General features: G+C 41.8%; 52 protein-coding genes (2 of these 52 only partly in view). 28 read left to right on the forward strand and 24 right to left on the reverse strand.

Features of this window, described 5'->3' with window-relative positions:
* Window positions 1-659, forward strand: the 3' portion of a protein-coding gene (locus tag SNR28_RS04970; RefSeq protein ID WP_375748109.1) for an EAL domain-containing protein. Its footprint begins 178 nt before the window's first position; the window shows 659 of its 837 coding nt (coding positions 179-837); the start codon falls outside the window, past its left edge; it ends in the stop codon at window positions 657-659.
* Window positions 660-719: 60 nt separating this feature from the next.
* Here SNR28_RS04970 and SNR28_RS04975 read toward each other — a convergent pair whose 3' ends face one another.
* Both SNR28_RS04975 and SNR28_RS04980 read right to left on the reverse strand, forming a co-directional pair.
* The gene (locus SNR28_RS04975) at window positions 720-2801 is read right to left on the reverse strand and encodes a hypothetical protein (protein WP_375748110.1); all 2082 of its coding nucleotides are present in this window, start codon (window positions 2799-2801) and stop codon (window positions 720-722) included.
* A 65-nt stretch (window positions 2802-2866) separates the two neighbouring features.
* A complete protein-coding gene (locus tag SNR28_RS04980; protein WP_375748111.1) occupies window positions 2867-3769 on the reverse strand; it encodes a LysR family transcriptional regulator in 903 nt (300 codons plus the stop codon).
* A 94-nt stretch (window positions 3770-3863) separates the two neighbouring features.
* Here SNR28_RS04980 and SNR28_RS04985 point away from each other — a divergent pair, with 94 nt between their 5' ends.
* The gene (locus SNR28_RS04985) at window positions 3864-4601 is read left to right on the forward strand and encodes an NAD(P)-binding oxidoreductase (protein ID WP_375748112.1); all 738 of its coding nucleotides are present in this window, start codon (window positions 3864-3866) and stop codon (window positions 4599-4601) included.
* Window positions 4602-5289: 688 nt separating this feature from the next.
* Here the strand turns inward: SNR28_RS04985 and SNR28_RS04990 are convergent.
* Window positions 5290-7737: a trimethylamine-N-oxide reductase 2 gene (locus SNR28_RS04990; protein ID WP_375748113.1), complete on the reverse strand. Its 2448-nt coding sequence runs from the start codon at window positions 7735-7737 to the stop codon at window positions 5290-5292.
* 15 nt (window positions 7738-7752) lie between these two features.
* Entirely contained in the window at window positions 7753-8847 is a 1095-nt protein-coding gene (locus SNR28_RS04995; RefSeq protein ID WP_375748114.1) for a NapC/NirT family cytochrome c, read from the reverse strand.
* 211 nt (window positions 8848-9058) lie between these two features.
* Between SNR28_RS04995 and SNR28_RS05000 the strand changes: the two genes are divergently transcribed.
* The 4 genes from SNR28_RS05000 (at window position 9059) to SNR28_RS05015 (ending at window position 11659) form a co-directional block, all read left to right on the forward strand.
* Window positions 9059-9379, forward strand: coding sequence for a hypothetical protein (locus SNR28_RS05000; protein ID WP_375748115.1), 321 nt, complete (start codon window positions 9059-9061; stop codon window positions 9377-9379).
* Window positions 9380-9467: 88 nt separating this feature from the next.
* The gene (locus SNR28_RS05005; protein WP_375748116.1) at window positions 9468-9689 is read left to right on the forward strand and encodes a hypothetical protein; all 222 of its coding nucleotides are present in this window, start codon (window positions 9468-9470) and stop codon (window positions 9687-9689) included.
* A 455-nt stretch (window positions 9690-10144) separates the two neighbouring features.
* Window positions 10145-11125: a DUF2860 family protein gene (locus SNR28_RS05010; RefSeq protein WP_375748117.1), complete on the forward strand. Its 981-nt coding sequence runs from the start codon at window positions 10145-10147 to the stop codon at window positions 11123-11125.
* Window positions 11126-11143: 18 nt separating this feature from the next.
* Window positions 11144-11659 (forward strand): lipocalin family protein, encoded by a 516-nt coding sequence (locus SNR28_RS05015; RefSeq protein ID WP_375748118.1) that lies wholly within the window; start codon window positions 11144-11146, stop codon window positions 11657-11659.
* A 545-nt stretch (window positions 11660-12204) separates the two neighbouring features.
* On the opposite strand, the gene SNR28_RS05020 is transcribed toward SNR28_RS05015, so the two are convergent.
* The 3 genes from SNR28_RS05020 to SNR28_RS05030 all read right to left on the reverse strand — a co-directional run bounded on the left by SNR28_RS05020 (window position 12205) and on the right by SNR28_RS05030 (window position 14285).
* Window positions 12205-12750, reverse strand: coding sequence for a thioredoxin family protein (locus SNR28_RS05020; protein WP_375748119.1), 546 nt, complete (start codon window positions 12748-12750; stop codon window positions 12205-12207).
* Between the two features lie 104 nt (window positions 12751-12854).
* On the reverse strand, window positions 12855-13409 hold the full coding sequence (locus tag SNR28_RS05025; protein WP_375748120.1) for a carboxymuconolactone decarboxylase family protein: 555 nt from the start codon (window positions 13407-13409) through the stop codon (window positions 12855-12857).
* A 294-nt stretch (window positions 13410-13703) separates the two neighbouring features.
* Window positions 13704-14285: a TetR/AcrR family transcriptional regulator gene (locus SNR28_RS05030; RefSeq protein WP_375748121.1), complete on the reverse strand. Its 582-nt coding sequence runs from the start codon at window positions 14283-14285 to the stop codon at window positions 13704-13706.
* Window positions 14286-15155: 870 nt separating this feature from the next.
* Between SNR28_RS05030 and SNR28_RS05035 the strand changes: the two genes are divergently transcribed.
* Genes SNR28_RS05035 through SNR28_RS05055 form a run of 5 tightly spaced genes read left to right on the forward strand, consistent with a single transcriptional unit; the run spans window position 15156 to window position 18244 of the window.
* Window positions 15156-15602 (forward strand): HPP family protein, encoded by a 447-nt coding sequence (locus tag SNR28_RS05035; protein ID WP_375748122.1) that lies wholly within the window; start codon window positions 15156-15158, stop codon window positions 15600-15602.
* A 20-nt stretch (window positions 15603-15622) separates the two neighbouring features.
* On the forward strand, window positions 15623-15883 hold the full coding sequence (nrtS, locus tag SNR28_RS05040) for a nitrate/nitrite transporter NrtS (protein ID WP_375748123.1): 261 nt from the start codon (window positions 15623-15625) through the stop codon (window positions 15881-15883).
* Window positions 15876-16787 (forward strand): methyl-accepting chemotaxis protein, encoded by a 912-nt coding sequence (locus tag SNR28_RS05045; RefSeq protein ID WP_375748124.1) that lies wholly within the window; start codon window positions 15876-15878, stop codon window positions 16785-16787. The genes nrtS and SNR28_RS05045 overlap by 8 nt, the downstream gene beginning before the upstream one ends.
* Window positions 16788-16800: 13 nt before the next feature.
* Window positions 16801-17349: a TetR/AcrR family transcriptional regulator gene (locus SNR28_RS05050; protein ID WP_375748125.1), complete on the forward strand. Its 549-nt coding sequence runs from the start codon at window positions 16801-16803 to the stop codon at window positions 17347-17349.
* A 4-nt stretch (window positions 17350-17353) separates the two neighbouring features.
* Window positions 17354-18244 carry an HD domain-containing phosphohydrolase gene (locus SNR28_RS05055; protein WP_375748126.1) on the forward strand — a complete coding sequence of 297 codons (891 nt, stop codon included), beginning with the start codon at window positions 17354-17356 and terminating at the stop codon, window positions 18242-18244.
* Between the two features lie 398 nt (window positions 18245-18642).
* Here the strand turns inward: SNR28_RS05055 and SNR28_RS05060 are convergent, their stop codons facing one another.
* The 4 genes from SNR28_RS05060 to SNR28_RS05075 all read right to left on the reverse strand — a co-directional run bounded on the left by SNR28_RS05060 (window position 18643) and on the right by SNR28_RS05075 (window position 21095).
* A complete protein-coding gene (locus tag SNR28_RS05060) occupies window positions 18643-18783 on the reverse strand; it encodes a DUF2798 domain-containing protein (RefSeq protein ID WP_375748127.1) in 141 nt (46 codons plus the stop codon).
* 58 nt (window positions 18784-18841) lie between these two features.
* Window positions 18842-19882 carry an IS481 family transposase gene (locus tag SNR28_RS05065; RefSeq protein ID WP_375748092.1) on the reverse strand — a complete coding sequence of 347 codons (1041 nt, stop codon included), beginning with the start codon at window positions 19880-19882 and terminating at the stop codon, window positions 18842-18844.
* Window positions 19883-20134: 252 nt separating this feature from the next.
* Complete coding sequence (locus SNR28_RS05070) at window positions 20135-20668, reverse strand: NADPH-dependent FMN reductase (RefSeq protein ID WP_375748128.1); 534 nt, start codon at window positions 20666-20668, stop codon at window positions 20135-20137.
* 58 nt (window positions 20669-20726) lie between these two features.
* Window positions 20727-21095: a pirin-like C-terminal cupin domain-containing protein gene (locus SNR28_RS05075; protein ID WP_375748129.1), complete on the reverse strand. Its 369-nt coding sequence runs from the start codon at window positions 21093-21095 to the stop codon at window positions 20727-20729.
* Between the two features lie 37 nt (window positions 21096-21132).
* Here SNR28_RS05075 and SNR28_RS05080 point away from each other — a divergent pair.
* Window positions 21133-22268, forward strand: a protein-coding gene (locus tag SNR28_RS05080; RefSeq protein ID WP_375748130.1) for an IS3 family transposase whose coding sequence is annotated in 2 segments (ribosomal slippage) — window positions 21133-21382 and window positions 21382-22268 — 1137 coding nt in all. Because the reading frame shifts where the segments join, the coding sequence is not laid out codon by codon here.
* 834 nt (window positions 22269-23102) lie between these two features.
* Here SNR28_RS05080 and SNR28_RS05085 read toward each other — a convergent pair.
* Window positions 23103-24149 (reverse strand): hypothetical protein, encoded by a 1047-nt coding sequence (locus tag SNR28_RS05085; protein ID WP_375748131.1) that lies wholly within the window; start codon window positions 24147-24149, stop codon window positions 23103-23105.
* Between the two features lie 380 nt (window positions 24150-24529).
* Between SNR28_RS05085 and SNR28_RS05090 the strand changes: the two genes are divergently transcribed.
* Window positions 24530-25924, forward strand: coding sequence for a hypothetical protein (locus SNR28_RS05090; RefSeq protein ID WP_375748132.1), 1395 nt, complete (start codon window positions 24530-24532; stop codon window positions 25922-25924).
* Window positions 25925-26026: 102 nt separating this feature from the next.
* Here the strand turns inward: SNR28_RS05090 and SNR28_RS05095 are convergent, their stop codons facing one another.
* The 3 genes from SNR28_RS05095 to SNR28_RS05105 form a co-directional block, all read right to left on the reverse strand.
* Complete coding sequence (locus SNR28_RS05095) at window positions 26027-27574, reverse strand: WG repeat-containing protein (protein WP_375748133.1); 1548 nt, start codon at window positions 27572-27574, stop codon at window positions 26027-26029.
* A 476-nt stretch (window positions 27575-28050) separates the two neighbouring features.
* Window positions 28051-29298 (reverse strand): ankyrin repeat domain-containing protein, encoded by a 1248-nt coding sequence (locus SNR28_RS05100; protein ID WP_375748134.1) that lies wholly within the window; start codon window positions 29296-29298, stop codon window positions 28051-28053.
* A 130-nt stretch (window positions 29299-29428) separates the two neighbouring features.
* A complete protein-coding gene (locus tag SNR28_RS05105; protein WP_375748135.1) occupies window positions 29429-30013 on the reverse strand; it encodes a hypothetical protein in 585 nt (194 codons plus the stop codon).
* A 288-nt stretch (window positions 30014-30301) separates the two neighbouring features.
* Between SNR28_RS05105 and SNR28_RS05110 the strand changes: the two genes are divergently transcribed.
* Window positions 30302-31048, forward strand: coding sequence for a hypothetical protein (locus SNR28_RS05110; protein ID WP_375748136.1), 747 nt, complete (start codon window positions 30302-30304; stop codon window positions 31046-31048).
* A 434-nt stretch (window positions 31049-31482) separates the two neighbouring features.
* On the opposite strand, the gene SNR28_RS05115 is transcribed toward SNR28_RS05110, so the two are convergent.
* Window positions 31483-32385 carry a LysR family transcriptional regulator gene (locus SNR28_RS05115; protein ID WP_375748137.1) on the reverse strand — a complete coding sequence of 301 codons (903 nt, stop codon included), beginning with the start codon at window positions 32383-32385 and terminating at the stop codon, window positions 31483-31485.
* Between the two features lie 94 nt (window positions 32386-32479).
* Here SNR28_RS05115 and SNR28_RS05120 point away from each other — a divergent pair, with 94 nt between their 5' ends.
* Window positions 32480-33217, forward strand: coding sequence for an NAD(P)-binding oxidoreductase (locus SNR28_RS05120; RefSeq protein ID WP_375748138.1), 738 nt, complete (start codon window positions 32480-32482; stop codon window positions 33215-33217).
* 755 nt (window positions 33218-33972) lie between these two features.
* On the opposite strand, the gene SNR28_RS05125 is transcribed toward SNR28_RS05120, so the two are convergent.
* A complete protein-coding gene (locus SNR28_RS05125) occupies window positions 33973-35874 on the reverse strand; it encodes a methyl-accepting chemotaxis protein (protein ID WP_375748139.1) in 1902 nt (633 codons plus the stop codon).
* A 1028-nt stretch (window positions 35875-36902) separates the two neighbouring features.
* Here SNR28_RS05125 and SNR28_RS05130 point away from each other — a divergent pair.
* From SNR28_RS05130 to SNR28_RS05155, 6 genes are all read left to right on the forward strand, one after another.
* Window positions 36903-39329 carry an EAL domain-containing protein gene (locus tag SNR28_RS05130; RefSeq protein ID WP_375748140.1) on the forward strand — a complete coding sequence of 809 codons (2427 nt, stop codon included), beginning with the start codon at window positions 36903-36905 and terminating at the stop codon, window positions 39327-39329.
* A 513-nt stretch (window positions 39330-39842) separates the two neighbouring features.
* A complete protein-coding gene (locus tag SNR28_RS05135; protein WP_375748141.1) occupies window positions 39843-41510 on the forward strand; it encodes a methyl-accepting chemotaxis protein in 1668 nt (555 codons plus the stop codon).
* Between the two features lie 96 nt (window positions 41511-41606).
* The gene (locus SNR28_RS05140) at window positions 41607-42527 is read left to right on the forward strand and encodes a diguanylate cyclase (RefSeq protein ID WP_375748142.1); all 921 of its coding nucleotides are present in this window, start codon (window positions 41607-41609) and stop codon (window positions 42525-42527) included.
* 89 nt (window positions 42528-42616) lie between these two features.
* Complete coding sequence (locus SNR28_RS05145; RefSeq protein WP_375748143.1) at window positions 42617-43222, forward strand: DUF2913 family protein; 606 nt, start codon at window positions 42617-42619, stop codon at window positions 43220-43222.
* Between the two features lie 56 nt (window positions 43223-43278).
* Window positions 43279-43476, forward strand: a complete 198-nt coding sequence (locus SNR28_RS05150) for a hypothetical protein (protein ID WP_375748144.1) — start codon at window positions 43279-43281, stop codon at window positions 43474-43476.
* A 389-nt stretch (window positions 43477-43865) separates the two neighbouring features.
* Entirely contained in the window at window positions 43866-45395 is a 1530-nt protein-coding gene (locus SNR28_RS05155) for a DUF3369 domain-containing protein (protein ID WP_375748145.1), read from the forward strand.
* A 140-nt stretch (window positions 45396-45535) separates the two neighbouring features.
* Here the strand turns inward: SNR28_RS05155 and SNR28_RS05160 are convergent, their stop codons facing one another.
* From SNR28_RS05160 to SNR28_RS05170, 3 genes are all read right to left on the reverse strand, one after another.
* Window positions 45536-47572: an EAL domain-containing protein gene (locus SNR28_RS05160; RefSeq protein WP_375748146.1), complete on the reverse strand. Its 2037-nt coding sequence runs from the start codon at window positions 47570-47572 to the stop codon at window positions 45536-45538.
* Window positions 47573-47700: 128 nt separating this feature from the next.
* Window positions 47701-48789, reverse strand: a complete 1089-nt coding sequence (locus tag SNR28_RS05165) for a methyl-accepting chemotaxis protein (protein ID WP_375748147.1) — start codon at window positions 48787-48789, stop codon at window positions 47701-47703.
* Window positions 48790-48944: 155 nt separating this feature from the next.
* On the reverse strand, window positions 48945-49478 hold the full coding sequence (locus SNR28_RS05170; RefSeq protein ID WP_375748148.1) for a PadR family transcriptional regulator: 534 nt from the start codon (window positions 49476-49478) through the stop codon (window positions 48945-48947).
* Between the two features lie 292 nt (window positions 49479-49770).
* On the opposite strand from SNR28_RS05170, the gene SNR28_RS05175 reads away from it, so the two are divergent.
* Both SNR28_RS05175 and SNR28_RS05180 read left to right on the forward strand, forming a co-directional pair.
* On the forward strand, window positions 49771-50751 hold the full coding sequence (locus SNR28_RS05175; protein ID WP_375748149.1) for a diguanylate cyclase: 981 nt from the start codon (window positions 49771-49773) through the stop codon (window positions 50749-50751).
* A gap of 189 nt (window positions 50752-50940) precedes the next feature.
* Entirely contained in the window at window positions 50941-51861 is a 921-nt protein-coding gene (locus SNR28_RS05180; protein ID WP_375748150.1) for a diguanylate cyclase, read from the forward strand.
* 521 nt (window positions 51862-52382) lie between these two features.
* Here the strand turns inward: SNR28_RS05180 and SNR28_RS05185 are convergent.
* The 3 genes from SNR28_RS05185 to SNR28_RS05195 form a co-directional block, all read right to left on the reverse strand.
* Complete coding sequence (locus tag SNR28_RS05185) at window positions 52383-52592, reverse strand: AlpA family transcriptional regulator (protein ID WP_375748151.1); 210 nt, start codon at window positions 52590-52592, stop codon at window positions 52383-52385.
* Between the two features lie 71 nt (window positions 52593-52663).
* A complete protein-coding gene (locus SNR28_RS05190) occupies window positions 52664-53368 on the reverse strand; it encodes a hypothetical protein (protein WP_375748152.1) in 705 nt (234 codons plus the stop codon).
* Window positions 53369-53377: 9 nt separating this feature from the next.
* Window positions 53378-53560: a helix-turn-helix transcriptional regulator gene (locus SNR28_RS05195; RefSeq protein WP_375748153.1), complete on the reverse strand. Its 183-nt coding sequence runs from the start codon at window positions 53558-53560 to the stop codon at window positions 53378-53380.
* A 311-nt stretch (window positions 53561-53871) separates the two neighbouring features.
* On the opposite strand from SNR28_RS05195, the gene SNR28_RS05200 reads away from it, so the two are divergent.
* The 5 genes from SNR28_RS05200 to SNR28_RS05220 all read left to right on the forward strand — a co-directional run bounded on the left by SNR28_RS05200 (window position 53872) and on the right by SNR28_RS05220 (window position 56901).
* Window positions 53872-54663, forward strand: coding sequence for a helix-turn-helix transcriptional regulator (locus tag SNR28_RS05200; RefSeq protein WP_375748154.1), 792 nt, complete (start codon window positions 53872-53874; stop codon window positions 54661-54663).
* A gap of 386 nt (window positions 54664-55049) precedes the next feature.
* Window positions 55050-55517 carry a DNA repair protein RadC gene (radC, locus tag SNR28_RS05205; RefSeq protein ID WP_277822523.1) on the forward strand — a complete coding sequence of 156 codons (468 nt, stop codon included), beginning with the start codon at window positions 55050-55052 and terminating at the stop codon, window positions 55515-55517.
* Window positions 55514-55963 carry a DUF2787 family protein gene (locus SNR28_RS05210; protein ID WP_375748155.1) on the forward strand — a complete coding sequence of 150 codons (450 nt, stop codon included), beginning with the start codon at window positions 55514-55516 and terminating at the stop codon, window positions 55961-55963. Before radC ends, SNR28_RS05210 begins: the two co-directional genes overlap by 4 nt.
* Before the next feature lie 27 nt (window positions 55964-55990).
* A complete protein-coding gene (locus SNR28_RS05215; protein WP_375748156.1) occupies window positions 55991-56437 on the forward strand; it encodes a DUF2787 family protein in 447 nt (148 codons plus the stop codon).
* Between the two features lie 182 nt (window positions 56438-56619).
* Complete coding sequence (locus tag SNR28_RS05220) at window positions 56620-56901, forward strand: hypothetical protein (RefSeq protein ID WP_375748157.1); 282 nt, start codon at window positions 56620-56622, stop codon at window positions 56899-56901.
* A gap of 91 nt (window positions 56902-56992) precedes the next feature.
* On the opposite strand, the gene SNR28_RS05225 is transcribed toward SNR28_RS05220, so the two are convergent.
* Window positions 56993-57671, reverse strand: the 3' portion of a protein-coding gene (locus SNR28_RS05225; protein ID WP_375748158.1) for an inovirus Gp2 family protein. Its footprint extends 26 nt past the window's final position; 679 of the gene's 705 nt are visible here — the last part of the coding sequence; its start codon lies beyond the right edge, outside the window — the gene reads right to left on this strand; it ends in the stop codon at window positions 56993-56995.

Consider the following 57671-nt stretch of genomic DNA (forward strand, 5'->3'; position numbering starts at 1 on the left):
ACCCTGAATACGGGCTTTTAATGCCCAATGATTTTTTATACAGGTTTGAGGAGGTAGGACTCTACTATCAGTTGGATCAATGGGTCTTCAGACAAGCAGCTCGTGATCTAAATAATTTTTTGATTCAAAAAGGCTATTCCGTAGCAGTTAACATGAGCCCTCAAAGTATAAGTGAAACATTGTTCCCTTGTTTTATTCGCAACGAACTTGACAAGTACTCAGCAAATCTCTATCAGAAAATAGAGATTGAGATTTTAGAGTGTTGCAAATACAGAGCACTAAAAAAAATACAAGAAAATATAAAATCATGTCGAAAGATGGGCTTAAGGTTCTCGCTTGATGATTTTGGTACTGGTTGTTCCTCTCTATCCCGACTTCAGTGCCTAAGTGTAGATACAATAAAAGTAGATCGCTCATTTATCTGCAGTGAACATTATAGTCAAACTGAAATTGGTATTCTCAAAGGTGTTCTAATGATGTGTCATGAGGCTAATCTCAATACTGTCGTGGAGGGGGTTGAAACTGCGCAACAATTTACATTTCTTCGAAAACTAGGTTACAAACAAGCGCAGGGCTACAAAATATCAAAGCCTATTACGTTGGAAGAAGTGACTGACTGGGCCAATCAGTGGCCAAATTCTATGGAGCCGTTCTTATGACTAAAGTACACCGCTACCGTGGAATTAAAGTGGCTCTACTGTACCCTTATTAGTGTTTGATCATGTTTCATCCAGTACTAGAGCCTTAAGCTGATAATATAAAGTGTTTAGGTTCAAACCACTGAAGATGCCCAAAATGGATTGCTCAAGATGCATTAGCCTCTCCCGGATAGCTAGATTGGTATTAAAGCCGTTACTGGCCAGGAACTTTTGTAGCTGGTGGAGGCGATGAACATTAGTTTTGTGACTTTTTGCAAAGGATGCCAAAGTGGCTGGCTCGCAGAGAAGCAAATCATCAAACAACACCTCAACATGCTGATTAAACTGATTATGAAATCGATGAAGTAACCGGCGTGTAGCTTCCTGGTAGGCCTTATGCTGCGAGTACTGCCGGTCTTTTTTCCGGTAAGGATTGTCTCTCAACAATTCAAATGCGGCTTCAAGCTCTTCACGATATAGGCCGTTATATTGATAACCTCGATACAGGTTTGGGTAGTGGCTCTCATAGTAATGAACTTCAGCCTCATAGACGGCTTGATTGACCAGATAACTCATATCTGCGGAGGGTTTAACCCCATTTCTACTCGCCCACTTGGAAAGTCGGGTCGCTTTTACTTCCAATAGGCCTCTATCGGGGACCAAATCATCAAAACCTCGCTCTAATTGGGCAATAAACTCTTCCAATTCTTTAAACTGAGTGTTCTGAGAGGATTGCGCTTTTCGGGCAGACTCTTCCTTTAATTTATGTAACTGAAGTACTTTCTCGCTGACCTTTACAATCGCGCTGTTGAGCCTTTTGTTTAGTATCGAAGATTCGTAATAAAATACCGAATCTTTTAGCTCATCTAATCGCAGGCTCTCTTGGCGAAGCCTATCTAAGTTGCTGGAGTTTTTTGCCAGATAAAAAGCGGTATTGAAATGCTTTCGAAAGTCCAACAGTGCTTTGGCCAAGTACTTGCGTTTTTGCTTGCGATTTAACTCAACCAGGGAGTTCGATAACTTCCTGTTGATCAAGTCTATATATGCATCAATCCTTTTATGAAACCGCCGTTTGCTAAGAAATACAGTGATCCAGCTGAGCTGCTCTTTTATCTCGTTATGAGCATAGTCGTTGAGAATTTGATCATCTGAATAGGCCAACTGTCGAAGTAAACGGATGTGTTTTGCAATATCGTCTCGCTCCGCTTGTTCCTTTTGAGATAGCGCCTCAGTAAAAGATGCAGAAGTGATTACAGCGTACGGTAAACGCTGGTCAGGCAGTAAGGAAAAATCAGTGATTGATTTGATGACAGATTCGTTTGCGATAGTGATGGATTTTGTATCATTTTGATATCTAGCTACCGGGTACAGAACTTCAAAAGTCAGTTCACTATTTTGCTCTGTTTGGTATCTGGCTTCCTGCGTGAGCAGAAATGCGTTGCACTCCACCTTTTCTAAAACATCTGGTTTCGCCTCTTCACGAGAAGTTGCTGAGCCGTAAAGCACAACATTGAGAGTGGTATTATTCCTTGCTTCGCAATCGGGACTGAATAACCAGATCAAATTGATGGATTGCTCACGGAAAAAAGCTTCTCTTAGGGCAATAACTTCGGGACTCATCCAAAACCGAGTTAGTTCAATGGCGTACCTATTTCCAGGCAGGTCTTCAAAATAAATATCTGGTTTCCGGCGACGATTTGATTCTGCATCCTTCGAAAAAAGGTATTTTTCGATGGCCAGATTCTTATAGTGCCCACTACGAAGAATTTGTTCTGCTAACCAGTGTTTGTTTTCAAAATGCCATTTTCCCTCACCAAAGTAGATATCACCGGTACCAAAAAACGAAGTGGCTCCAGAGTAAAAGGAGCAGAGCTCGGTCCTCTCTGGATCCGGTGCCTTTGCAACATTATGTCTAAAATAGGGTGTGATACCTGAAACTGGGTTGCCAGCAACAAATACTACTGGACATCCGCAGTTTAAGCATACCGCATAATTTTTACTGTGGGCTGATGCCTCTGCAATATAGCTTTTTAGGCGCGATTGAGAAATGAGTGTGTCATCAGTGCCACCATTCATATAGTCAACTAAATGTGAAGCTAGTACAGGTCGGTCGAACCCCTCTACTTCTAGCTCCCACATTGAATGTTTATCGTGTGTATTCATAGAATGGCCTTGGTATGAAAAATCAAGATGACTTTTGGTCTATAAACAAGCTCTGGCTGAAACCGTTAGTGAATATCAACAGTTTCCAACTCTGCAGCCAATAGATCAAATACCCGGCGAACTCGCATGTTCGTTCTAAGCTCCTCATGACATATGAGCCAGAGTGGTAGCTCCATCATCGGAAAGAAACCCTCGGGAGCTCGCAATAGTTTTGGCTCTTGTTTCGCTATGTCTTCTGGCAAATACATCAACCCTAAATGGTTTTTGCATAACTCTAGTTGAGCAGGCTGAAATTCAGTGGAAAGCTTGAAATTATCTTCAACTAGCTGCCAGCCATGCTCTGCTAACTGTTCAATTATTCTTCTGTTATTTCCAAAGCCAATAATTTGTATATCACGGAATTCCCCTTCCGCACCTAAATCAAAGAACGGTTGGAGGTACTCTCTAGTACCATACAAATAGACTCGCTCTTCTCCCAGCTTCTTTGCAATGAGACTCGGCTGACTAGGTTGAAAACTTCGAAGAGCAATATCGGCATCTCTACGTTTCAAATCACTTACGTCGTTTGTGACGACCAACTCTATGGATATATTTGGCTCTGTACGTCTTAATTTGCTAAGAACCGGTGGCAACCTATATACGGCGTCAAGCTGACAAGCTGAAATCACGACGACACCTTTGAGAGCTTCCGATTGACCATTTGCAGCCATCGAAAACTTGTGGGCCACATCGGCCATTTCGCGAGCGATATTAAGTAACTCGATACCACTGCGAGTGAGTGTTAATTTATGCGCCGAGCGCTCAAAAAGCGCAACACCAAGCTCATCTTCCAGAGCTGATACCTGACGACTTAGCGTCGGTTGTGTCACACACAAAGATTTTGCTGCCGCTGACAAGCTTCCAAGCTCTGCAGTAGCTAAAAAAGCTCTTGTCCGGTTCCAGTCAAAAGAAATTGATTTCCAGTTCATACAAATCTGTATGCCTCTATGCATTTTTAACCAATTACCATTAACTATATGTATAGATATAGTGTCAGCACAATTGTTTTATTGAGGTAATTTTATGACAGTTTTAGTATTGGGGGCGACAGGGGCAACCGGTCGGCTTGTGGTCAAAGAACTAATATCGAGGGGTTACCACGTAAAGGCCATTGTACGATCTATAAGTAGAGTAGACAGAGACCTTATAGCCAGCAGACAGGTAGAAATAGTGGTTGCCAACATAATTGATTTGTCTGAGGAGCAGCTGATTTCCCATGTCAGAGGTTGCGACAGCGTAATTTGCTGCCTTGGGCACAATTTGACACTGAAAGGAATTTACGGCCAACCAAGAAAACTGGTCGCAGACACCACAAAGCGGATTTGCCAAGTTGTTACCAAACTAAAGCCAATTCAGCCGGTAAAATTTGTATTGATGAGTACGTCTGGATATCAAAATTTACTAAGGGGCGAGTCAGTTTCGTGGAGGCATAAAATGGTTATTAGGCTGTTGAGAAAAACCATTCCTCCCCATGTGGACAATGAAGAAGCTGCCCGTTACCTGCAATACAATGTTTCCGGCTCTTATTCTCAATTGGAGTGGGTTGCAGTCAGACCAGATAGCTTGGTTGACCAACCAATAAAAACGGAGTTTTCTGTCCATATGTCTCCGATTTGTGATCCGATATTTGCGTCAATGGAGAGCAGTCGTATCAATGTTGCCAACTTTATGGTGGAGTTGATTTCTTCACCTCAAACCTGGAGTGTTTGGAAAAATGAAATGCCAGTTCTCTATAACGACCAAAATAGTATCAATGTGTGACACGGGACTTGAAACATGCATCATCCAATAATCAATCAAATAGAAAAAGCTGATAGAGCGATAGTTGAGGAAGACTTTAACACGTTAATGTCTGTGCGACCTGAAGTGGTATGAAGCGTTGTTCACCACGATAAGAGTGAACCATCTGTATCACCAGATGACCCTAGGTTCCTGAATAAAGCAGTGGAACCGACAGGTAACGAAACTCAGGCTTTAGGCTGAGTGGGAACGGAATCGTGAGAGGATGTTCCCCCTGAGAACCACAATTCGGGTGAGTGCTAGGGAGTCAATATGATGAATGTAATGTGAATCCATGTAAGGTGCGTTATTGTCGGAGAACAATAGACTTTGATCGGAAATGCGCCTTTGAACGCAATTCTTAGACTATAAAAAGGCTAAAGTTTGATCACTTTTGAGGCTCTTTGCCTCCAGAAGGGCTGTGGAAATGACAATAAAGTCTGATCGATCTCTAGCAAGATTTTGGACAATAGTAAGATAGCTCGAACGGAACTAATCTATCCATCACATAAATTCTGATATCCCAGTTATCATTATCTGCGGTAGCTGTGATGATAGAAAATATGCATGGTTGTTAAGTTATAAATAAGTCCTTACACAGCTTAGTTATGACTATTTATACAGAATATAGGGGCTCTGGTATAAAAGAGCCCCTGAGTGACGATGAAGGCTACGCGTTCTTAGGTGGAGTGAAAGCAGTGAGTTCTAAAGCAGGACCTGTGTATTTCTCTATCTTCACTAACGCAGAGTTTGCTGCACACCCATTTGCTAGACGTGAAGTAGGAATATCCAAAGTCAGTACGTTTGCGCCCCCGTTTTTACATAAGCCTGTCTCCTTATCAAGGTCAGGCCAGCCACCTTCGTGGATACAGACGGCACCTTTCTTGATACCATCGGTAACTATAGCACCAGCAAGTACTTGTCCTCTATCGTTATAGGCTCTAACCAAATCACCGGATTTAATTCCCCGAGCGTTGGCATCTTCGGTATTGATTGAAATCGGCTCACGATTTGCAATCGCATAGTCTTCTCTCAACTTGGCATAGTTAAACTGACTATGAAGACGATGAGCTGCATGTGCGGTCATCAGTTGAAGCTCATCACCACCTGCTTTGCCGTAAAACTCCGTCGGCTCTAACCAAGTCGGGTGAGCTGGGCAGTCTTCTAACCCATATCCCTCAATGGTTTTAGAATAAATTTCGATTTTACCGCTTGGTGTTCCTAGAGGGTTAAGAATAGGGTCATTTCTAAAATCTGCATGACGAACAAACTGGGCTGCCTTTTTATTGAACTTCATTTCAATCAGTTGGTTCTCATCCCAGAACTTACCAAATTTAGGCATTCGTATACGTGCAGATTTCCCTGCTTTCTGTGCGGCATCATAAAACTCTTTTAGCCACCCCATTTCATCTTTACCTTCAGTAAAGACATCCCGTCCACCGGCTTTGAGCATCTCTGCCATGTCGGCGAAGACATCAAAGTCGTTTCTGGCTTCTCCTTGAGGCTCCACTACTTGCTTCATTGGCACGAGATGTTGATTACTGTAATCGCCTGTCATCGTCATATCATTACGTTCAAATGACGTCGTAATCGGTAGCACAACATCCGCATGTTTCGCAGCCGCAGTCCAGTAGATTTCTGAGATAACAACGAGCTCAGGTTTTTGCCACGCTCGAATCAAACGATTCGTGTCTTGATGATGGGTAAAGTTACCACCACCGGCCCACCAAATCATCTTCACTTCAGGGAAAGTGAGCTCCTTACCGTTATGCATGTATTTTTTGCCCGGATTCTCCAGGGCTTCGACAATACGCGCGACCGGGAAGCTGTTTACTGCACCAGAAATGGCCCAATCATTGCCCGCTGATGAACCACCCCCGATGGAAGCCGATATGGCAGGTAAGACGCCCGCATCGCGTGTCGGGTTACCACCATTTGAATAATGATAGGAGAAACCGAATCCCCCTCCTGGCAAACCGATTTGCCCAAGCATTGCTGCTAAGGTCACCACCATCCAATGACGTTGCTCTCCATATTGCTGTCGTTGAATACCCCAACCCGCCATCAATATCGTTCGGTTTTCACTGAATATCTTTGCAAGCATCTCTAGCTGTTTCGCAGGAACCCCACAAATCTGCTCAGCCCATTGCGGTGTTTTCTCTACGCCATCAGATTTACCCAACAAGTACGCTTCGAAGTTATCGTACCCTGTTGTGTACTTGTCTAAGAAGGCTTTATCATGTTTTCCAGCACTCACCAAAGCGTGTGCTATACCAAGCATCATGGCAACATCCGTCATTGGGTGAGGGGCAATCCATTGTACAGAATCACCTAAAAAATCAACGGTTTCTGAACGCATTGGGTCAATTGCGATGATGGTTTTGCCGGATTTCTTTAATTGATGGAAGAACTCAAGTCCCGAGCAGTCCGTGGAGCTCCAAGCAATCTTTAGCGTATTAAGAGGATTCATTCCCCACAAAACAATAACGTCTGAATTTTCGAGAACCACCGGATGAGTGGTCTGCTGCTCATACACCTCAATAGAGCCCATGACATGGGGGAGAATGACCTGAGCTGCACCAGTAGAATAATCGCCCAGATGACCTGAATATCCGCCAGCCATGCTCATGTATCTCTGAAGAAGCGTCTGAGCTTTGTGTAAAACACCACTGGAACGCCAGCCGTAAGACCCTGCGAAAATCGCCTCCGCACCGTTTTCCTTACGAATACGCATGTGTTGTTCATGTATCAGCTTATAAGCTTCATCCCAAGAGATACGAACGAACTCATCATCCCCACGCAGACCTTGTGGGCTAGAAGGATTGTCGAGGTAACCTTTTCGAACCATTGGGTACTTGATTCTTGCCTTGGTATAAACCTGGTCAGGCCCAGTACTTTGCAAGCTGTTAGGAACGGTTTGAGCCAAAGCATTTGTGGTAGAAACCAACTTCCCATCCTTAAGCTCGCACAACAGTGGCCCCATGCGTCCAGCAGTTAATACGCCTTTGCCTCGTTTATTGTTTGCTATTGCTGTGATTGGTGTCAGTGAGGTAATAGCCAGAGCCCCCGTTGCAATACCAGTTCCCTTTATAAACCCTCTACGTGTTATCTCGTTCATTATTATTTCCTTCTTTTAATGATTGACCACATCTTTTGCGTGATGCTGGAAATACTTCGTTAATAGTTCTAAATCTTCAGATGTAATGTCCGTTCGTTCTCCCATTCCTTTTGCGACTGGTCCCCAGGCATTGACAGTAAAATGATGGGCCGCGATTTTTGCATGACAAGTAGAGCAATAAACGTTATCCAGCTCTTCTGCATACGCCCAAATTGGTTCCTGACTGTTTACAACGGGCGCATCAATAGAAGTGTATAGCGTTGCGCTGCGCCACTCGTTACCATACTCATCAGCTTGGTATTCGCCAGTTTCAAGCGTTGATATTCCTTTTTCTGTCAAGGTGGCAACAATGGCACGTTGTCCTCGTCCCATATAAAGAACCTGTTCAGCCCCTTTCATTTGGTAGGCGTCAAGTTGAACTTGTCTGATACTTTCATCTGTGGAAATCACATTCAGAGTGGCCGTTGGGTTGATAAAACCCAGGTCTTCCATGGCAATTCTCTGGATTGGATACACCACCGTTGCATCTTTTGGGGTCGAGCTAGCAATACTCAAGAGCTTATCAAACGCTTCACTGTCCATTTCAGGCTCAGGAGCAAAATGTGCTACGCCTTTATGACAATCGATGCAAGTTTGATTGTTTTCTCTGCCATACTCGTGCATTTTTACTGCATCTTTGGATTGCTCATAAGTGTCCATCGCTTCGAACGTATGGCATGAGCGACACGTAACGGAGTCGTTTTTTCTCATTTGTGCCCAAACCATTTCAGCCATAGCCATGCGGTGTTCTTCGTATTTATCCTCAGAATCTATTTTTCCAGTAACAAACTCATGATAGATGTCTTTGGTGGCCCGTATTTTTGTGAAGAGATAACCTGAAATATCAGTAGGAATATGACAATCTGAACATTCTGCTCGGATGCCTTTAGCGTTACTGTAGTGAATGGACCCCTCATACTCTTCAAGGGGAATCGACATGGAATGACAGGAGACACAAAATTCCGTGCTCGACGTGTAGTGCATTATTGCAGCCGCACCGCCTAAAGAAATCCATCCAATAAGGATCCCGACAGCTGCAATAAACGCGATTGAACGTTTATTAATGGCCATACATCACTTCTTATCATTGATTTGCTTAGCGCCAGATGATACTACTTTAGTGTTAGTTAATAGTGAGCCATGTCTACTGTTTAACTTTTGAGCATTTTCAAGTTTCTTTTTGCAGGCGCGGTCACAATTAACTTTGCATCTCAATGGTTTTAGCGGTTTATTCTGCCAAGCAACCTATTCCCACTATCATTGCTCACTACTGAGGCTTTACATGGCATATCGCGACAACAATAAATACCCACCTTTGCTTGATACGGTCATTTATGAACAACTCACTGCTGATATAGCAAAAAAGAAAGTAACCGAGCAATCAATAAGAAAAGATGCGATTAAAATACTCGAATCGCTTATCGCCGAGCATGGTATTGGCACCTCTATGAACGCAATTAAGAACCAAGGTTTTGATGAGGAAGCATTTTTGTACCTAGTAAAGCCACTCTATCGCGAAGCGACAAAACGCAGAGAGGCTCAGGAGCGAGGTCAAAGCGCCAATGAATCCGAAACTTCCATAGAGCCCGAAAGCCTTGAATAGTGGTTATCAATTGCAAACCAAAGAAGTTCTCTCTCAAGTTCACATTCTCTAGACTATAATTATTCCAAATGATACTGGGCAAATAATTATGGCTGACATAGAGACAACCACTTTGCTTGACGATACGCTCCTTCAGCTTAAGAAAGCACGCGTTAACTACAACGATGTGTCCAAAAACTACAATGAGGCGAACCGCAGATTTCAATTAGGTGAGCTGGATAGAGCCTATGTTGATGAAGCCCTGAGTGAAAAATGCCAAGCTTATGGTTACCTTCAAAGTGTTTGCAGAGCATACTTTAACGGTAGGTGAGTTTGGGTTGCATAAAAAATGCGAGGTGCCTGCTACTTACCTTTATCTGTCTTGCTGGAGTGCATTTCCTTTTGTGCTAACACTGGCGGATGCAGCGACATAAACAGTACTAGAAACGAACATCCCCCTGGATTTTCCAGACCCCCTTAGATAAATATTACCTATCCCTAGAGTACATAGTTAGAGAGTTTGAAAGTAGCAATTATAACGGCTCTGGATAATACTTAATTGGGCAAACTGCTCTAAATAATTGAAAGACTAGGTCATTTAACTAGACTGTAAAATATTTATTTACCTTATCACAACAAATTACATTGCATTCATAATTTGAATACCTAAACCTGATATCACCCTGCATAAATATATGTCTTTTCAATCACTTATCACTCTGATAACTTGAATTTATATTGACCTGATTCTCATCATTTTCTCTCTCGAAAACAAGGATAGTGGATATGACCCATTGGTCTAAAGTGACTCTTGTATTACTTTTGTTTGTAAACGGCACTTCTGTGGCTGCACCAACAGGAAGTGGGTTTAGTGGTGAACTATCTGTCATGGCAGGTATCATCTCCAGTCAAAGTAATTTCGATACAGATAGTGCTGTAAAATCAAACAGTCTGAATACAGCAGGCAAAGCAAACCAAAGCTTCCTTGCATTGCCATTAGGCCAGCTTCGTTACCATTTTGGCCCTAAAACTGAGCATGAGTTGTTCTTAGGTACCTCTCGCGCCGATATAATACAAGGTGTTGCTGCTGTTGAAGTAGGTTATAAACATTGGCTTGGAAAGCGTTCTTTTATCGCGATTTCTGCTCTACCCACTATCATGGAAAAAGAAACCTGGGCTGACCCATTTCTAGTTGATGAAGCGCGTGATATCACTGATGAATCAGGTAACGCTTATCGGTTCCAGTATGCGGATATTCTAGGCACGGGACTTAACGCGGATGTTGGGTATTATGAAAAAGAGATAGACAATGAGCTTTCAGCGAGTACTTATGCAGACTCTATCTCACATCAATTAAAGCGTGATGGCGAAGGTTTCTATTCAAAGCTCTCGTGGACAGTGTATGCAGGGCCTGGGACTTTTATACAACCTTCTGTGCGAAGAAACTCTTATTCTGCCGAAGGTCTAGCGCAATCCAGTACACTATGGGGCTACTCTCTGACCTTGATCCGCAGAAGTAAGCAACACTTTTTTGCACTTACGGGAGACTATGCTCAAAGAGAGTTTGATGCCATTCACCCTCTTTTTAGTGAAGTCCAAGAAGACAAGAAAGTGGGGACAACTGCAATATATCAATACAATGATCTAATGGGATATCGAAATCTAAGTGGAAACTTGTTATTAACGTATTCTGATGTGGATTCAAATCTGGCTTTTTACGATGAAAACTCGCTATTCGTCGCAACCGGGCTGACCTATAAGTTTTAAACCACAAGGAGAGGTTAAATGAAAAAGTATCTATTAACGTTGTTCATGTTTATGTTAACTGGCTGTTTGGGCATGCCAGAAAACCTCTCACCGGTAACAAACTTTGATGGTGAAAGGTACATGGGAAAATGGTATGAAGTCGCCCGTATCGACAATCGATTTGAGAGAGGCATGTCCAATGTTACCGCAGAATATACGTTACTTGAGAACAATAAAATATCAGTCGTAAATCGCGGTTTCTTAGACAAAGAAGGCGAGTGGAAAAAGGCAGAGGGTATAGCGTATTTTGTAGACTCTGCGCAAGAGGGATACCTAAAGGTGTCTTTCTTCGGACCTTTCTATAGTTCTTATGTAGTATTCGAACTAGGCGATGACTACGATTACGCCTTTGTTTCAGGCTCTGACACCGATTATCTCTGGCTCTTGTCCCGCTATCCATCAGTGACTAGCAAGATTAAAGAAAGATTTTATGCTATATCAAAAGAGCGGGGATTCGACACGAATAAAATAATCTGGGTAAACCAGGTTGACTAAGTGGCCATTCCTTCTACCGCAACTGACTGGATAATAAGGGCAAAGGCCCCATGATTTAGACAGAAAGTGGGGCCGTTTAGATGACCATCGAAATCATTCACAAAACAGCCTTCACAAAACAGCCTTCATAGCTCATTGCTGGACAAAAATGCATTTGAGGCTTTGGACGAAATCTACCCATCAGAGAGTTTGTCATCTCCAAAATAGAAGAATGGCACCACTTCCGGTGATGCTGCTTGTGCACTAAAATGGAAGGTTCTGGACAAAATTACCTTCTCCCTGCTGCTTCTGAACAACTTACTTGCTCACTTTCTTCCTGCTATTAACATTTTGTTCCAGAGCTACATTTTCATATCTATGCAAAGGGCTTATTCAATTTGGTATCGACTAAGACTACATTGAAACTTCACTATATTGCTTATGCCATCCAGTGGAGGGAGTCATATGATGTAGTTGGTGGATAAAAATACGTCTTGCAACGAGCATTAAAAAAGAGTGATATGACGCGTCTACATACTACAGGAACATGGCTATCTATCGTCGTATTATCGCCACTTGATTGAGCAGCCCATACTGGCAAACTGGTTTTCTGGCCCACGATCTGTCTTAGCAATTTGCGTCATAGCAATTACCAACTCTTTAGTGCGGTTTGGTAAACTTTGCATGCGTGCATCATCAAGTCTTCCGCGATACTGAAGCTCTCCACGCTTGTTGAAGCCAAAAAAGTCTGGAGTACAGACGGCACCAAAAGAACGCGCTACTACTTGTTCTTGATCGACCAAATATGGGAAGTTAAAACCGTAATGCTGACTAAATTGTTTCATATAAATTGGGCTATCTTCCAGGTAAGCGTTATAGTCATTGGACATAATAGCTAAGAAATTGATCCCTTCCGCTTTCAGCTCATTGCTGTCCATAGCTAGACGTTCCGCAATAGCTTGAACGTACGGGCAGTGGTTGGAAATAAAAGCGATAACCAGACCATTCTCGCCAATAGATTTTGATAGTGTATGAATATTACCATCAGGATCTGGCAGTGCGAAGTTAGGCGCTTTCCAACCGAAATCACATATAGGTGTATCTAATAACATGTAAATTTCCTTTGTTATTTCGAAATCGTAATAATTTTGTATTAGCACTATGCACTGAGCTGGAGAAGTCAGTTCAGTGCATAGCAAGTGTTGCTAAAGGCTGTTTAGTTTGACTCTGACCATGCATTCGCGGTAAACGCAGCATCTAGTTCGGTTTCCGCTATATGGTTGGTGTAATTAGACATTACTTTAAGACTGGTTGCGACGATCACTTCTAGCACTGCCGCCTTCGTGTAACCAGCCTCAAAGAAGGCTGCAAGCTGCTGTTCAGTTGGCCAACCACGAGAGTCATTAATCACAGCAGCGAATGTGCGCAGAGCTTCTAATTTTGGGTTATCAATAGGAGTGTTGTTACGCAGTGCTTTGATCACGGCATCATCTACACCTTGCATTTGTGAAATTGTTGTATGGGCAGCCATACAGTACTCGCAGCCATTCAATCGGTTGTTGGTCATGAGAACAATTTGGCGTTCGGTTTCTGTAAGTTCGCCTTGGTTTAAAATGTCGGCTAATTGGATGTATCCATTGAGGATTACTGGGGACTCTGCCATGGTGGCGAGTAGGTTAGGGACAAAACCAAATGCTTGTTTTGTCTGCTGAAGCAAAGCTACTGAAGCTTCTGGGGCCGAATCGATGGAATGGGTTGTAAAAGTACTCATTGTTATTCTCCATTAAACTTAAATGACAGTTTGATAGCGACAAAGCTATTTTAAATAAAGACCTCATTCGATCTTATGTACCAATTGGTACAAACAATGCTAGCTCTATTTGTACCAAATGGTCAATACTTTTTGCGAATAAAATTTATTGGGACTTTAAAGAAATCTAATAGGGTGAGTTCACAACCGAAAGGCTATCTTGTGATTGAAGCTTGAAGAACTACTGGGCTGCAATTATGCACGTAAAGGGTGGAGAGTGGCAGTATCACACTTGCCACTATTAAGATCTTGGCACTATTGAATCAGTCGCATGGCTTGATTTTTTATGGTGGTAAGGCTTTCAATATCAAATGTGCCTCGAGAAAGTACTCTCAAACCCACCAATAGTGTCATGAGCCCAATAGCTTCGCGTTTTGGATCAATCTGGTTGGGTACAACGCCCATCTCTAACCCCAGAGTGAGCTGGCGTTCAAAAAAGGTTTCGGTATCGCCTAATCCTTTCTTAACAATAGATTGAATGTCTTCGTCTTGGTTAGGTAAATCCAAAGCCATGTTGACCAGAAAACAGCCCTTCTTTTTTATGTCTGTTATGCTTTGTTCGATTAGCATATCGAAAAGCGTTTCTATTGCCTGTAAAGGGTTGTTAAGTTCCTCTAACTTAACAAGAACATCTTTGCGTTGCTCCCTTTCGTACTTAATTAGGCTCAGGGTGAAAAGTTTCTTTTTGCTCCCAAATGCGTTATAAAAGCTGCCTTTCTGCACACCAGTAGCTTTCATTAAGTCAGACAGTGAAGTTGATTGATACCCTTTTTCCCAAAACAATTCAGTCGCACGGTCTATGGCATCGTCAATGTTAAACGATTTTTCCCAAGGCATATTTTTTCCGAAATCTAAATGTCTTAAGAGTAATAATACCGTGACTGTACTGAATGGTCAAAATGCGCACCTGCAAACGGTCATGTAGTAGTTGCCTTGGAGATAGTTTGTACTGCAGCGACTACTTACCTTTACAAATCGATGAGGGTGGCTTAACAAACGTCGTCTTAAACGTTTTTTGAAAGAGCTTTCTGAGCGGTGTTCCGTATTTCGCGCAAAGTCAGGGAAGATGCCCACTATGGTGCGGAGACTTCAATGATCACCAAAGAATATGGGACAAGCCTTTTTCCGACTATTGTACCTTTTGGCTACAGCGCTTTCATCACTTTAACTGTTTGATATATAACATACCTTACGCGATTTACGTATGTTTATCATACAAACACATAGCAATCACAAGGTGTCGCGGGTATCAGGAGAATTGTCCTCTCGCGATTTAGTTCTCCAACAGTGTATGTCTAGTCTTTGTTACATTGTCAGACTTGTTCCTTCATACGACTTCACATCGCATATCCTAAAGTTTGTTAACGCATATGCTCAGAGCTAGATTAAATGTCTGTGATTGCAGTACTTTTAGTCATGGCTGTTAACGAATAAGTGGTACTTACTAACAACCAACTCCGTGCAAAAGCGGGACGCACAAAGTGAAATCGTTGTCCGCACTATTTGCGAATCCCCTGAAAGATGAACCTTGCACAAGGATCCTTCCTGAAAATAGATTTAGTTCGTACTGCTAACAGTTTAGTTAATCAACCTTAAGTAAGACACTGAATATATTCATTAAAAAATAATGTGATTTTTGAGTTGAAAAGGTAAACAGGTCTGTATACCATATAAGTACACAGACCTGTTTACCTTATGGAGTTCATCATGCGAAAACATGCTTTTGCTTTGATTTCAGGATTTGCAGCAGCACTTACCATATTCTTTATGGGGCTGATTGGTGAGATGTCGACTGATTGGGTTTTGCTAATGGCTCCTTTTGGAGCTTCATGTGTCATTGCTTTTGGCCTTCCGAATAGCCCGCTGGCACAACCTAAAAATATTGTTTTGGGTCATTTGATCACGACAATAGTCGGTTTAGTGATGCTTAACATCTTAGGTAGTTCCCCACTATCGTTAGCTTTGGGAGTTGGTATAGGGATTGCCCTCATGCTGATTACCGACACGACCCATCCACCTGCAGGCGCCAATCCTTTGCTGGTGATGTTAACGGAACAGCACTGGGATTTTGTTTCTCACACAGTATTACCTGGATCAGTTTTTCTGGTGCTGTCCGCACATCTGTATAAGAAGCTCTACATCAAATTTGCTTAGGCTGAACGGAGGTTGTTCTGATGCAACAATTTCATTTAATTAAGAACTATTATCGATACGCAGTTCGGCAACGCATTTTTCAGCGTTCCCTTAAAGTGTCTGCGGTTGTTGGTAGTTTGCTGATGCTTATCAATCATGGGGACAAACTGTTTAATCAAGAGGTTCAATTACTTGATTACCTAAAAATCTGTCTCACATACTTGGTTCCATTTTGTGTATCTACACATGCCTCAATTCACTCTGCTTTGCAGTTCAATCGAGAAGGTATACACCATGATTAGTATTTTTAAGAAAGAAGCGGATTCCAAAGTAATTCCTTTGCATAGGTACTCCAAATTGATTGAATCAGAAAACAAGTTCATGAATTTCATCGAAACATCGCCTGAACACTATGCGAATGAAATTTACATAAATGCAGCGAATGTCAATGAGGCTTCCAAAAATCGGTTAAAGGCTCTTGAGCAAAGCCATGAAAAAATAGTCGACTTTATCTATCAGTCGGAAAATATAAAGACAATCTCAAATCAAAGTTATCGCTTCGCGCATCAAACAACAGAAACAGCGTCGGTAACGATACGAAAAATTGATGAACTCACAAAGGAAATTGAATCGTCCAGAAGCAAAATGGACGAGTTTGGAGTTTTGCTGAAGTCTTTAGAGCAAGTCAACATGAATGTTACACATTTAGTCGAGTCGATAAAGAATATTGCAAAGCAAACAAATCTGCTGGCGCTAAATGCTGCAATTGAAGCCGCGAGAGCAGGACAACAAGGTAAAGGCTTTACAGTAGTTGCAGATGAGGTACGTAAGCTTGCTAACACAGCGAACAGTTCCGCAGAAAACATCGAAGTCGAAATGGATATGATTTCCAATATCTCAAACCAAATTTTCCAAAAACAAAAAGAGGTTGAAGGAGTAATCATATCAAGCTCTGGATTCATCAAGGAAACTACGCAGCAAATGGAAGGTCTACTCGATATTGCGAACAATAGTAAAGCGTCTGTTTCCGATGTTATTGAGAGTGTTAATAAGCAACTGCAAGAAACCAGTCACATTGATGACATTATGTCTAACCTGTTGCAGGATACAAAGGTCTCGATTTCCCTTTCAGGCAGCAATCATGAGTTAGCTAAAAAAATCTTAGAGTCATTGAGTCAACTAAATTCACATAAACAGGAGATGTAGCGAGGCGTTTTCTATGGACAAAAAAACCATTCTTGCTGAAACTGCGTTAGATTTGTTCTATCAGTCTGGTGTAGCCAACATTGGTGTAAATGAAGTATCTAGCAAATCTAAAATTTCTAAAAGAACACTATATAAATACTTTGAAACTAAAGACTTATTGATTTTAGAAACACTAAAAATCCGTCACGAACGCTTTTGTAATTGGTTAAGTAGCATACTAGCTCAATCTGAAAGCAATGACCAACTTGTCGAAAACCTCTTTAACGGTCTTGACCGATGGTTTTGTGGTATGGAGCCTCAATTAGGGGAATTTAGAGGGTGCTATTTTATTAATACCTCTGCTGAATTTGTAGACAAAAAGCACCCAATCTCCCTTATGTGCAAAGAACATAAGGATGAAGTGCGGGAAATTGTTTGCAAAAACATGCCTGAGAAAAACGAGATACTGCTCGATATGCTCTGTTTGTTAAAAGAAGGGGCAATCACTTCGGCTTACGTAAATCACGACACAAATGCTGCAATGAAAGCGCTTATGATATTTAAGAAGTCACAGATTGTTTGAGGTAATGATGAATATCAAAAATAATCAAGCTATACAGCCATTAAAGGATATGATGCGTTTGGCATGGCAGGTTGAAGAAAGAGATCCGTATACATCTGGCCATCTTTGGCGTGTCTCGAAGTTCGCAAATATTACGGCTGAGCACCTGAACTGGACAGCGATTGATGTATCTATGGTGACACTCGGTGCCTTTTTACATGATATTGGCAAGATGGAGGTCTCAGTTGACATTCTCAATAAACCAGGGCCTTTGACTGAAGCAGAGTTTAACGAGGTTAAAAAACATCCTGCTATTGGCTATCACTTAATAGAAGAAAATCCATTTTCGCACTTAGTTTTAGATTCCATTTATCACCATCATGAACGTGCTGATGGTAATGGGTATCCTAACCGCTTGGTTTCAGTCCAAGTTTCAAAGCATGCCAAGCTCGTATCAATATGCGATGCATTTGATGCTATGACGAGTCAACGTTCTTACCGAGCACCACTAAGCAAAGAAATGGCATTAGAAGAGATTCGCCAAAACTTAGGTACGCAGTTCGACCTAGAACTCGGAGAGACCTTTATTTGCCTGGGTGAGAAAGGTGAGTTTGATAACATCATCTTACACACCGACGATGGAATCCCATTACAACATTGCCCTATGTGTGGCCCTACTATAGAAGTGTTCCGTCACCAGACACAAGGAGACTCGGCTACATGTAAAGTTTGCTCATCTCAATACACCATATCTACCCCAATACAGAAACAGCATGCTCAATGGCTCAGCAGTGATGCCATAACAGACTTCATCAACGCGACAATTAGCAAATTACCTTCATCAGCTTTTACTCGGAACGGATCTATTGAACACGGAGAACTCACCTTCTCATTAGCCAACGATGCGAACGGTTAATAACGTAGTAAATGCGGAAGTGATTGGGGAGTCACGATATGATAAGAAACTAATTAGCTGAATATTAGGTACTTTTAAAGAATGAGAACTATAAATATCGCTCCGTAATCGCCAAACACAAAGAAGTATATTGTGATTTCAGTGACTGGCAGATTTTTGCATGTAGAAGCAATAGTGCATAGAGACAATCTAGCTCGATAACTAAACGGTGAATGGGTATGTCCAAAAAGGACATGCCTCTTCGATGCATCATCAGCCAGCCCAATTCACTACGCGACTACACTTTGAGTCAGTTAAGCTAATATCGATAAACAGACCTTCCTCATCATGGACGGCTCTAAAGAGCTCAATTGATGGGCTAATGCATGTTTACAGTCGATATTCTGATAGATTCATATTTAAGCACTGTAATTTAGAAAAAAATCTACTGCTCGATTAGTAATGGGGACGACCAGAATACTGAGTGGTAGGGCTACCCAAAAAGATGTGAACCATGCAGTTGGCCAATTTGATAAAGCATCAGAAAAACTCTCGTTCAATAATGTGTACTAGCTCAGACCTGATCTGACAGTTACCCACTTTTAGATGCCTGTCAGATTATATCTGGGCTAGATTCTTTTCAGCCCAGATTGATTTCCCATCCAGTAATGTTTCCATTGGCGTTCTGCCGCAGCACATTTTTCCTTGATGAGTACGATGATTGTTGTAGTAATCAATCCATTCGTCTAGATCTTTTTGTAATTCCTCTAACGAACTGTAGAGGCTCTTCCTAAACGTTACCTGATAAAATTCATGGAGTATGGTTTTATGGAACCGCTCGCAGATGCCATTTGTCTGAGGGTGTCTGGCTTTTGTCTTCGTATGATCGATATCGTTAATAGCCAGATAGAGCTGATAGTCATGCCGCTCAACTTTGCCGCAGTATTCTGTTCCTCGGTCAGTCAGTATTCTCAGCATCGGAAGCTCTTGAGACTCAAAGAACGGAAGGACTCGATCATTGAGCACATCAGCCGAGGTTATTGGTGTCTTTGTTTTATAGAGTTTGGCGAACGCAACTTTGCTGTATGTATCGACAAAAGTTTGCTGATAAATGCGTCCTACACCTTTCAAATTACCAACGTAAAAGGTGTCCTGAGAACCAAGGTAGCCAGGATGGTGAGTTTCTATTTCACCACAGGCTTCATCATCATGTTTTTTCTTCTCTAACGCTGCAACTTGTTCGTCAGTGAGGATGATTCCGTCTTTTTCGACCTTAGCTTCGAGAGCTGCCAATCGCTTTTTAAAGTTCTCTAGGTTGTGCCTCAACCAAATTGAGCGCACACCGCTCCCAGAGACAAATACGCCTTTCTTACGTAACTCGTTACTAGTACGAGCTTGTCCGTGAGCAGGAAACTCGACAGCGTACGCTACAACTGCATTCTCAGTCTCATCATCGACTCTGTTTTTAATGTTCGGAGTTCTTCGTGACTGATTGATGAGTGAATCTATTCCACCATCCTCAACGAGTTCTTGGTAGCGATAGAACGTGTCTCTGGACACGCCCATGATCTTGCAGGCCTTAGAAACATTTCCTAATTCTTCGGCAAGATTAAGAAGGCCAGCTTTGTGTTTTATGATTGGATTGCTAGTATGAAGCATGAGAGTTACCTCTTTTCTTTGATTTAAGATTCAGCACCTTAATCAAAGTGGGTAACTCTCTTCTTTTCAAATTGAAGTGTCAGATCTAGTCGGAACTAATACAAATAATGCCATCGCTAATGACATACCTCCTGACATAATAATCGACATAATAGTCGAAAATAAGTAAAACTCTTTTTCTTCACGACTCATCTTCCAGCCTCCCAAACTAAAACATTAACGCATTAGGAATATAAGAAACTTTTAACTACTCTAAATATTATCAATGAGTTGATTCAACAGGCCATCAAGTATTGAATCAAGTGATTCATCTTTAAGCTGTTTATTTTCAATATCAAAGTTTTCATAGAAACTTGGAATACTTAAAGAGCCAACTACTTGACCACCAAAATACGGTACTGCATCAATGGCCTGCTTCAAAACAGTGCTCGCACCATTTTCACCTGGAGAAGTTGCTAACAGAAGCACAGGTTTGTTTCCATATACATTTCGGTCTATTCGACTTAACCAGTCGAATAGATTTTTGAATGCAGCCGTATAGCTTCCATTGTGTTCCGCGAATGAAATGAGGACAGCATCTGCTTGCTGAATACGCTCTTGAAAAGCATGCGCTACGTTTGGAATGCCAAATTTCTCTTCTAAATCTATGTTGAAAATTGGCAAATCAAACTCATTTAGATCCACGTAATCTACATTCGCGGAATCGATTTTCCTAGAAGCATACTGAACTAACTGTTTGTTGATAGATTTACTGCTGTTTGTTGCTGCAAAACTAAGGATTTTCATATTTACACCTGTTATTTGGTTTAAAGATAATCATGTTACATTTTCGAAACTAAGGCATTTAAAGATTCCCTAGTTTTCCCTGCTGATAGCGTTGAATAACATCATCAATTTCTTTATCTGTGTTCATCACAAACGGACCGTACTGTACAAACGATTCATTTATGGTTTTTCCCGATAGAAAAACAAAATGGCTATTTGTAGAGCTCGTTCCCCTGACCTTTAACTCCGCTCCATTCAAATCGGTTAATGATACCGACTCGCCTTGTTCAAGCCGGAACCACTTATCGTAAATCTGATACTCCAGGCTTCCTTCAACGCAATATAGCCAACCATTAAAATGTTTGGTTACTTCATGTCCGAAGTTCGAATTATTGTTAACAAAGCCATCCAGGACGGTGAAATGAATCGACCAGCCTCCTGTAGCCACTAATTTGAATTACAATTAGTAGTCCACAGGAGGGCAAATGAATAAGCAGTTTACCGAAGAATTTAAAATCCAAGCCGTAAAACAAGTCACCGAACAAGGCTACACGGTAGCAAGTGTGTCAGAACGCCTTGGAGTCTCCACCAATAGTCTCTACAACTGGATGAAGAAGTACGGGTCAGACAGCAAGCACTACCAGCAAGCAAATGAGCAAGAAGCGAAAATACGAGAGCTGGAAAAAGAGCTGAAACGAGTGACACAGGAACGTGACATCCTAAAGGAAGCAACTGTATTTTTCGCCAGCGAGTCAAAGAAAAATACGCGTTTATAAAATCCCGACTCAACAAATATCCCGTACGTTTAATGTGTCAGGTCTTGAATATTCAACGCAGTGGTTTCTACGCATGGATAAGGAAGCCAAAATCTGCCAGAGCTATTGAGGACGAGCGCTTACTGGGCTTGATTAAGCACTCTTGGCTTGAAAGTGGTTGTGTCTATGGTTACCGCAAGGTTCAAAGTGATCTACGGGATTTAGGGGAGACATGCAGCAGGCACCGAGTCGCCCGCCTGATGCGACAAGAGGGACTGAAAGCTCAAGTTGGATATAAGAAGCGTCGTGGCATGTATAGTGGTCAGCCAGCACTTATTGCTGAAAACATATTAGACCGTGAATTCTCGCCATCTGAGCCGAATCAATCTTGGGTAACAGACATCACTTATATCAGAACACACGAAGGTTGGTTGTATCTAGCAGTCGTGCTCGACCTTTATTCGAGAGCGGTGGTCGGTTGGTCAATGAGTTCAAGGATGGAATCAGAGTTGGTAACACAAGCGCTTCTCGCTGCGGTATGGCGTCGAAAGCCTAAAAGTACAGTGCTAATCCATTCTGATCAGGGAAGTCAGTTCACGGGCTATGAATGGCAGGCGTTCTTAAAAGAGCATAACCTGATACCTAGTATGAGTCGCAGGGGAAACTGTCATGACAACGCAGTAGCAGAAAGCTTCTTCCAGCTTCTAAAACGTGAACGGATTAAGAAAAAGATCTACCAAACAAGAGAAAAAGCACGTTCAGATATTTTCGATTACATTGAGATGTTTTATAACTCTAAACGTAAGCACAGCCACGCTGAGAATATGCCTCCACTGGTGTATGAAAAGCTTGGAATTTACAACTAGTCGCTGGTATACAGGAGGCTGGTCGATTCACATCTCCCATTAAATGATCACAAAAAGGGAAGACCGACATGACCTTTAGTCTGCTGGGGTGAAGACCTGATGATACTGTTGGATGCGAATTTCACTAGGGCCGGAATTAATAGCACTTCACCCCAAAGTCGGATATGTAGAAGCGTAACTTTCTATAAATCTCTCCGGGAGCTTTTTGAGCTCTATGCTGCACGTTTAGTTGCCAAATTCAATTGGCCACCAGATTAGATCTTTGCCTCACCCAAAGTAATCAGCAAATAGCTAAGTGAGCAGAATCACTAAGCTTATGTATCCAATAGAGTGCTTGGCTGGAAGCCTCACAAAAACCTAGACACAAAGTTAACATAAGTTTAACATAGCCAGATACCTTCGAACTGACCTCCTCCCTAAACTACACTCGACTCAGCCTTTTCCTTAATGTGATAGTATCGAGGTGGCCGTACCTTGCTCAGTTTTTGTTAGTAGCACATATCATCAATGCTTGTTAGACAAAGCCTAAATGGGTTTCGAATACAGGGTGCAGAAGCTTACGAAGGCTAAGGAAAAGGTAATGGAATATACTCTTGGTTGCTACAGTGAGGTAAGACCACATTAATATAATTTAATCCAAACTGGCTGGATACTGGTTCCAATGTTAAACCTTGAACTTAAATGTCACTGACTAAGACACTATTAAAAACGATATTGGTAACGCTCTAAAAATTTAAGACATCCAAATTCATCTGTGAGCACACGGGTATTAACGCTGACATAAAATATACATGTCAGCGTTTCGATATTACAATATCTTGAATTTGATGAGTTTCAAAGTTGGTTAACTTTACTTAATGCTTGGTCATAATATAAACCATTAATACCAGCTTTACTTATATATTTTCTATACATACTTTTTGCTTCTCTTTTTTTTCCAACTTCTTCATAGGAAATGGCCTTATAATACAGCATTCCATCTGGTAACTTGAAGTTTATTTTATCTAATAAAGTAAAGTACTTAAGCGCATCTATATACGATTTCTCTCTCAGATTCTTGGTAACACCAAGTTTGTATTTACGTTTTTTTTCTTCGAGCGACAAATAAGAATCTTCGATATATTCAATTTCAACCTTCGTGATAAATATCTCGTCATTTCTATTCCTGTATCGACTTCTGTATATATTGCAGTCTCCATCGGTAATACCAAATCTAAACATATCATCACGATCCTCACACAGCGCTTTCATTTCCTTATAATACTCTTGCTTTAAGGTAAGAGGCTTATTGTATTTTTCACCGTCTATTATAGGAGAGTTTAACTCATCATAATGATAGAGCATCATTTCCGAGTAATTCCATTTATACTTAGTTCTCGTAATTATATAATCTTCATTATAGTTTAGACCTTCAATATTTGTATCACCTCGCTTGAAGTAAGAACCTGCCTCTTTATAATTCCCTAAAGAGTAAAGATAATCAGCATAAACACTGCAGTTAACCTTCTCTCTATCGCACGAAATTTTAGCTAGATTCGCCCTTTTATTACGCCAATCCTTATTGAAGTCGTCTTTTGTTTTGGAATAAAAGCCATACCCAACAGCTACGTTGTAATAGTGGTAGTTAAGTTCAAGACTATTCAGAATCTCAGAAATTCTTATTTTTTGTTTATCATTGAAACCAATCTTTCCAATATCGGTACCCAAAGCGATAGGGTAATAACCTGTTTTGTGTACATTCGGTTTTCTACTCAGTAACTTGTTACTCTCGTCCCACCAAAATATACAGTTATCTAAATTCTGTGGAACCGCTGTTTCCAAAGGACCATTGTCGATCCTGTAAACTCTACCATGACATTCCCACCTTAATACCTCAAACATTGAAGTAACGTTTCCACTTTTAGCCTCATCTACTCTATCACTGTGTAACCCTCTCATATGATGCCCGTATGTGCAGCCAAAAAGAGATAAAAGAATTGATGTATAAACAACATGTCGGAAAAAACTTATCATAGCCAACCAAATAACGTGAACTCTATCTGGCTATTCTAATACGAATTAAGGTTAAAGAGTGGGATGAATGTTAAAGAAAAAAGACACCTCGAACATTTGTAACTACGGTATAAATGAACAGTTCTGAAAGAACAATTTCAGGATAACCGTTGTATCCAAAGTTTATTGATCGCAATTAAAATAGAGTACAGTATTGCATGGAACTCGAATTAGACCTGAATGACTTGTCATAACAAAAGGAATGAGCAATGGATAAAGCCAATTTGATCGAATCTTTAACTCAACTCGAAATTGATATTCGCTTTAAATTCCCGTTTTCCTCTAAGCTCAGTCATATTCAAAAGGCCGTGTTAGATCTTAAGGATGATAAACCTGTCGAAAAGCAGGCCAAAGCCTTACTTGAGGAAATGGAGTCTGCTTCTTCTACATTTTCCAGCTTTAATGGAGCTAGAACCCCATACATTCAATCCCAAACAACTACTCAGGAAACTGACGCTTCTATCGTTAAACAGAAGCTCACCTACTCCATTAACAAAGAAGAAAGACCCACGTATCAACATGATGATTTCGCGAGATTTACACTGCCTTGGCTGTTTTTCAATGACACCCAGTTTTTCTATGATGAGTTTTTAACTCATGCTAATGGCGAAGAAAGACTTCAATATCTTTGGGACAGTAACGCGTTTCCTTCTCTCGGTTGCTTCTCTCCTAAAGGTATCCAGATCAAACAAAAGCAGGTTCATGATAACGAGTTCATTTTCGTTTTGATGCCAATAGCTGAAGGCTCTAACATAGCTGTTGTTTCTTCATTTACACTCGGAAAAGGGACTGGAACAGAACGATACTTTACCCTAAAACACATCAATAATCCTGAATACAGTACACTCGTTGGGGATTTCTTAGAACTGTACTCTGATAACTCAGAGAAAGTGAAAACGACAGAATGCCCTCTTAATTTTGAGTGCTTCACTATCATGCTAGAAGCTTATTTGAAAGCAGAAAGTAAGACTAAAGAAACACCTACTAAAGACGCTACAAAAACCTCCGTTAAGGCCATCATTGAGCAACCCAACTGGCTGTCCATGTGCCGTTTTAGTCACATCATCCTCCCGCAATTGGTGGACAATGACATCAATGCTTTGTTTGAAGCTAAGCACAAAGAGCGAGCCCTATCATTCATATCAGATTGGATGGAAAGGCAGAATTACGGTTTACTACCTGTAGGAACCATTCTGGGCTTTCACGATTACTCTATCTATGACTTTGAAGGCCTTATCATTGAGATGGCTGACCCCAAACTAGCTCCTGCTTCGAAGTTTATTTGTATTCTTACTCGTTCTGGCAGACTCAGAGAGTCCAATATTGAAGTTGAATCCATTTACACACTAGAGGTTGCGGAGAAAAGCGTCTCTACACCCTGGGTTATCACCTGGGTATATAACTATCCTTCAGTTCAGGACTGCTCCAGGAGTGTGGTTAAGTTTTTAAAGGACTCTTCTCTTGATACCTTTATCCAAGCGATGGACGCGCACGTTGGTACCGACATCCCTACAGACGTGGATAGCGATGAGTATCCGTTTTATCATCTACTTCAAAACGCGATTGTCGATACCTATGACAAGATAATGCACAAGGAACTATAGCCGCCAATAGTTACTGTGTGTTGAAAGTATTAAACAGGGAGGACAATGAACCCTCCCCTTCATTACACTACTCAGTCCCAATCACTAAGTAGAAACCGGTACCTAGCGGTCAAACTTTTCCGCTTTGAGACATAGCGTACTATAACGTCTCCACCCTTCCGTTGGTCCTTTTATCAACTTCCCTGTCGGGCTATACACTGAATAATTGTAGTAGTCACGAGCTCCTTTGCATGGATTTCCAACCCTTTTGAGAAACGACGCGGTTTGATAGTTACCGTCACTCAAACGACTAACCCCCCAATGCTTAAATGGGATGACTACTTTTTCGTCCTTATCAATCACCCCCTTTCTCGCAGGGTTTTCTTGAGTTTCAGCTATAGCTGTATGGTTTTTAAAGTCAGATAGATATCCATAGTGAGGCTTTATCACCAAATGCCCTTTTTTATTTATCGCACCAAATTCCCGGTAGTCTCTTTCGTAAATACACATACCATCAGAAAATCGCTTGCAGAGATCTACACTTCTAGCTGCAGGTTTTATCACCCAACTTTGGTTCGTATCAATAAAACCAGCCTTCTGATCACGTTTCTTGACTACATGAGCCACTCCCTCGCTGAAGCTGAAGGCTCTATAATAAGTGGGCTCAATAACAACCTTACCTGCAGCATTCTTAAAGCCATACTTGCCATTGCTACCCTCGAAAGCAACCAAACTCAACTTAGGATTTATTGGTAATGTATGACTTTCTACTCGCGCTCTAACAACAGCAATACGTTTCTCTTCTTGCCGTTGTTGAGCCTGTGCCTTCTTCTTTATTTCCTGACTATCATCTTTGCTAGACTCTTTGTAGTCTTTTTCCACCTGTTCGACTCTTTTTATCGCTTCTTCACGTTCAAAAGCAGCAAAAATATCATCAGACTCACTGCCAGAAAATCTCTGATTAATCTCTTTCTTCTGGGCAGAGGCTATAGACTCAACTTGCTTAATTTCACTTTTTTCAGCAAAAGAGTGGTGGTGCTGAATTAACTCAGAATAGGCCATATCTAACTTTAGGATTTTCCCAAACATGAAATCTATACCATTCTTATATATGGACTTTGCATCTGTCTCTGAGTAGTAGTCTAGATCATCACTCATGCTTGATTTGAAAATAGTCTTTCCCCAATCAGGACTGGCGGGAGTGTTGTATGAAGACTCCCCTTTTAAGTATTGAGTTGATGGGTGCCCAAAGACTCCTGGGTTCCACACAATGCTGGCATAATTATTTCTCACATCATAACCAACAATATCTGCGTCAATAATAGTGAACTTCTTCAGGATCTCTTTTGGCAAACAGCTTTTGGATTTGTATATTTCTTCACCGCACGGGTAGTAATTAGTTGTCTTATTACCCTGGATGACAGTCGCAGAATTAAGCCTCCAGGTAGCTGTACTATCTACAACTGGCTCACCAAACATTGTCCAAAATTTCCAGTTGATTCGAAGGCTGATGTTCATCTTCACGTCAGCATCAGCATACGCAACCCTAGTCAAGGGTGTATCGAACTCAGGCTTATACATTGTCCCTGAGTAGGTTTTAGCAAAGGAACTTACACTTAATACACTTAGAAAAGTACCAACTGATATTATAAGAAAAGTCCTGTTTATCATTATCAATCCTTAGTATTTTGCGTAATGGTCGTTTTTGAGTCCATAAGCTTGATCATACGTTTAAAGAATACTTCTAGCATTGTCTAAGCCAAACTAGAAGTCTGAAACAATTCCAATGAAGAAGATAAATTACATCGTCATAGACAACTGTATATATAGAGCCTCAATAACCTTTCATCTTCAACAACGTTGCTCTGAAGGCCAGTCAACAATGGCCGATATCGGCAAAAACGTCTTTAATACAAACTTCCGTATACTTGTCAACATGAATATATTGATTAATTGATTCAAGAGACTCGTCGGGCAATGACACAATTATTTTTTTGCAAGGTAATAGCTGCTCTACAACCATAATCAATGCTCAGGTAACTCTTCTCTTGATTGAGAACTCTCATCAGCGAAGCTGGCCACCTACCTTGTCTTGAGTGTCATCCAACCGCGCTCTCTATTGACCAAACTGTTGGAAGCTAAACAAATTACTCTACACACACATTCATCTTCACTCCCTGGTCACGATCATCAATACCGTCACGATTACAGTCGAGCAGAAAATCATGCTTCTGAATAGGGCGTTTTTGATTTTCTGTACTTATGTTTTGCTTAGTCGATTCAGGTTTCGGCGATACCGGTACAGGAATAGGCGTCGAAGCGTTTGCAGCCTGCTTCTCTGCCTCTTTAAAAGTAGAAATGAGAGGAACAGCCCAGTGATTCGATTCGTTGTTTTCTCCACTATCTAGCCTTCGTTTTATCTCCGCTTCGTAAGCCTCATTAGCGGCACGTACTTCTGTTGCTTTTTGTTGAGCCTCTTTCTGAGCACGCTTTGCTGCCGCAACAGCTTTAGCCCTCTTTCGCTCGTTTTCGAGATAGCTTTGATGTTCTTGCTCTATACTCTGTCGAATATCATTCAAATCCGTGTTCGTCATTTTTGTAATTTTTGCATAGGCTTCGATAGAATACTCTGCAAGACCAGGCTTACCTTCACGAAGAGCGTACGCTGGGAAGGACGATACTCCCTCACTATGCTTGATGTAAAAAGGATCAGCACCCGCTTCCAGCAATGAACTAACGATAAAATTTGAGAGGGTGCTGTAGTCGGTCAAATAAACCGCAGCGACAGTTAATGCATCAAAATAAGTTTTTTCAGGACCCGCAGATTCTAACTCGTAATCAAGCCCCTCAGGGTCTTTGGATGAAAACGTTCCAGTATAAGCACCCGCTCCCAAAAGAGTTTGGACGGTTTCTAGGTAACTTTTCTTGATTGCTAGATGTAAAGCTGGTTTGAAATTACGGGTAGCAAAATCAGGCCCTGATCCTTTTTCCAGCAATAGTTTGACCCACTTATTTGCCTCGTCATCGGAACCTGCGTAGAGAAGAGCATCTTGAATGGGATATGAAATATAGTACTCTTTCTTTTTCGTTTTTTTTGAGTAGAGTCGAACGGCCCCACCAACATTTGGATCGGCTCCAGAGCTAAGCAGAAACTCAGCGACATCGAACTCTCTGTTTGCAATTGCGCACTGGAGTGCAGAGAAGCATTCATCAAAGGTCTCCGTAGCATTGACTTCCTTCATCCAAGCATCAGGACCAACGTCACTCTGGTGCTCTTTGTAAAGAGCTAGCTTTTTTTCAGGGGTTAGATGCTTATTAGATCCAATAGACTGAGTAGTTGCAATACAGCCAAAAAGCGAGAGGCTAAAAAAAGCAAAAAGTGCATGTCGGATCATGTGTATTTTCCTTTGTATCTATCCATCAAATTCATCGAACCATCTTAACCAACAGCTTCTCGAGGCATGTTTATTGCATTACTTTGATTGCTCTAATCCGTGCTGTTGTATCATGATTTACTCTTAAAAATCAGTAAGCCTCTTCAACATGCAACTCTCTAAACTTCAACTTATTGTAGTCGTCATTGTATCCCCAAAACATAAATGAATAAGCATACCTTCCGACCTCAAAATTAATGTGAAATTCCGCTACATGACTAACGCCATCAATTTCTTTTTGGGCTATCTTTTTCGTGTCGATATAGTAATCATCATTATGTGATTTTTCTTGATTCTTAAGCCATGCCATAGCCTCGATAGCTTTCATGTCCCAGCTAAGCCCTGCGTTCGTCCACTTCCTTGGCAGGCGCTGATTAAGCCTTATTTTCTCTCCCTTTACTTTTTTATTTACGTTATTGTAAAAAGAAATCTTCTTCGCTATTTCATTTTGACTAGATTCCACAAAAAAATTGCCATTCATGTCGAAGCTTTCGCACCTATAGTAACCAGACCCTATAGAAAGCTTCTTTATACAAGTCCCTCTTGCACCTATTTTTGCGTTACTAGTTTCACCAATAACTATATTGAATGGTAATTGTTCAAGTGCGCTTGTCGATCCAGCATAGGCAGAGCCTACTATCATGGTGAGTACAATACTAAATATAAGCTTAATCATTTTAGCCCCAATTATAATCTTCGATTCCCTTCAGCCCTGTCATAGTGAGCCTCTATCATTGTTTCAGTTCCTACAAGTTCCTAACCCCCTTATCTCTTTGAATACCTCAGGGCATAACATGGGATACAGATGTGCAAGAAACTACTAATCAAATCATACAGTAATTTCTTCAGGTATCGTCCTGAGCTAGCTCAAGGTTATATAACTGAATTAGCAATAATTCGCCTATATGCTTTAATTAATTAAGTAATAACTGATCAGCAAAAAAAGCACTTCAAAAGCACTCTCATGATAAATTTTTTACCTTGGTTATTGTCCATATTCTCATTAATTTCATCTCAATACGTAATAGCGAGTTCATGTGCAAATCATCAGTGTCGCCCCCCTGGAGATGACAGACTTTCAAAGACATCTCTATCTCCTAAGTACCTTGATGCAGTTGGGCGACTAAGAACGACAAAAACTGATGGTGAGTCCAATATTTGTGGGGCTTCTTTGGTAGGTTTCACAGCTAAGCAGGACTCAAGGGTTCTCGTTACTTCCCTTCAGTGCCTTAAAGGTAAACGAATGACATGGGAAGCGCATACACAAAATGGAAAAACTATTAAACGAAGCCCTACTGAGACTCTCGATTACTCTTATGAGTCAGACTACGCCATTTTGCTCCTTGATAAGAAGGTAAGATATCGGGATATATCGCCACTGATCATAGTTTATGAGTTGAGCCTGTCTCCCGAAGAAATTATATATGATGAAGAGTACGGCAATCCCAAACTTATGTTTGCAGGTTATAGTGCAGACGCGAAAATAGGTAAGAGTGGTAGCATATTAACCTATGATACGACAGGTGATATATCCACTAGTCAAAACCCAAACGAACCTACTGGTGGATGGGCAGAAGGTATTACAACCTACCAGGGCTCCTCTGGTGGGGCTTTAATAGTCACTTACACAGATTACAAAATTAATTTCCCTTCTACTTCTAGCTCCCACATTGAATGTTTATCGTGTGTATTCATAGAATGGCCTTGGTAAGAAAAATCAAGATGACTTTTGGTATGTAAGCAAGCTCTGGTTGAAACCGTACAAGAGTGTTATACGTCTAGGGTTATACCATTAAAAACTATACTATGTAATTTCGGTTCAAACACTTATTGTAGAAGAGTAATAAAATCTCATACCAAATCAGTGAGTAGCCCGGACTCTACAGAATTAATCTAATCATGATTCAAAATAAATCTTAAAAAATAGGACTGGTGACATTTATTGCCTCCAAACACACTTACTTTGGTTTTTTGCACTTTTTAAGGTTATACGAATGAACGGCTTTAAAATTTGACACCAATATTAGTTGTTCGGAGAAAAGCTTGTGCAAGCTTTAGCCTTTTTAACTACGATTTTCGACTTCAATTTCAGCCTGTCCGGGTTCTCATCTGAAGAAGGTTCCTTATAACGAAAAAAGTAGCCAATTAGGGAATATCAACAGTTTCCAACTCTGCAGCCAATAGATCAAATACCCGGCGAACTCGCATGTTCGTTCTAAGCTCCTCATGACATACGAGCCAGAGTGGTATCTCCATCATCGGAAAGAAATCCTCGGGAGCTCGCATTAGTTTTGGCTCTTGTTTCGCTATGTCTTCTGGTAAATACATCAACCCTAAATGGTTTTTGCATAACTCTAGTTGAGCAGGCTGAAATTCAGTAGAAAGCTTGAAATTATCTTCAACTAACTGCCAGCCATGCTCTGCTAACTGTTCAATTATTCTTCTGTTATTTTCAAAGCCAATAATTTGAATATCACGGAATTCCCCTGTCGCACCTAAATCAAAGAACGGTTGGAGGTACTCTCTGGTACCATACAAATAGACTCGCTCTACTCCCAGCTTCTTTGCAATGAGACTCGGCTGACTAGGTTGGAAACTTCGAAGAGCAATATCGGCATCTCTACGTTTTAAATCACTTACGTCGTTTGTGACGACCAACTCAATGGATATATTTGGCTCTTTACGTCTTAATTTGCTAAGAATCGGTGGCAACCTATATACGGCGTCAAGCTGACAGGCTGAAATCACGACGACACCTTTAAGAGCTTCCGATTGGCCATTTGCAGCCATCGAAAACTTGTGGGCCACATCGCCCATTTCGCGAGCGATATTAAGTAACTCGATACCACTGCGAGTGAGTGTTAATTTATGCGCCGAGCGCTCAAAAAGCGCAACACCAAGCTCATCTTCCAGAGCTGATACCTGACGACTTAGCGTCGGTTGTGTCACACACAAAGATTTTGCGGCCGCAGACAAGCTTCCAAGCTCTGCAGTAGCTAAAAAAGCTCTTGTCCGGTTCCAGTCAAAAGAAATTGATTTCCAGTTCATACAAATCTGTATGCCTCTATGCATTTTTAAGCAATTACCATTAACTATATGTATAGCTATAGTGTCAACACAATTGTTTTATTGAGGTAATTTTATGACAGTTTTAGTATTGGGGGCGACAGGGGCAACAGGTCGGCTTGTGGTCAAAGAACTAATATCGAGGGGTTACCACGTAAAGGCCATTGTACGATCTATAAGTAGAGTAGACAGTGACCTTATAGCCAGCAAACAGGTAGAAATAGTGGTTGCCAACATAATTGATTTGTCTGATGAACAGTTAATTTCCCATGTCAGAGGTTGTGAAAGCGTGATTTGCTGCCTAGGGCACAATTTGACACTGAAAGGAATTTACGGCCAACCAAGAAAACTGGTCGCAGACACTACAAAGCGGATATGCCGGGTTGTTACCAAACTAAATCCATTACAGCCAATCAAATTTATTTTGATGAGTACGTCTGGATATCAAAATTTACTAAGGGGCGAGTCAGTTTCGTGGATGCATAAAATGGTTATTAGGCTGTTAAGAAAAACCATTCCTCCCCATGTGGACAATGAAGAAGCTGCCCGTTACCTGCAATACAATGTTTCCGGCTCTTATTCTCAATTGGAGTGGGTTGCAGTCAGACCAGATAGCTTGGTTGACCAACCAATAAAAACGGAGTTTTCTGTCCATATGTCTCCGATTTGTGATCCGATATTTGCGTCAATGGAGAGCAGTCGTATCAATGTTGCCAACTTTATGGTGGAGTTGATTTCTTCACCTCAAACCTGGAGTGTTTGGAAAAATGAAATGCCAGTTCTCTATAACGACCAAAATAGTATCAATGTGTGACACGGGACTTGAAACATGCATCATCCAATAATCAATCAAATAGAAAAAGCTGATAGAGCGATAGTTGAGGAAGACTTTAACACGTTAATGTCTGTGCGGCCTGAAGTGGTATGAAGCGTTGTTCACCACGATAAGAGTGAACCATCTGTATCACCCAGATGACCCTAGGTTCCATAATAAAGCAGTGGAACCGACAGGTAACGAAACTCAGGCGTTAGGCTGAGTGGGAACGGAATCGTGAGATGATGTTCCCCCTGAGAACCACAATTCGGGTGAGTGCTAGGGAGTCAATATGATAAATGTAATGTGAATCCATGTAAGGTGCGTTATTGTCGGAGAACAATAGACTTTAATCGGAAATGCGCCTTTGAACGCAATTCTTAGACTATAAAAAGGCTAAAGTTTGATCACTTTTGAGGCTCTTTGCCTCCAGAAGGGCTGTGGAAATGACAATAAAGTCTGATCACATAAAGTCTGATCGATCTCTAGCAAGATTTTGGACATTTCCTTCTTAGCAGCATTGGACGATATCTACCTATGAGCTAACTTTTGGTAGCCCAAAAACCAGAACGACACCACTTTTCAGGATGTCGAATCTGCAAGGAAATGGACAGAAACGGTCATTCCCAACTCCAGGTTCCAGATTGGTTTTATGCTAATTTTTTATAGAACATGCAAACCAAAACAAAGCCCCAACTTGCGCCGAGGCTTTAAAATATAAACAATGATAACTGCAACCAATTAGGCTTAATTCATCATAATTTAAATCGTCCTACAATAGTTGATAGGTGTTTATTTAAATCCGCAATATCATAAGCCTCTTGAAGAGAGTTTTTACCATGCTCTTCCATTTCACGAACGATATTGTTTATTTCTGTCATATTACGGGTCAATTCCTGAGTTACGCTACTTTGCTCTTCAGCGGCAGTGGCGATTTGCGTACTTAAATCATGAATATCATTCACAAAATCACTCATAGAGCCTAAGCTTTCTTCGACCTCACCTGAGCTAGAAATCGTATCTTGACAACGAGATTTTGTGTTATCCATTGATTTCACGACAACTTGAGTGCCTTGAAGTAAAGATTCAAGCGCAGATTCGACTTCCTCCGTACTGTCTTTGGTACGGCTTGCCAAATTCCGAACTTCGTCTGCAACGACCGCAAAACCTCGACCATGTTCGCCTGCTCGCGCAGCTTCTATTGCTGCATTTAGAGCTAACAAGTTCGTTTGCTCAGCAATGCTATTTATAACTTCTAAAATACCATTAATGTTTTCAGTTTTATCACTCATTTGAGCAACATTCGCAACTGCACTATCAACATCAGTGATAAGGTCAGAAATGGTTTTCTGTGATTGTTCCGCAATGATACGAGAAGTATTACCAATCTCATTTGCTCTTTGCGTAATTTCGGCAGTATTAGCTGCATCTGTTGCCATTGCATCCGCTGTCGAATTCATTTCTTCAATGGCAGTAACCACTTGCTCAGTTTCAGCTAAATGCGAATTTAAAATTTCATCATTTTTTGCAGATTGCTCTCGCATGCGCTCAGTATGAGATTGTAACTCTATCGTTGTGCTTTGTATCTCCAGCATCATACCCTGCAGATTTTCAATGAATTGATTAATACCTTGAGATATTTGCCCCAAATCATCATTAGTACGCACTTCAATACGCTGAGTAAGGTCGCCATTACCGCTTGATAAGTCGAGAATTGTTTGCTTTAAGGCAATGATTGGACGATAGAGTATGTTCAGAATGCCAAAAGTAAGCAGCATGCTAATGATAACGGCTAAAGTTGCGATGACTATTGCTGAAGTAGCAGACTCATTCAATTTTGCGAACGCAACCGATTCATTTATACCAATACAAAAATACCAGTTCTTGTCTCCTGCTTTTATTCTCTGTGAGAAAAATATTTTATCTTGCCCATTAAGCTGGTAATTTTCCGTTGCACTCTCTTGACTTACAGTTTTATTTGCCAACGATGAAAACCAACTATAGGAAGTTGCTTTATTCCCTAACTCTAAATCTGGCGAAGAGCTTGCCAATATAGTTGTATCACTATTTAAAATGACAGCCGTGGTGCCAGGTAGATTATTGGCTCTTTTGACGATTTTATTTAGGAATCCCAACTCTAAATCCGTGGAGAAAGCTCCATTTTTGATTTTTTCAATAATAGTTATCCAGTACGTACTGCCATACAAGTATGGTTCAGAGACAGTAACACCAGATGCATTGCGTCCTTCTATATACCAACTTAATGTTCTAACATCACCTGTATATAGATGGTCAGGATAGTCCTCAGCTTCAACATTCCAATACGATCGGCCATCTTCAAAGGAAATTGCGGCACTCCCTGTATTAAAGGTTGCAGCTAAGATTTTTGCTTGCTGAATGATTTCGTCACTGCTTCCTTGAAAATCTTGATTTTTGTATAATTTTGCAAGTCCACTCAACCCATTCACTTTTTCGTTGATAAGACTTTCGATAGCAAGACTTTGGCCCTTAACATAGTCCTGGCCATTCTTAATAATATCGTCAGTTAATCCTTGCTTTTCTTTTAGAAAAAGAACATAGCTAGAAATAGATACGGATAATCCAACTAGTAGAACAACAGATAAAATTAGTACCTTTTTTAATCCTAAACTTTTCATCACTGCAACTTCTATCCTTTACTCGAAAATCAATCAATGCCAGACAAAACACCTAGAATACCAATTCAAACCAATACAAGTCACGGGTAAGCAAGCTTATAGGGTAGATTGAAAGGTATTAAAATCTATTGAAAGGGGTTTATCTCAGCAGGTAGGGTCACTGCTGATGTTTTTCTCAGAGCCTTTCATCTTCGTAACGTTGAGAAGCGATGCCATTTTGCTATTTGGAACTTGTCGGAAAACAACTTTCGCCCTAAAAGGTTGACTCGATTCTATCCGATTATGTGTAATGTCTATCTGGGCAAGTGTATCGGAACGCAGGAAATGAAATCATGTTTGACGTCTTGTTTTTGCATTAATTTGGATTGCGAAAATCGTTCAAGGGACAAAATACCCCAATCTATTGAACATGATACGCTTGGAAAGCCACTTCCGCTCAATTCTAGGACGAAGCTTTCAAGTACACTTTTTCCAATTTTCTCCAAAGCTTTTTTGGGTATGTACTGCCAGCTTACCGTTTAAAAAACATAATACAGGGTAATTAACTATTGGTTTCATGGGCATCAGATAAAAAATAGGATTTAAAAAAGAAGCATACTATATGAATAAAGGCCGTTTTTCTTTGTAACCTACTGTTAGTTGCTAGCGCATGGATATGCAAATGTGAAAAGAATAGGCGATATTTGTCTAGGGGAGTCTGGGCAGTCCACATCAATCTGGGAATGGGCTACAGGAAGTTGGCCGATTTAAACTGCCACTCAATAGGCTTTGAAAACCACCGGATGAAAATTAAGCTTCTATTACAGCAGTATCTGTTTTACTGTATTAAAGTAAAAAAACATATTAAATTCATACAATAAGATGCGTTTTTAGTCGCGGCCATGGGCAACATACTTTACATTGAAACATGCTAATAAACAGTTTCAGATGGACTATATTTTAGTTAGATAGTGTGTTTTTGCTGTTTCGCACACTTGGCTCATTAAGTGCTGACTTCGGCAGACAAAAACGACGTTTTGGCGGGAAAAATGAAACTAGTCAAAGAAGAGCTTATAGGCTTCCACCAACTCAAAGAAATGCCATTTTCTTGGCAAACAAACACAGATCACTTTCACATCGATACAAGTGGACTAACCGATATCATCGATTCTAATCGAACCATCAACCACATTGACGACTTTCTGGGCTTGTTCTCTAAACAAGATCAAAAACGGGTCTCTGCGCATTTCCAGCAAGTGGTTGACAGTGATGCCATAAAGGTTTGTATCGCGACCCGTTTAGGCGCTATCGCGTTATGTTTATTGTCAGCGAAGAAAATCACAGGTAATCATATCGCTGGCGTTGTCATTCCTTTATTTATAGCCCCAACACCGGAAGACATTTCTTCGTTTTTTCACCAAATTTTCGAAAACAAAAGTCATGGTATGGTCGTGACGGACGAAGAGACGCGTATTATTGCCTGCAATAGCTACTTTGAGAATTCAACGGGGTACAAGCTTGATGAGCTCTTAGGGAAAAAGACATCTATGTTTAATGCGGGTAAGCATGGAGATCTTTTCTTTAAAGAAATGTGGCAGAAACTCACCAAGAACGGGTATTGGAATGGCCTCATTCTGAGTAAAGGTAAAACGGGAATGATTAAACCACAAGAGTTGAGAATTCAGCGTTTAGAGTCAATAAGAGGGAACTATTATTATCTTGGAATGACCCAAGACTTATCAAACAAGTTGTATCGGGTGGCTGGTATTGAGCATGGTGGTATCGAATTACTTACACAGTTACCGGGAGAAGATGAGTTTTTTCTGAAAGTGCAAGATACAGCGATTGAGCTCAAAGACAATCAGGGTTTGGTTGTGATTTCATTCATTCCGCACTTCGATAAAGAACAAGAATTTGAATGTAAAAAACAGCTTGCGAGTGCATTAGCCTATTACGAAAAAGATTGCTCTGCAGGATTCATCAAGAAAGCCGTATTTTCGATAGCCATTGTTTATGAGCGTAGAAAGGATAAACCTCATTCACTCTCTATATTTGAAGCCATTAAGGGGCGCTTCAAGACCTTAAAGCAGCGTGTCGAACCTTCAGTCTATGCTGCTATCACAGAGTGTACCATTGGTGTATCTGTGCTTGGGTTAGATGCGAACAATGAAAACAAACTTATTTCTCATTCTCTTCAGGCAATGTATGAACGTCATACCTCTGGAAACAGTAACATTTGTTTTTTCAACCGTACGCTACATGAAAAAATAAAGCGTCGTGAAATTCTAGAAGATATTGTTAATCAATCCGTTATCAACAAGAAAATGGAGGTTTTCTTTCAACCCATAGTCAACACATCAAGCTGGAAAATAACCAAGCTGGAAGCATTGTGTCGATTCAGGGATTATAACGGTAACTTATTAAATACTCAGGAGATGATAAAAGTTGCGGAAGACATGAAGTTAGTCTCTGAGTTAGATTTGGCTATCGCTGACAAAGCTATCAGCTCTCGTGATGACTTAGCAAAACTCTATGGTCCAGAGGTAGAATTGACCATCAATATTTCTCTGAACTCTGATAAGCCGATGAAGGCACTGTTTAGTGACTTACTCCGGTTGTTTAAAAAACATATACGCCATCTCCCCTATATTACCGTAGAGTTAACAGAATCCGCATATTTCAACAGTGAGCAAAAAGACAGTAACTTACTTTTTGAGTTAAGAAAAAAAGGGTTAAAGGTGGCCATCGATGATTTTGGTACTGGGTACTCTTCGTTCTCCTATCTAAAAGATGGAAACTTTGATTTGCTCAAAATTGATAAAGAGTTTGTCACTGACCTCACGGTGGGCTCGCATAACTATTATATCGTCAAAATGATCACACATCTGGCACACACTCTGGATGTCGAAGTGGTTGCCGAAGGTGTTGAAACGCTCCAAGAAGTTAAAATTCTGAACGACCTAAAAGTGAATTACATGCAGGGTTTTTATTTTGAGCGGCCTCAGCCTGTCGAAAAGCTTTCTCGAAAGACGGTGAATGTGGACGGTATCGAAGCGTTGGAGGAACTGAATAGTGAAGAGGTTGAATTGATGTCTTACCCTCCAATGCTTACCCCTCAACATACACTAAGAGAAATTAAGACACTGTTTGAAGGGAGTCAGTTTACTGCGTTTCCAGTCGTGCTAGATAGGAAGTGTGTGGGCGTTATCACCCGAGAGCAGTTCAACTTACACGCCACCCCTTCAATGGGTACAGATAGAGAAACCATGCATGAATACCAATCCATGACTAAGGTCGCCAGTGCAATGATGAACTCAAGAGTCACAACGGTACATGAAACGATTCATGAGGGGGAGATTCACGAGAAAGTCCACAATAACAACCCCTTTCCATGGGTCGTTATTAATGATGCTGGTGAATATGTTGCCATTATCGATATATATAACCTAGTGCACTTTCTCAACACCAATCAGTAAAGCCTCATGCTTAGGTCGCATATCACTCGGTTTATCCCAGTATACATATGCGTCTATGCCTTTCGAGGCTCAACTGGAATGGCCTGTCATATATAGGTCAATCGCAGCGTTGAGTTTGATGTTTTTGTGCCCCAAATCAAACTATGCATCACATTGACGTTGTCGGCCTTTGTAAATATGGCTAGTGCCACTAAACACTTAGTTCAGATACTGACGCTTTTATTCTTTTTTAATTCCTATGACTGTAAGTTTTAGGAAGTCAAAGAGAGCAAGCATTGTTGTTGGTGTATAGGAATGACAGTCTTATTTCTGATAAATCGGTAATAAAACAAAGGATTATGCCAGTTTATCATGAGCGAACTATGGCTTTATTCTGAAATTTATCAATAATCATCACCCGCGACGCTCGTAACGTTTTGCGAGATGTTCGTTTATCCACTATATCTAATATATAAATCTAATAATAATGTCCCAACGTTCGTATTGGCTTAGTTTGTCATCCTGGAGCTAAGCATGAAAAAAATATCGATTAATTCGCGTTTGTACCTTTTATCCATTGTTCCGCTACTTATTCTCGCGGGCGGGTTGGTGTTTGAAACTTATTTAAAAATGACCGAACTGACTTCTGCACAAACACAGATGGTGCAAGGTCAAATGGTTGAGATGAAGAGAAAGGAGCTCAAGTCATACGTTGAAATCATTGACACCGCACTGGCTCCGTTGAAGGCGCACAATGCCCCCATCGAAGAGGTCATTGAAGAGCTGTCTAGCATTAAATATGGCACAGATGGTTACTTCTTTGGTTACGACAGTAAGGGAACGCGCCTTTTTGTTGGTACCGGAACAAATGGAGTCGGAGATAACTTTTGGAGCTCTAAAGATGCGCAGGGCAATTTGTTTATTCAAGACATCATTCGAAATGCGAAAAGTAACTCTGGTTACACGTCTTACTTTTTCCCAAAACCGGGAGAGAGTGTCCCTTCCGAAAAACTCAGCTACACCGTCTATGAACCTCAATGGGATTTAATCATTGGTACGGGGTTCTATCTGGATGACGTTGAGTCAACGGTGAGTAAGATAGATGCAATGTCAACATCTCAAACCATGGATAGCTTCATGACTATTTTGACTATCGGGGCCGTCATTATTTTGGTCGCTGGCGTATTTGCTTTTGTTGTTGCCCGCTCTATTCAGGTTCCACTGAAACAGTTTGACCAGGCTATTGAAGACTTTGCCTCTGGTAGAGGTGACCTGACCGCTCGTATCAATAACTTCAACGTTCCAGAGTTCGAAAGGTTAAGCAAGAACTTCAATATTTTTGTAGAGAACCTCCAAAGCATTATCAAGAGCGTGGCTGGTGCGAGTCACGATATAGAACACGAAACCAGTCATATGCGTGCTCGAGCCGAGCAAGTTGATACTTTGTCCATGCGCCAACGAGAAGAAACGGAGCAAGTAGCCACGGCAATGACAGAGATGACGTCAACAGCTCAGGAAATATCAAGTAACGCAACAGGCGCGGAAGAGGCCGCTCACTTAGCCGATGACCGAGCCAAGCACGCCGTGACGACCGTAAACACCGCGATAGGCTCAGTAGAGTCACTGGCGGAGTTAACGTCTCGTGCTACGGACGCCATGGGTAAGCTTGAAGGCAACGTAGAGAACATTTCATCCTCGTTAAATGTCATTCAAGAAATTGCTGAACAGACAAATTTGCTGGCTTTGAATGCGGCTATCGAAGCGGCCAGAGCTGGTGAACAAGGACGAGGCTTTGCGGTTGTTGCGGATGAAGTAAGACAGTTGGCCAGCAGGACTCAACAAAGTACACAAGAGATTACCGAGGTTTTGTCAGAGCTGCGCAGTGCAACCAGCGAGGCTGTTGCAGCCATGGGCAGCAGTAACAGTCAAAGTGCATTAACGGTTGAACAGGCTTCCAATGCTGGAGAGGCACTTCAGGAAATTCTCAATGCAGTAGCAACCATTATGGATATGAATGCGTTAATTGCCACCGCAACCGAAGAGCAAAGCCAAGTTGGGATGGAGATATCTGAGCGCATCGTCGTGATTTCGGATACCAGCCATGAAACCGCTGACATTGCTAATCTAAACAAATCCACCAGTGGAGAGCTCAGCGAAAAAGCCAAGGATTTAAATGGATTAGTGGGTCAGTTTGTGGTTTAGCTGCTTACTACTTGATAAATGTCATGTAGAACGACTCATCACTCTCTATAATTCACGCCTGATTGATGGAGTCTTGATAATCATCTTGGTGAATAAGTGAAAAGTAGAGAGTGCAGTTGTACAGAGTTGTTGGCGGTCATGGATACGTTGCCAGACAGAGTATTTATTATATCGGAGTTTGGCGAGTTTCTAGATGTGTTTGGCGGTATCGATACCAATGTTTACTATGATTCAGGCAAATTAATCGGGAAATCACTCTCAGATATCATGAGTCACGCACAAGCGAGCGAGTATTTAGGGGTGATATCTAGGGCCATTTCAACCAACAGGACGCAGAACCATCTTTACAGTTTCACTCCTCAGGAGATGACACTGATGCCTGACGCCATTATCCCTACAGCCATTCAATGGTATGAAGGCCGTGTGCATCCATTGAGCCAACCTCATAAAGAGCAACCTGCGGTTGTATGGATATCGAGAAACATTACCGACAGCCATGAACTAAAAGAGCATCTTAAACAACTTTCGGAGCACGATGACCTAACAGAGTTGTTGAATCGCCGGGCTTTTAGCGACCAGGCAAAACAATGCTTTGCTTGCAGACAACGACTTGGCGTCTATACCAGTTTGCTATTGATAGATATTGACCACTTTAAATCGGTGAATGACCAGTTCGGGCATCCCTATGGGGACGAGGTAATTAAAACGGTTGCGAACATACTCAGGGAAGAAGCCAGAGATACCGACAGTGTGGGGCGACTTGGTGGAGAAGAGTTCGGAGTGCTACTTAGTCATACGGATATGGATGATGCAAGACAAGTCGCAGACCGCATACGAAAAAAGATTGAGAGTCACCGATTGTCCTTTTTTGGAGAAAAGACTCAAGTCACCGTGAGCATCGGTGTGAGCCAAATACAAAGCCGTGATACCGACCAAACGGACGTGTTTCATCGCGCTGACGCTGCGCTTTACGCATCGAAACAAAATGGCCGAAATCAGATAACAGTTAAGATTTAGTGCATGGGTGTTTACTGCAAGGCATGAAGTGCCCCTTATATGAATTACCAATTAATGGCTGACGAGAGCACGTTAATACCGAGGAAAAAATGAAGACGAGATACAAATATGAACAACTTTTAACGATAACGGTTGATAATGCTCTGCTTCACCTTTGGATTCATGTTGCGCAATCCAAGCGATTTGTCCCGACATCGACTCGCAACCAGGTGCTCATTAACTGGATAAAGCCAAAAATTAAAAATGCTCAGTTTAAGCTCGTTAAAAATGATTTGAAGTCGATGATTAAGGTGGCGAGAGAAGGAGCCAACCTGGAAGAAAGACTTTGCGAACTTCGAGCGCTTTCTCTTGACTATCAAAGTAAACTTACAGACATGCATAAGCTGCACTATCTTCTGGAGCATCTCAGAGTAGAGCATGATGTGCACTCCGAACAGTTAGAAGTTATAGAGGCTTATACTCCGAACACGATGTATATCGCGCAAAAAGAGATAGAAGAGAGTTTCTCCGAAAGCAACGAACAAATCACACCAATCAAAGGTTTGTACACCGGGGATGATATAGAAACGCTTATTCAACGTATTGAAGCATTTGGCGAACACAGTGTTGAGCGGTTAGGTCACCAAGTTGATGGTTGTTATACTTTTGAACTAACAGCACATCCTAGTTCGAACTCAGCAAGGCTTGCTTGTTAAAGCCGCCTTATTTGCCTTGACTCTATGGGTTACGGTTTATGCAGGAAAGGAATGATATGTCGATTGAAAGACGGTGGGAAGAATGGCTAGACAGTGACCCTTTTTCCGGTGCCCCAGACACCTCTAAGCCCTATAAAGTCAAGCCTAATTCTGCCGTCCCAGAGCCATTTAAAGGCGCTAAAGCGGAAGAGTTTGTAGAGCTTACTGGGAACAGCGACAAACTTGCTAAATGGTTGCGCTCTGTTACTGAATAAAGCTTTCACTCCCCCGTCATCAACTATCTATAAACTATTATCTATACAACAAGTCGTCTGATTTACATGACTCTTTGATTAATTGAATTCTATGGCATTAAGCTCAACGTATTGAATGTCTGCTTCAAGAGTTTTTAATAGAACCACCTCCTGCAACTGTATTTGTGTTGAAAATGCTTAGTATGCAATAGCTCACTACGCAGCTAATTAAATAATGATGTTTATGGTCAACCCGTTGCTCATCCGCTATCTTTAAGTAATGAGTTATCAAAGCGATAAGAATGATGACTACCCGATTTAAGTGGGTAAAACATGTGTGTTTATCAAGGATAAATATGCTATGCCCAAAGGGCTATCCTTTCTAATTCCAGAGTTTTTTTGAGGTGTCGATGGACTTATTTACCAGTACCAACTTAGTAGAAGCGATGGTAAAAGATCCACCTGAACCACCATGGATCATACTTTTGGTTGATGACGATGAGCAAATGCATCAAATTACAAAGCTCGCTTTAGCTGGGTTTCAGTTTAAAGGAAGGGGATTAAAGCTGCTCACCGCCAACTCGGGAGCGGAAGCGAAAAGCAAGATGGAAAGTCGAAACGACATTGCCTTAGCGCTTATCGATGTAGTGATGGAAAGTGAACATGCTGGGTTAGAGCTGGTCAAATACATTCGTAAAGAATTGAAAAACCATATGACGCGACTTGTTCTACGTACAGGCCAGGCTGGGCAAGCCCCAGAAGATATCGTGGTACGAGAGTATGATATCGATGATTACAAGGAAAAAACAGAACTCACAAAACAAAAGTTAAGGACATTGCTCTACTCCATGCTGCGTTCCTATTCTCAGATGTGTGTCATTAAAGAGCAAAAGAAAGGACTGAACAACGTTATCATAGCCTCTGCGCATGTTCAGAATGCAGATACATTTAAAACTTATGCAACTGAGGTTCTCAACCAGCTCACTTCTCTCTTATGTAATACCTCTTCTGCGTTTTTGTGTGTCGTTCCAAAAGACCATGAATGTAGTGAAGCAAGCGTACTAACGTTAGCCGCAACTGGAGATTACGCAACCATTGATTCCGCAGTATCCTTTAGCTCGTTACCTGTTCATGTTACCAAGCGATGCCGACAGGCCATAAACATCCATCAATCTCAGCAGTATCCAGATGCTTATGTGTATTGTCATTCGAGTAAAGGGACGTTGACCGTACTTCTCTACATAGAGCTTCATACGGCGTTAAGTCCGCTCGACAAGCAGTTACTTAAAATATACACAACCAATATAGCGCTGACGTTCGACAAGCTGAACTTGATGAAAGACCTCCAAGACACTTCAAAAGAACTGGTATTTAGCTTAGCCAATGCGCTTGAGGCTCGAAACAAAGAAACAGGCGCCCATGCTCAGCGAGTTGCTAAATGCAGCGAATTGCTGGCGAGTTATTATGGTTTGAGTGATTTGGAGGTTCTTAGGATAAAGTATGCTTCTCCCTTGCATGATATTGGGAAAGTGGCCATTTCAGACCTAGTTTTGAATAAATCTGGTGAACTAAATGCTAAGGAATGGGAAGAAATGCAAAGGCATGTTGAATACGGTGTCGATATCTTAGGTCAATCGAAAAGTCCCTTGATCAAAGTGGCAGCCGAGATCGCCGGTACACACCATGAAAAATGGGATGGAAGTGGGTACCCAAATCACCTGAAAGAGGAAAATATTCCTATCAGTGGACGAATAACGGGACTTGCTGACGTTTTTGATACGCTAGGTTCGAAGAGGAGCTACAAAGAACCATGGAGCAGTGAACAGGTTCGGGATGAGATAGTGTGTCAAAAAGGTAAGCACTTTGATCCCAAACTCGTCGAGATTCTACTTGAACACTGGGATGAGTTTATTTTGTTGCGTCAGAAATACCCGGATTAGCTGCAACAAGTACGCTGATCACTTTAAAGGTGCTCCTCAGTTGAACAAAAATGCACAAAAGCAGACCCTTCAACCTTTTTTAATAATAGGCTGAGATACAAGATGGCTACGCAAAGTTAAAGGGCTTTTCACGCTGTACTTCATTCCTTATGGTTGATAGGCGCAGCCAATAGCTTCTTGACTTTGTCTACTGACAGAGGTTTCTCGAAAAAATATCCTTGGGCATGGTCGCAACCATTTTTTGTTAGGAAACAAGCTTGCTCTTGATTCTCAACACCTTCAGCAATGATCTCAAAATGCATCGTTTTAGCCAATGCAATGATGGATAAGACTAGTGCTCGGCTATCCTCATCATGTTCGATATCAGCGACAAAAGAACGATCGACTTTCAACCTATCCAGCGGTAGTCGCTTCAAATAACTGAGAGACGAATAACCTGTACCAAAGTCATCCACTGATATTGTGACACCATAGGCTCGAAGTTTTCTCAATTGTTCGACGGAGTCTTCAAACTGCCCCATTACAAAGCTCTCGGTTATTTCAAGCTCTAGGCATGTCGGTGGGAGACCTGTATCGGTAAGTATTGTGAGGACTTCTTCATAGAAATTGGTCTTCCTGAGCTGGACGCCAGAGACATTAACAGCAATAGTACCAAACTGCAGACCTCGTCGCCGCCAGGTCACCGCGGTGTTGCACGCTTTTCTCAGTACCCACGAACCCAACTCACCCATTAGCCCTATTTGCTCTGCCATTGGAATGAATATCGATGGTGAAACGCTCCCAAGTTCATTGTTTGTCCAGCGTAGCAACACCTCTAAACCGCTGAGTGTCTTCTCTTTGATATGGACTTGTGGCTGAAAATACAGTTCAAGCTCGTTTCTTTCCATGGCACCACGCAATGCATTCTCGACACGGGAACGATAGAATAATCGCTCCGATTCATCCTTGCTGAAAAAGGCAATTTGGTTACGACCTTGTTGTTTTGCCCGGTACATTGCTGCATCAGCGTTAGATATAAGCGCCATTGGATTATGTGTGTCATCGGGATATTGGCTTACACCAATACTGGCTGTGATGTGGATTGTGCCGCTGGTGACCTCAAAGGGCCGAATAAAGGCTTCGCGAATCCGCCCCAACGTGTGAGTTATTTGATCGCCACGCTCACTCACCTCAATGATCGCGACGAATTCGTCACCGCTGACTCTGGATATAATGTCTGTTGAACGGATACTTTGCTCCATACGTCTTGCGACCCGGACAAGTAATTCGTCACCGATGGAATGTCCCATGCTGTCGTTAACATTTTTAAACCGGTCTAAGTCGATAAACAAGGCGTAAATAAGGCTATCAAAGCGTTTCGCTCGCTCCACGTACTGATGAAGCCGTTCTTGCAACTCAAGTCGATTGGGTAGTCCTGTTAAGGCATCATGGTGAGCCAGATAGCTCAGACGTTCCGACGTTTTCTTTAACTCACTAACATCACGAAAGACACCAATAATGCCCGATAACTTTCCTTCTATATCCGTAAAAGGAAAATAACGGACTTCGAGATGTGTAACTTTATGGAGATTGCAGTTTTGGCGTTCGTAAAACACTGGGGTACCGAGTAACGCTTTATTGATGTATGGCTCTGAAAAATGGAAGCTTTCATCACCCAAGACCTCTTTGACTTTCCGGCCAATGACGTCTTCTGAGGATAGCTCGAACAAGTTAAGATAATGGTCGTTCGCTGCTAAGTATTTCTGCTCCGTATCGATAACCGCAAGCATATCGTTGGACGAGGTGAACAGCTTGGCGTATATCTTCAGCTGATTCTCTGCTTCAACTCGGGTTGTAATGTCATGGATAACACTGAAAAGGTATTGGTCACCTTGGGCTCTGATAGGGCTTGAATAGACCTCAACATCTCGAACCTTACCGTTAGACAGCTTGTGCTTAAAGATGAAATGATTCCGTTTCATCTTTTTCGCGTTTTGCATTTCCGCTGCGACTTCGGAGTGGCTTAACTGGTTTATCTGAGAGATGTACTTTCGGGTGATGATGTCTTTGTTGTACCCGTAAAAATCTATGGCTGCGGGATTGGCATCGACAATTTCTCCGTCTGTAGGAGAAATGATGAGCATAGGCACTTTTGACTCGTTAAAGATGCTGGTATAGACAATCCTCTTTTTTTTCAAGCGGTTGTGTTATCATCATGCCTCCCTATGCACATCTTTGACTCAATTCGAGTAACTGACTCCGTATTCTTATGGTTTACCCCATGAGTTACAGAACGATGCCTCATCAATCCCCATTTAGCGCTATCTTATTTTGATGATATAAACTCTCTCATTAGGTCATCTAATCGGTGCACCACTTGCTCACTCGCGCTCTCCATTGCATTGACTGACCGTATCAGATGGTGGTTATTTTGAGTTGCCCCTGATTTCATGGCGGCCATACCATGTTCATGCACCAAACGGTGTGGCTCTTCAAGTAACTGAAAACTTCGGAGATGTTGATAGTATTTGCCATCGCCGTTGTAGTACCAGTTCCCCAACCGACATGATTTATGGTCTGTAACAGGCTCATTAAACGATTGCTTCTCTAAAAGGGTATAAAGGTTGTTTTTCCAGACCGCATGGTCCAGTTTTACGGTGTCTAAGAAAGCCCGAGTCGACGCAACTTGAATCACACCTTGCATATGCTCAGACTTCACAATGACTTCATTGACAATACTACCAATTTGCGCAGATGAGGCGGACACTTCTTCTGCACATACCTGGTTTTCATCGATGGTGATTTTAATGGCACCAACCTGGTCAAGCACTTGTTTAACCAGACCGTTTATTTGTTCACTCGCATCATGGGCTTTTCCGGCTAACGTTCTCACTTCGTCAGCAACCACAGCAAAGCCTCTGCCAGCTTCTCCGGCGCGAGCCGCTTCAATAGCCGCGTTGAGCGCTAGAAGGTTTGTCTGGTCCGAAATTTCTTGAATCGTAGAAACAAGCGCGCTAATTGAATTCACCGTAGTGTCGAGAACCCCCACCGCTTCCGTGCTACTTGTGGCTTGCTCTCCAATCTTGTCGGCTCTGGTTTCCAGTCTTGCCAGTGCTTGATGCGTCTGGTCGAACATCTCATCCAGTAATTTGAGCTCTTTATTCTCTGTGTATAATGACTCTGCGCTCTCTGCGAGGCCACCCCGAATGGCATCTAACATCGTACCGCCTTGCAGGCTGCTTGACATGAGTTGGGTGCCCATATTGCAATGCGCTTTTTCGGTATCTGCTCGCTCATTAACCTCACTGAGTTGGCCTTTCAGCGCATCAATTTCAGCCTGATAATGGCTTTTGAGGTTTGACAACTCATCTTTCAACACTTGATTTTCAACAGCCAGTTTTCTTGAACCAAACATAGTCACCTTGCCTTAAAAGCTTTTGTTATAGTATTACGCTTTAACTATATGTCAGTATACATATATTCACCCCTCAAATATAAGACGCCCCTCATATTCGTCACGCCCTAGAGTGCAAAAGAAGTCTCTTCAAGTATATCAAGCAGCAAGAAAATTCAGCGTTTCCCTTCAGACAGCTCTTCAATCCAACGGCTAGCCCAACGAATTTGACATTCCACTTCCATTATTTTTTTGTCGATACACAGAAGCTCAGTGATACCCTGCTGTTCTCGATCTTTCATCGTCAAGAGCGTATTTTCGAGTTCGCTTTTATAGGCGATACAACAACGGTGGTATTCAGACAATACACAGCGTTGCATCTCTTTATCATTATCCAGAGCGTACAGTTGGACCAACATCGAATCACGCACAGCTGGAAGGGGGACTGATTGCTGCGAGAGTTTTTCAAGTTTTTTACAGCCATCTTTTGTTATCGTGTATCGATGCCTGTCAGGCTTACTCGTTTGTCGTTCCGTTTTTTTTAAGATAAGTTGAGACTCTACTAATACTTTCAGCTCTCGGTAAATTTGTTGGTGGCTGGCCTTCCATATATGGCTCAATCTGGTGTTGAGTGTCAGACTAATTTCATACCCTGTTAGTCCTGAGGTATTTTGTTTGATTAAAGAAAGGATCATTGCTTGTAAGGTCATGGTATTTGATAACAAGTTTCATGGTTGTGAGATAAACGTAGACTACTGGTTGCCTATATGTATTGACCACACTCACAATATGGTGAATGCAGACAACCCCTGTTGGCCACAGGTCATTGAGAAATAAGCGTCTTAGAATAGAAGGTTTGATTGTTTAACGAATTAGGAACGGCATTACTTTATAGAGAGTAGATGGGGTTTGTACTATGCTTAATTGATAAATGGATGTTTTACTCTAAACCAGAGTATGACTCGGACTACCACTAAGATTCGTTGTCATCAGTAAATGAGTATGGGTACCGAAACAAACATATACCAAAGAAACGCTGGCTACCTTTCACAAATCGCCTCTGCAACCCCTGCGCATATATTTGTCGCGACAGAATCCGGGGTTTGTGTGGATGTGTTTGAAGACTCTGAACGCCCCTTTCCTATAGAGCAGAGTGTATGGATTGGTAAATCAATCTATGACATTCATGACAAAAAGACGGCCAACAACATACTGTCCACTGCAAAAGAAGCCATTTTGCACAATAAACCCCAGACTTTAAGGTACAGCTTTCGGCTTAAGGATTTTTATATCTACCCGAAAGAGAAACGAACAGATGAGATGGTCTGGTATGAAGGAAAAGCCATACCGATTAACTGTACACACCAAGGAAATTTGTTGGTGATATGGGTAGCTAAAAATATCACCGAGCAACGAATGCGCACATGCCAGTTGGAAGCGCTGATTGAAACCGACGAGCTGACAGGCGCAATGAACCGTCGTGCCTTTTTCAACCGGCTCAACGAGGCTTATCAGGTTTATAAGAGACATAAACAAAAAACATGCGTTCTTATGCTAGATATTGACAATTTTAAAGCCATCAATGACGGACTTGGTCACCTTACCGGAGATGAAGTGCTTAAGCATATCGCTAGGGTTGGTCAGACTCAGCTTCGAGAGTTTGATTGTTTTGCCCGAATTGGCGGGGAAGAGTTTGCTGTGATATCTCTTCAAACCGATGAAAATCAAGCTTTTAAGCTTGGTGAACGTATCAGGAAGTCCATTGAAGACGCCCCATTCTATTTCCAAAATGAGACATTCATAGTAACAGCAAGTGTTGGCGTAGCAACATTTGATAGCAGTGATGATATTGCGACCCACATACTTCGCAGAGCCGACAATGCAATGTACCAATCTAAACAAGCGGGAAAAAATAAAGTGACGTTATATCAACCCATGCCTTTCCAAAAAAATCGAGACGAGCTTAGTCGAGAGCCGACATAATTAGACGGTGACCTAAATAGGCTTAAATGCCTTTTTAGGTATCCACCATCATACCGCTCTACTTCTAAGCTTTCTAATGTAACCCCTAGTATTTTTAACACGAGGGCAGCGTGGTTTGACAAGAGTGAGTAACACTTTCTAGAATTTAGAACGATTAAAAATACAACTAAAATACTCTGGAACTAACGAATGGAAAATCGACCATGCAGCTGTCCCGAGCTTGCTGCGGTATTGAACACCTTACCAGACAGAGTCTTTATCCTGTCCGAGTCCGGTGTTTTCTTAGACGTATTTGGTGGAATGGATACCAATGTCCATTGCAATTCGGGCAAGCTTGTCGGTAAATCTCTCTCTGATATTATGAGTCATGCGCAGGCCAATGAGTATGTCGGTGTGATATCTAAAGCGCTATCTTCTGGCAAGACTCAAAACTATTTGTACAGTTTTTCCCCTCAAGAATTTCCCGTGTTACCAGATGCGATTATCCCAACGAAGACACAGTGGTATGAGGGACGAGTACATCCACTAAACCAACGTCATAAGGGTGAAAACGCTGTCATATGGATTGCCAGAAACACCACTGATAGTTATGAACTAAAACAACACCTCAAAGCACTTTCAGAGCATGATGACCTTACAGAACTGCTGAATCGACGAGCATTTCGCAATCAGTCAAAACAATGTTTTGCGTGTCGTAAGAGACATGGAACATATACCACTTTGTTGTTGATTGATATCGATAAGTTCAAGGATGTGAATGATAAGTTTGGACATCCGTTTGGAGACGAAGTAATCAAATCGGTGGCCAACATATTAGTTGAAGAAGCCAGAGAAACGGATAGCATTGGCCGCCTGGGCGGAGAGGAGTATGGTATTTTACTTGGCTATACTGACCTGAATGATGCACAACATGTGGCAGAGCGGATTCGAAGTAGAATCGATGAACAGCGCTTTTCATTTTTTGGTGAAACAACACATATCACGGTGAGTATTGGCGTTAGCCAAATATTAAGTTCAGATACAGATCAAAGTGCTGTGTTTCATAAAGCGGATGCAGCTTTATACGAATCTAAGCAAAACGGCAGAAATCGAGTCACTGTCAAAATATAACTGAAAGCTTGCTGACAATCAGTAGGCTAAACGACAATGTAATACACATCTACCAGATACACTTTGCGTAAGCTAAGACATTGAAGTAAAACTTTGTCTGCATAATAATTCGATATTTCAGAGGTTAAACGGTTTGTACTTATGGACATAATTGTCCAAAACCTTTCACCAGTAGTTTTTCGTCTGATATTAGGAAAAGTTGGGCTAATTCTGGCGAAATTTATCGGTCGAGAATCTCGCTAGCTTAGAAAGGGGCAAAGGTGCGATAGAGCAATCTATCAGATTTAGTTACATCGTTGTTTCAGCTCTTATAGATTCAGTCCAGACTAATCCAAAACACATTCAGAACAGTCATAGACCTTTAAAAACCGTGATCCCAATAAGCTCCCTAATCCTTTATTCAATTGTGCGTCAATCTTATCTCATAGCCTCTAAACAATTAACAACTAACACTTATCCTTTGGCCCATTTTTGGTCATCGACTCTGCCCTAAACAAAGACTAGCATTTATAGATACCTCATTAGCCAACCTTATGGAAAATTCTATCAACGTAACCAAATTTCCCTCTTCTCAGCCCTAGCCATTCATCGATATCACTTTCCAACCAGCATACGGTTCTGCCCTCAAGCTTGATCTGCTTCGGGAAACGACCTTGTTTGATAAAACTATAGATACTTGAACGGCTAAGACCCGTCTTTTCTTTTACTTCTTCAATTCGAAAAAATCGCATAGTTGTTTCTCGCTACTCATTAAATACTGTCAAACGTCGAGTCGGGAGAAGCGACGCCTTTCCCTCAGCGACTATAGAAATGGCGTAGCATATTGCCTCGTCGGACACTGATTGATGCGTGTACGATGATGCTGGAAGGTCGAGTACTGAGATAAAGTCCCCGTGTACTGTCGTTCAGTTAACTGACTAAGGTAATAAAAAGCTATTTGCTTATTAGCGTGACCCTCAAGTGTATTTTCATCCAGGATAATGAAGTTATCGATATCTGAAAATGCGACATAGTTGTGGATCGTACTAATCCATTGTTTTACCACTTGTGACCAAGATTCTCCCATCCAATAACGGATTCTGTCTGGAAGATCTTCCATATCTACGTCATCAAAGGCTTTCAGATCAAAAAGCACCGCAACCCGATAACAAGCCCCCCCATCACCAAGTTCTTCATACTTTGAAAATGCATTTAACTTGCACTCTTTTTTATTAAAAGGGGGACGGTCTAATTCAACATTTACTCTCCTCTGCAGTAGATACATCCAACGATTGATATGTTCGGTTTCTGATATCCCTCCTGCAGGTACTCCTGCCAGACTTACCCTAACCATTAGAACCTTTGGTCGTTGATGATGATATCGCCTTAACCTCTCAGATAATCGAAGCAAAGCCGCATGACTTAATTCATAGAGGTCAGTAGCCACGGGAAAGCTATCAAATACCGGCGCGGTATAACCTTTGGCACTACTGTGTTCTGGCTTAGTTGAAACGATACGGTAGTCCATACATCCTCCTTAAGAATCACGCTGGTGGATTTTAGATAACATCCACTGGTTAACTTCTTCCTCTACCCATGCAACCGCTCTTGGACCAAGCTTCATTGGCTTGGGAAAGGAGCCTCTTCTGCACATCTTATAAACCTGCGATTTAGATAAGCCTATGCGGCTCGTTAGTTCCGGCAATCGTATTCCTTTCATAAACACCTCATGTCTTTCGATTCATAACAATAGGCATTTTTTGTCCACAAACGTCTCCCGAGATCCAAATCAGCCATGAGAGCGACTCCCACTTAAAATAAAAGCATTTCAGATACTTAATATCCTGGTGAGTATTACTGATATTAAGGAGCCCTACTACACAACGTCACTTCACCATACCGCATCCGGCATCCAGCTCCGGTTCATCTGCGAACCTGTCCCTAATCAACTCCGTGCATAGCATTTCATACCCTGCCTGCAAGGCTCATGGGTAGAGCCTTGCTTTGCCTGAAATAAGTGAAAGAACAACAATGGCAAAACATCGAAAACCCAGTATTGCTGATGGCATCTCGTTTGCCTTCGAGCTGTATAAACAAATCCCAGTCCGACGCAAAATAACCGCCTCCGAACTGCAGGCTGAGCTAAAAGAGATAAACCTGGAGCGGGATATCCGTACCATCCAGCGTAACCTGGATGTGTTAGTGCGTTATTTTGACGTAGAGAAAGACACCCGAGATAAGCCGTATGGCTATTCACGCAGAAGCAACAACAAGCGCACGGTAGGAGCTAGAGAAGCGATCATACTGTCACTGGCCGAAGAGCAGTTAAGGCAGGTGTTGCCAAAAGAAATCATGAGTGCGGTTGAGTCCACCTTCACGGAAGCCATGATTCAATATGCGCCACTTAATGAAGAAATGGATTTACTCACTCCAACGAAGGTCCATATCCATTCCACCAGCACCACGCCCTTGCAGGAGATACAAAGCAGCGTTTTCGAAAACCTGTGTATTGCTCTGTATCACAGTCGTAAGATCAGTCTCACCATTGAAACCACTACAGAGATGAAGAACGAACCCTTTGAGGCAATGCCACTTGGTCTACTGGCGTTTGAAAATATCTTGTATTTGGTTTATCAGAGCAAATCAAAACCGGATATAGAACATATTCCACTAAACCAGATTCAGCGATTGCATGTTTCTACCTACAGTTTCACCTACCCAACCAATTTCGACCTCAAACGATACAACATAAACGAAGCGAATCCGTTGAATAACCATACCTACCTGAAACGTTCGATGGACTCCTCCATCAACCTCCGTTGAGCAATCTTCCGGCATGTATTGCCTTTATAAGTGCTAGCATCAATGTGCTTGTACAGGCATATCCTTTTGCCTCTTGTTCGGTAAAGCACGTCATGAATGCTATATCGACAAAGGTGTTGGTTTAGCGATTCTCTGTGCTGAAATTTGCCATCGCGCTTTTTTGCTTATTAACTCCAAAGCGAAAAGTGACACGGTGATAGGGGAAGGCAGCCCCGCTCAACCAGTATTCGTTGTATCACAAACAGCCCCAGGTTCTAATTCAGCCTGGAGCATAAGGGAGGGGAGACGACGGTCTCCCCTTTTCTTTTAAGTTGTTCATTCGATTTAAAACTTTTTCACATACATATCATTCTGGTGCATTGCCCTACAGATAAGAAGGAGGACGCATGCCCAACAATGATTATGAATTTGCACTACCTACCTGCGCTAAGCAAATACTAGAAAAGGCCGCTGAGATTCTTGCAGATACCTATCTGCGTGGCGACACCTATTCTAGCCCTGAGAAAGTAAAGGAGTTTCTACGATACAAATTAGGAGGCCTGGAAAGGGAAACTTTTGCCGTCATGTTACTGGATAATCAGAACCGATTAATCGAGTACAACGAACTGTTCTACGGCACGATAGATGCAGCCAGTATCTATCCAAGAGAAGTGGTTAAGTTAGCCTTAACAACCAATGCGGCTTCTGTCATCTTTGCTCACAATCACCCCTCTGGAGAAGCTGAGCCCTCTACACAAGACAAACGTATCACTCAACGGCTATCCGACGCCCTTGCTCTGGTGGATATCCGGGTACTGGACCACTTTGTTGTTGGGGAAACCTGTGTCTCGTTTGCAGAGCGAGGTCTGATATGAGTAAGACAACACCACATAGCACCCTGGTTAACTATCTTCAGCAACTCATTAGCCTGCTAGATATTCCAGAGCACGCCAAACGTATCGCACTGAACTTTCGTATCACCAGTTACTACCAAACCAGAGCCGGATTTCACCCAGTCGAAATCCAGCTGGAAAGAGTAGCCAGTGAGTCAAAAGCGATGCAATGGCGAATCGTGTTTATCGCCAGCTTTTCGTATCCGGATGAAACAGCAGAACACGTTGATGTAGAGCTTTACTTCAACTTTCTACGAAGCTGGTTTTATCAGCCAGATATAAAGCGGTGCGAGCTCCACCAGCCAAAGGTTAAGGAGCTCTATCAGGCATACGAACGAACACTGATGCAGCAGTTCAAACAACGAAGCTTCGATGATATCCAGGCAACCCTGGTTAGCATCAACAATGGTTCGGTTAAGACCGCTTAACCACTTCTCATAACATAGGATCAATTTATGGACAAAAATATTCCAGCGGAACAGAGCCTGCAGTTTCAGACCTGTGCCCTACCCGTTTCATCGAAATTTCACGATGCCATCAGCCATCAAGTCATCCAAACTGAACTGGACACGGCTCATTCATTAACACTCAACTTCAAAGATACCAGCTACAATGCGCAAGAGGGTGGCTTTCATCCGGTAGAAGTTTCCATCCTCAAGGGAGCTAAAGATAAGTGGTGTATCAGCTACATCACCGACTTTGCGTACTTTGGTTTGGGTTACCCAGAGCTTGAGCGAGATATTGACTTCGATATTGGGAACAACATGGCTTTTGCGACAGGAATTGGTTGGCAAAGCCTGGACAGCTCAGGTTTTATCGAACTGTACCGAACCTGGGAGCAGAACTTCCTAACTTACCTGGATATGGAAGCATTTGATGAAATCAAAGTGACCGTCAACTGACCCAATCTGATTCAACTGTATTTGAAATGCATATTATAGAGAAAAAGGCGTTTTTTGCCGAATCTCTCAACTCCCTGACATCACCTCTTTCAAACGGCAGCTACTGCCACATCAACCATTACATTTTCTGAAATCACACAGCGAGCTTCAACATCGCTGGTTTAATCAATAAGGAAACGACTATGAAACTTTCAACTATCCTCTCTTCAGCACTACTGATGTTATCCTCCAACGTGTCTGCTGCGGATCCGATTACTCAGCTGAGTGTTGCTAGCATCAAACAAACGTTGACTCAGGCGCAGATCAACATCGTACTGGATACCTGGTACAAGGAAGAGCTAAGCCACATTGAACAGCATGCTCACAAGCTAAGTGACCGTGCGCCTATCGAAGCACGTAGACAGCTGGTGAAACAGTCTATAGAAAGTGAATACAAGGCACTCAAGACTGAATTTGGTCTTTAATGCCTAACGCATACAGGTGCCCATGATGGCACCTGTTTTTTTTGCCGTTTAAAATCAATATTGCGACTTTTGATGTTCACACCATTCTTACTTAATACCGACTCCCAACAAAATTTTTCCCTTTGTTACCGTAGGGTTTGGTTTCCAGTTTGCATAGGTAGCTTAATCGCCTAAACACCATATTAAGTTGCTGCTGGAACTCAGGAGAATTCTTATCCAGGTAATACACTGGTGGATCGTCATTCTCATTGCGCTCGTCCCGGCTACTACCCGTTGCAAAATTGACAAGCGGACCAATCTCTTCTGCTGGACGTTGCAAAGCTCGTGCATAAGCTTCAATAATCATTCCTCCTAAGCTCTCTTTATCCGATAAATAATTACCGAACCCTCGATAGACATCTTTATTGACCAACAAAGCAACATGGTAATGGGGTTGATTAGAATGATGGATTTCCCTTGCCCATACGTAACGTATGTTGCTCTCATGCAACAACTTCCCTTCTTTTTTTTTGCGCTTGCACCTTGCACGGTTTTGGCTTTTAAGTGAAAGAATGAACTCCGTTATAAGCCCTGTATCATACTCAGAAGGAAAGTCAGGACAATCCAGCCGCTCGGGTAATCGAAGGTCAAATCGTGAGACACACACTCTAGTATAGTGGCTGGTGGCCAACTCTAGCACACGCAAAGTCGTGGCCAAGTACTCTTCGACCATTAAGTATCCTGGCAATACATCTAGTCCTTGATACTCCAAACATTCGTAAGCTTCAGGG

This window comes from Vibrio iocasae, from assembly GCF_042245395.1.
Classification (GTDB): domain Bacteria; phylum Pseudomonadota; class Gammaproteobacteria; order Enterobacterales; family Vibrionaceae; genus Vibrio; species Vibrio iocasae.

What these genes read in the sequence shown, in the direction of transcription:
- SNR28_RS05015 (WP_375748118.1), top strand. Translation starts at nt 11,144, where the DNA reads ATGAAAAAGTATCTATTAACGTTGTTCATGTTTATGTTAACTGGCTGT.
- SNR28_RS05145 (WP_375748143.1), top strand. Translation starts at nt 42,617, where the DNA reads ATGAAGACGAGATACAAATATGAACAACTTTTAACGATAACGGTTGAT.
- SNR28_RS05095 (WP_375748133.1), bottom strand. Translation starts at nt 27,574, where the DNA reads ATGATAAACAGGACTTTTCTTATAATATCAGTTGGTACTTTTCTAAGT.
- SNR28_RS05155 (WP_375748145.1), top strand. Translation starts at nt 43,866, where the DNA reads ATGGACTTATTTACCAGTACCAACTTAGTAGAAGCGATGGTAAAAGAT.
- SNR28_RS05020 (WP_375748119.1), bottom strand. Translation starts at nt 12,750, where the DNA reads ATGTTATTAGATACACCTATATGTGATTTCGGTTGGAAAGCGCCTAAC.
- SNR28_RS05165 (WP_375748147.1), bottom strand. Translation starts at nt 48,789, where the DNA reads ATGTTTGGTTCAAGAAAACTGGCTGTTGAAAATCAAGTGTTGAAAGAT.
- SNR28_RS05010 (WP_375748117.1), top strand. Translation starts at nt 10,145, where the DNA reads ATGACCCATTGGTCTAAAGTGACTCTTGTATTACTTTTGTTTGTAAAC.
- SNR28_RS05120 (WP_375748138.1), top strand. Translation starts at nt 32,480, where the DNA reads ATGACAGTTTTAGTATTGGGGGCGACAGGGGCAACAGGTCGGCTTGTG.
- SNR28_RS05170 (WP_375748148.1), bottom strand. Translation starts at nt 49,478, where the DNA reads ATGACCTTACAAGCAATGATCCTTTCTTTAATCAAACAAAATACCTCA.
- SNR28_RS05215 (WP_375748156.1), top strand. Translation starts at nt 55,991, where the DNA reads ATGGACAAAAATATTCCAGCGGAACAGAGCCTGCAGTTTCAGACCTGT.
- SNR28_RS05195 (WP_375748153.1), bottom strand. Translation starts at nt 53,560, where the DNA reads ATGAAAGGAATACGATTGCCGGAACTAACGAGCCGCATAGGCTTATCT.
- SNR28_RS05150 (WP_375748144.1), top strand. Translation starts at nt 43,279, where the DNA reads ATGTCGATTGAAAGACGGTGGGAAGAATGGCTAGACAGTGACCCTTTT.
- SNR28_RS05000 (WP_375748115.1), top strand. Translation starts at nt 9,059, where the DNA reads ATGGCATATCGCGACAACAATAAATACCCACCTTTGCTTGATACGGTC.
- SNR28_RS05210 (WP_375748155.1), top strand. Translation starts at nt 55,514, where the DNA reads ATGAGTAAGACAACACCACATAGCACCCTGGTTAACTATCTTCAGCAA.
- SNR28_RS05050 (WP_375748125.1), top strand. Translation starts at nt 16,801, where the DNA reads ATGGACAAAAAAACCATTCTTGCTGAAACTGCGTTAGATTTGTTCTAT.
- SNR28_RS04985 (WP_375748112.1), top strand. Translation starts at nt 3,864, where the DNA reads ATGACAGTTTTAGTATTGGGGGCGACAGGGGCAACCGGTCGGCTTGTG.
- SNR28_RS05180 (WP_375748150.1), top strand. Translation starts at nt 50,941, where the DNA reads ATGGAAAATCGACCATGCAGCTGTCCCGAGCTTGCTGCGGTATTGAAC.
- SNR28_RS05070 (WP_375748128.1), bottom strand. Translation starts at nt 20,668, where the DNA reads ATGAAAATCCTTAGTTTTGCAGCAACAAACAGCAGTAAATCTATCAAC.
- SNR28_RS05130 (WP_375748140.1), top strand. Translation starts at nt 36,903, where the DNA reads ATGAAACTAGTCAAAGAAGAGCTTATAGGCTTCCACCAACTCAAAGAA.
- SNR28_RS05005 (WP_375748116.1), top strand. Translation starts at nt 9,468, where the DNA reads ATGGCTGACATAGAGACAACCACTTTGCTTGACGATACGCTCCTTCAG.
- SNR28_RS05200 (WP_375748154.1), top strand. Translation starts at nt 53,872, where the DNA reads ATGGCAAAACATCGAAAACCCAGTATTGCTGATGGCATCTCGTTTGCC.
- SNR28_RS05220 (WP_375748157.1), top strand. Translation starts at nt 56,620, where the DNA reads ATGAAACTTTCAACTATCCTCTCTTCAGCACTACTGATGTTATCCTCC.
- nrtS (WP_375748123.1), top strand. Translation starts at nt 15,623, where the DNA reads ATGCAACAATTTCATTTAATTAAGAACTATTATCGATACGCAGTTCGG.
- SNR28_RS05135 (WP_375748141.1), top strand. Translation starts at nt 39,843, where the DNA reads ATGAAAAAAATATCGATTAATTCGCGTTTGTACCTTTTATCCATTGTT.
- SNR28_RS05100 (WP_375748134.1), bottom strand. Translation starts at nt 29,298, where the DNA reads ATGATCCGACATGCACTTTTTGCTTTTTTTAGCCTCTCGCTTTTTGGC.
- SNR28_RS05030 (WP_375748121.1), bottom strand. Translation starts at nt 14,285, where the DNA reads ATGCCTTGGGAAAAATCGTTTAACATTGACGATGCCATAGACCGTGCG.
- radC (WP_277822523.1), top strand. Translation starts at nt 55,050, where the DNA reads ATGCCCAACAATGATTATGAATTTGCACTACCTACCTGCGCTAAGCAA.
- SNR28_RS05115 (WP_375748137.1), bottom strand. Translation starts at nt 32,385, where the DNA reads ATGAACTGGAAATCAATTTCTTTTGACTGGAACCGGACAAGAGCTTTT.
- SNR28_RS05110 (WP_375748136.1), top strand. Translation starts at nt 30,302, where the DNA reads ATGATAAATTTTTTACCTTGGTTATTGTCCATATTCTCATTAATTTCA.
- SNR28_RS05055 (WP_375748126.1), top strand. Translation starts at nt 17,354, where the DNA reads ATGATGAATATCAAAAATAATCAAGCTATACAGCCATTAAAGGATATG.
- SNR28_RS05185 (WP_375748151.1), bottom strand. Translation starts at nt 52,592, where the DNA reads ATGCGATTTTTTCGAATTGAAGAAGTAAAAGAAAAGACGGGTCTTAGC.
- SNR28_RS05105 (WP_375748135.1), bottom strand. Translation starts at nt 30,013, where the DNA reads ATGATTAAGCTTATATTTAGTATTGTACTCACCATGATAGTAGGCTCT.
- SNR28_RS05125 (WP_375748139.1), bottom strand. Translation starts at nt 35,874, where the DNA reads ATGAAAAGTTTAGGATTAAAAAAGGTACTAATTTTATCTGTTGTTCTA.
- SNR28_RS04975 (WP_375748110.1), bottom strand. Translation starts at nt 2,801, where the DNA reads ATGAATACACACGATAAACATTCAATGTGGGAGCTAGAAGTAGAGGGG.
- SNR28_RS04995 (WP_375748114.1), bottom strand. Translation starts at nt 8,847, where the DNA reads ATGGCCATTAATAAACGTTCAATCGCGTTTATTGCAGCTGTCGGGATC.
- SNR28_RS05090 (WP_375748132.1), top strand. Translation starts at nt 24,530, where the DNA reads ATGGATAAAGCCAATTTGATCGAATCTTTAACTCAACTCGAAATTGAT.
- SNR28_RS05175 (WP_375748149.1), top strand. Translation starts at nt 49,771, where the DNA reads ATGGGTACCGAAACAAACATATACCAAAGAAACGCTGGCTACCTTTCA.
- SNR28_RS05065 (WP_375748092.1), bottom strand. Translation starts at nt 19,882, where the DNA reads ATGCTTCATACTAGCAATCCAATCATAAAACACAAAGCTGGCCTTCTT.
- SNR28_RS05025 (WP_375748120.1), bottom strand. Translation starts at nt 13,409, where the DNA reads ATGAGTACTTTTACAACCCATTCCATCGATTCGGCCCCAGAAGCTTCA.
- SNR28_RS05190 (WP_375748152.1), bottom strand. Translation starts at nt 53,368, where the DNA reads ATGGACTACCGTATCGTTTCAACTAAGCCAGAACACAGTAGTGCCAAA.
- SNR28_RS04980 (WP_375748111.1), bottom strand. Translation starts at nt 3,769, where the DNA reads ATGAACTGGAAATCAATTTCTTTTGACTGGAACCGGACAAGAGCTTTT.
- SNR28_RS05035 (WP_375748122.1), top strand. Translation starts at nt 15,156, where the DNA reads ATGCGAAAACATGCTTTTGCTTTGATTTCAGGATTTGCAGCAGCACTT.
- SNR28_RS05045 (WP_375748124.1), top strand. Translation starts at nt 15,876, where the DNA reads ATGATTAGTATTTTTAAGAAAGAAGCGGATTCCAAAGTAATTCCTTTG.
- SNR28_RS05085 (WP_375748131.1), bottom strand. Translation starts at nt 24,149, where the DNA reads ATGTTTGAGGTATTAAGGTGGGAATGTCATGGTAGAGTTTACAGGATC.
- SNR28_RS04990 (WP_375748113.1), bottom strand. Translation starts at nt 7,737, where the DNA reads ATGAACGAGATAACACGTAGAGGGTTTATAAAGGGAACTGGTATTGCA.